The following is a 57671-nucleotide window of genomic DNA, read 5'->3' as shown; positions in this document are numbered from 1 at the left end:
CTCGATATCCTTGCGAATAATAAAGACCACATGGTTGAAGCCTGCCTCAATCGCATCGTGAATCGAGTAATCCATGATGATATTGTTCACGTCATCAACTGGTTCCAACTGCTTGATTCCTATTCCGAAGCGGCTGCCGATTCCAGCAGCCATGATAAGTAATGTTGTGGTCATTTTTTCCTTTTTCCCTCTATTCTTTTTCTTTTAAACAATCCATTTCCCCACAAATGGAATCCTATTTACAATACTTGTAACAATATAGCCACATACAAAAATCATAGCAGAACAAAAAATGGTATTTATTGCCTGAAAAACTCCTTTTAGATGCCCTCAAATATTATTTTCTCGTAACGAAGCACTCCAGTATATCATCCACATTACTTGAAGTGATTTCTGTTTGGCAGTAATTTATATATGTATCAAAACTGGTGTGCTCAACTTTTGAAAAATCAATTATGCTCAGTTTATTTATAATATCCTCAGAAAATCTTTTCTTGATTACTTTATTACCAACATATATCGAATACGGCGGAACATCCTTTGTGACAATCGCTCTTGCACCAATAACACTACCTTTACCAATAGTTACTCCGGGCATAATAAGCGCATCATATCCAATCCAAACATCATCTTCTATGATAATGGAGTGATTCACGGGGTTATTAGTTTTTTGTTTATAAACTTTTGATTGAAAAGGATATGTAGATATCCTCTTGTAATTATGCTCGCCCCCCCCCATAAAAATAACCTTGGGTCCTATCGAACAGTAGTTTCCAATTTTAATACAAGAATCATCTGCCATTAAAATAGCAGTTATTCCTCCATAAGTACCTTTTCCAACTGAAACCTGAGCAAAGTTAAAAGCATTCACAATACTAGTTTCATTATGAACATTTCTTTTTCTCCACTCTTTTTTCTTTAGCCATAATTTTATTTTATCAAACATAAGTTCATCCCTCAAATAATTCCTTTAATATAAATTGAAATTTTTCTTTTTAACGAGCTATCATACTCTAAGCTTTTATCGTAGAATTTCTTATAATTATTTTTTCCCGATTTTTTCAATTCATTTCCCGCATCCTGTAACGCACTAGCCATAACATGCATCATTTTAGGGTATTTTTTCTGAAAAGATGGATGCTTCTGTAAAATTAAATCACAGGCTTTATAAAGTTTTTCAGGATTACTACTTATAGAATCATTTCCGATTTTATAATCAACCAGTCCATCATCAAGACAATAAATTCGATACTTTTCTGCAATTCTGACCAGCATTTCAAACTCCTGAAAGCGTGGCATCGAAGTATCAAATGGACATTTTTCAAATACTTCTTTTTTTGCTAATAGGCTTTGTGTCCCTATTCCAAACAAGTTTTCGACGGGATTCAAAAAGCCCTCACTTATTGAATCTGGCAATAGCTGAGTTTTTCCATTCGCATAATATTTGACAAGTTTACAAAAAACAAGATCTGCACCTGATGTTTCCATCACCTTTATCTGTTTTTCTAATTTGTCTTGATGCCAAATATCATCGCTATCATGAAAGGCAACAAGTTCTCCTTGCGAGAGCTCAACCCCCTTATTTCTAGCCGCACAAGCTCCTGCATTTTCTTGATAAAAATATTTTAATCTCGGATCCTCAATTTCACGAACCACTTTAGAAGTTTGATCAGTGGAGCCGTCATCAACAACAATTAACTCAATATCCTCATATGTTTGGCCTAAAACACTATTAATCGCTTCTTTTATAATATTTTCTCTGTTATAGGCTGGCATCACTACCGAAATCACACATAATCACCCCTTTACAACAATTTTCTTTACAAATCGTACTGCATCTTTAAAATAACGTGACATAAAATATGCCAGCAAATATAGAACATTAGGAATTATAACACAAATAACTGCATATATAATAAGCCCCAGAATTCCAGACACATTAACGAAGTTACAAATCTCATAAGTGACAAAGCAAACTATAATTGTAACCACTGCATAAAATACTTCGTCACGCATATAACGCAAAAAGCTTTTTCCTTTGAAATAATTATCAAATACAATCTTTGTACTCCAAGGAAAGCCAATAAATAGAATTGATATTGCTGTCGCAATAACAATTCCAAAAACGCCAAAATTTTTTACAAGGACATAATTCAACGCTATATTGGCAATTGCTTCAACAGACGCTCGGATTCGATCTTTCCACCAAAGGCCTGCGGCATCGGCATACTGACTTTTAATATCTCCAATTGTCCAAACATAAAAATATATGCAAATTGCAATCACGACATCAAATGAAAACATCGCCTTTTCTCCAACCCAAATTCTCATAAAAGGCTGAAAAAGGCAAAGCATACAAACCGTGCACCAACCGCATAGCCACTCATATATAAATGTAAACAAATTTAAATTCTTATAATTTTTTTCTACGCTTTCAATAGCAACGCTGTTACCAACACTCGCACTCATAGAAACCGTAAATACATCCAGGATTCCTCTTACTGAACTCATGACATAATAGTAGTTGCTATATATGCCAACTGGCGTTAACCCCAAAAACATAGATATGAAAATATTATCACATGAATTGCGTGTCACACCGCAAATTTTGTGAATAAGCAATCCCTTTGTTTTTTCAATAATATCTTCCTTATATTTCTTATCGAGCTTTCCGTGGCACTCAAATTGAGGATAATATTTTTTTGCCAGAAATTCACACAGCAAGTTATCCAGCAAAGACATCAACGGTAAAACCACAATAAAGATATAGTACTGCTTCAGGAGAAGCAATCCCACAATCTGGATAAAGCTACTGATGATTTTATTAATCATTGCAACTTTACTAATAATGTCCTGCCTTTGCACAGCTGAAAGCAAAGATTTTTTATAAGCAAATAAGAAATAGCTACAGGACGTATTAAGAAGATAAATTATATAAACAACATATATGTTAACATCGCTCGGACAAGATCCTGAAATCAAGTACTTCAGAAAAGGAATCAGTGCAACACCAATTATCAGCACAATACTACCAATGCAGCGATATATTTTTTTGTAGAACTGGAGCAATGCGCATACAACATCGTTATCATTCTCTGCCAGCGGCTTATACATGCTATAAACAATTGCACTAGAAAATCCCAGTTCCGCTAAGCTCAAGACTTGTAATATAGAAGAAAACAGTCCGTTTATGCCAACATATTCAACCCCCAACACATAAATCAAAACTGTTCTGGTAATAAACGGAAGGAGTATTGTAATGAACTTATTTACAATTCCCCATATAGCATTTCTCCTTGTATTTTTTATTCGATCACTCTTAAGACTCATTTATTTTATCCTTTCGCAAGCATGTCCCCAGTTCGTTATAAAACCGTCTTTATCCTGTTTACTGTAGGGAAACTTATAGGACTGTTTATGAATAATAGTATCTTTTGTAATTTTTTCAAAGAATTCAAGAGTATATCTTTTATTTCTCTCAACAAAAAGACTAAATACTTCCGGATTATTCTCAGGGATCAAATCTATTTCATGTTTCGCGCGTGAAAATTCATCATATGCAACTGCTATTAAATAATCAAACAAAAAATAATCTACAGCCACAGAATGCTTTCTCCAATATTCAATAAGTGCATCCAGAACAAATGAAACAATAATATCATCGGGCTCTGCTTTAAAAAAGTAGGTTGTCCATTTACCCTCTGATATTAATTTTCTCTGATTATATCCATCGGCTTTTTTCTTATTTGAATAAAAAGAACTCGCTCTTATACTTTCAGGAAGCTGATTTGTCATAAAAATTGTGGCATCCATCCAGACTCCTCCATATTTTTTTATTAGAGCCAGTCTTAAAATATCCGAAAAGTGCGCAAATCCTATTTCCTTACGATTAAATTTCTCTATAATTTCCTGTGGTAGTTCAACATAGTCCCAAACTGTCTCACTATTTAGTAAATGATATTCATAATATTTATTATTAATATATAGTCTTTGGCTTGCTATACACTCTTGAACTATTTGAGGTGCATTTTTTATGTCTTGCCACCATATCACCCATACATGTATCTTAGCATTATTTGTGATTTTACCGTCAAATACACAAGTATCTTTTTTATATTTGTCTACAGTTATCTGTACGTCCTTTTTAATTATCTTTAGTAAATAGTTCTTGTAAAATACTGTCTTATAACTGGTTACCATATCAACAATATTTAAAACCAAGATAATTAAACCAGTAAATAATCCAAATTCCTTTCTAACTTCCCCGTTGTTTTTCACCCAAGGATCATTAATAATAGAACTTAGTTTTCGTTTAATTCTATTTATTATTCGCACCCTATATTCCTCCATTTGTTAGCAATGGCTCTTGTCTATTAATCGATACTCTCTAATCCTGAAAAGCAAGCCATCAAAGTAAAATTACAATAAATCATAAATACATTTTGTTCCATCAGACCATCAACAACAAATAGCGCGGCTATAATCATCAAGATATACTCTCGTTGTTTTCCAATTTTCCTAAACAAGAGAACTACAGCTATCGCAAACAAAACAGTGACAATATATCCCCGATACAAAAGCAAGTTCAAATACGCCGAATCAAGTATCACAGACGACTTACCTGTCTGAGCTGAAACAACAGAACTTACAAACTCAATATCTGAACCAAACGGTTGAATTCCATACTGTTGATAAATATTGTATGCCGATGAAAAACGTGTTGCAAACGTCAAATCTGCTAATATTCCGTTTGATCCGACTTGCCCCATAGAATTCATTAAATAAATTGAAACTGCAAAAACAGCCACTATTGCCAATTTTAATAGGTTAATCAGCCTTTCTGCATTAACCTTTTTCATTACTTCATACAACAAATAAATTACAGCAAATGCTAATATTACAATTGAACTCGTCCTTGACGCCGTTAATATAAATACAATCACGCCAACTATTATATCAACACAAATCAGTTTAGCCGGTGATTTTCTTTTTCTATTCATATACAGCCATAGAAAAAGAGTCGTCATTACATAGGCTGCAAAATTGTTAGGATGTGAGGTTCCCATTGTATGTCCATACAATACGCCCGTTGCATATGTAAAGCGTATTTGATTATCATTGACAGCTCCAATTATTGTTGCAAGAATCAATAGCGCTACTGAAAAAAAAGCTGCTTTGTAGAATGCTCTTACGATTTCATCATAATCAATTCCTGGCGCCAATAGAATAAACGCGGCTGTATAAGCAAGTGCATTACTGTGTATTACGCTTGATGAATATAAAGTGCAGCTAATTATCAGCACAGTTATTAATTGATGCCATGTTCTCTTTTTTATAAACCCTAGCATGAATCGCACGCATAATAAGAAAGGAATAAAATATGTCAATATAATCTGTGCTGCATTTTTTAAAATGGAGAATGGATAGTTCCATTGTACTCCTAAAATTGTGTAATTTAGTAAAATGTACAGTACTAGAGCATACAAATACAATTGATTTGATGTAACTTTTCCAAATTCTCTGGTTGTCATGATTAAATTTCTCTTTCTTAGATATTCGATTCTTTCACAAATTACATAAATACAATAGTTGATTCACGCACTCTTAAATATCTTTCTTAATAAAAAGACAATATAAAAATATTAACCTCTATTATACTTTTCCATAGCATTTTGTAATTGCTCAAGATAAGCATAGCCATGCTTTTCGTCCGGTTCTAAATACGCTCCCTCTGCCCACTCATTCCAAGCATTAATAAAGACAAGCGGAAGATCATTCTTTTCTCTCATCTGGTTAAAGAGAGCCTTTGCGCAGTTTCCAAATTTCTCCGGATTTCCTCCTTTAAAAACAAAGCCATTTTTTCGCCTTGCAGTGTTATCCCAATCTGTAAACAACCCCTGCACAATCTTCTGGGAATGTGGGCCATTCAGGATATCTGCGCATTCTTTATCATAGCTAAAAATTGACAACGGCTTATCATTTCCGGCCACTTTTTTTCTACTCTTCACAAATGCATAGATTGGCTTTTCCAATTTAACTTTCTTCAGAATTCGATAAGCAATCTGGAGACGCCTAATTTTATTTAAATCTTTTTCTGCATACTGCTTTGAAAAGTATGGTTCAAATTTAACTTGATAATCGAAATCTCTATCATTGTAAGATGGTGAAAAATACCATCCCGAATTCTGGATCATTAAGCAAATCCGATTGAAGCCAAACTTTTTAATTTCCGACTGCCAATAAGTTACCATACGATGCAAATCAGGAATCTCTTCAGGTTTATAAATAAGAAAAACCGGATCGCCATTCAGGGTAATATATCGTTCATCTTTGAAAAACTGAACCATATAAAGCAAGTGCTTTTTCCAATCATCTTCTGTGCCGTAATCCTGCTCGGCAATAATCTCCTGATTACCGCCATCCCATCGCTTACTCCAGTTCTCATTTGCCCAAGACATGCAAAATGGGATATCAACATCTTTATTTTGCAACATTTGCTCTAGTGGTTTTTCAAGCAGCTTCTTTCCGTCTTTAAACCAGTAGTGATAGTAGCAAAAGCCAAACACACCATACTTCTTCGCCAAATTCGCCTGCCAAATTTTAACATCGTCATCTAGCAAGTTATAATAGTTTTCATTTAACGGAACTTTTGGCTGATAATGCCCCTCAAATAGCGGAGTAGCCTTTTTCGTATTTACCCATTCCGTGAATCCTTTTCCCCAAAATTTATCGTTTTCCGGAATGGCATGATACTGAGGTAAATAAAACGCAATTGTTTTAATTTTATTATTTGATAATATCTCTGCCATTTTTAGTTCTCACTTTCCAATTCATCGACGCATGATTTGATTGCATCTAAGTAACCGTACTGATTTTTCATATCAGGCTCTAAATATCCACCTTCTGACCATTCATTCCATGCAAAAATGAAAATATAGTCAGACTTGTATTCATCCCGTGCTCTTTTCAGCTGTTTTCCAAAATACTCTTTAAACTTTTCAGGTGTTGCCCCAGTCAAAACACGACCTTTTTCTTTATATCTCGGTGTATTATCCCAGTCCACAAATGCCCCTGGAATCATTCCCGGCTCTGCTTTTCTATTTAGAACTGTATTCCACACTTCGTCATACGATAATTTCTGCAGTTTTGCCTTTTTAGCAGACTTAAAGCTTTTCAAATGATCCCTTGCCCATGTCTGTACATTCTGCTTAATAACGCTCATCTGCTTCTGCATCCAAGAGCTCATATCATAAAACGCAAAGCCTGGCTGATATTCAATCTGGTATTTAAACATCGACTTATCGACGCTCTTCTCAGCATAAAAAGAAACATGCTGTGCTGCAAAAACCAGCCCGTCAAAGCCCTCTTCTTGAGCACGTTTATTATAATAAGCCAGTCTTGCACTCAGCTCTGTAATATACTGTGGACGATAAATCACAAAAAGCGGTTTATTACCCTCCTTTATGTATCTCTCGTCCTTAAAGAACGGAAGCAAATACTGGAAATGTCTCTCCCATTCTTCTTTATCACCGTACTCCTGCTTGATTAAGGTCTTTCGATCAGACTCAGTTTCCGCAGCCCAAGCATTTGTCCATGTTTCGTTTGCCCAGCAAAAGCAAAATGGCAAATCACAGTTTTTATCTTTCAGATAAATCTCCATCGGCTTTTCAAGAAGCATTTTGCTTCCAAACCAATAGTGGTAGCAGCAGAAACCGTATACGCCGTGTTCTTTTGCAATTTCAGTCTGCCACTCCAGAGTTTTCTCATTCAAAAGGTTATAATAATTATTGTTAAGCGGAATTCTTGGCTGGTTATGCCCCTCAAAAAGTGGTTTGGCAGCTTTCATGTTATTCCACTCAGTAAAGCCTTGTCCCCACCATTCATTATTTTCTGGCGTTTCATGGAACTGTGGCAGATAGAATGCAATTACTTTCATTTCTTCTTCCTTTACTTTTTAATCTTTGTAAGTAGCTTTTTAATCTTCAAATTTTTACTCAGGCCTGTGCTAACCATCACTCGTTTAACCTTATCCATAATGGCTTCTTTTTTAGAATATGGAATATACTTATCAATTAATTCTGTATATGAAAGTTTTCCATAATCACTCCAAAATTCTGCACGGGCCTTATTTTTTACTGCGGATTCGTAAATCATATCTCCGTCATTCTTATTCGTAACCGCTGTTTTCGTTTTTACAGCAGTTACTTGAGCCTCGATTTGTTTCCACAAATCAGTTGCCTTTTGTGTGCGAACATACACATTGGACAGCCCCATATCATCATCTTTAAAGTCATACTGTCCAGCTGACTTAAAAGAATCAAATAGTGTAAAATCACTCACACGATCTTCTTCTTTAAAACTGCAGGCATAGCAAGATGGCCGTGATGTAAACCCGGCAAACCATAATCTCGGATAAGATTTCACCAATCGTCTGCTGTGAATTAACTTTCCATTTGAAAAACGAACTGCGATCGTGGACAAGTGATGCCCTAAAACTTTGCTTCTAAAATATATATTCTGAATATCACTTTCGTATTTTTCTGAGAGTGCAGCCTTATAGTCTTCAAACAGCTTTGGCGATGGAACGCCATGACAAACCAAATCAAGGAGAATTAGATTTGCGTCTTCTCTATTAATATACGCTCTAAGTCCTGCTACTTGACAAGGCGTACCAGAAAACAAAACGATTCTATCCGCTTTTAAATACTTGTCCACCTGTTTAAATGTATCACCCAAATCGCTTTGCACATACTTGGACATTCTCAATTTTTCTAAATCTGCTTCGTGTTCTATAGCTGTATGTTTAACCCTAAGTTCTTCATCATATGCCGCACCAAAAACTACGCCATTTTTTTCCAAAACATAATGAGCTATGACGCTAAACAGACCACCTGACGCACTTGCCTCACGCTGATTCTTATCGTTATTTATAGCAATATATGAATCAACTACTGAATTTTTCTTTTGCTTATTCGTGATAGGACATGTCCTTACACATTTTCCGCATTCCACGCACCGATTTCTATCAATAACTGGATATTTAAATCCTTCCTCATCAGCGCACATTGATATTGCTTCTTTTGGACAACAGACCATACAAGCTGTACAGCCTGAGCAGTGCTCTTTCTCAACTAATTTAATCATTCCTGTGTACCCTTTAAGCATATTATTGCTCTTTCAAAATACTCTCGTGAACTTTTTCTAAAATCATTTAGCCTCTTATTAACATCAGACCAGTCCACTTGATATGCGAGTGCTGCTTCCGGGGTAATTGAGTTTTCAAACAAGCGGTTGGACAAACCAACGATTGAAAGAATATTTTTTACTCTCGAATTCATAGAGCTTTTCTGGCTATCTGAGAATCTCATAAATGTAAAGAAGTTCTTATTATACATTATCGAGAAAATCGTTCCATGAAAAGAATCCGTACATACATATGTAGCATACCTAATAAAATTGACAAACTCTTTTGGCCCAACTTCTAAATAGTCAATATCGCCAAAGTCATCATCACTTTTAATATACTCATCAATGTGTTTAACTGCTAGGATTTTGCAGCCCGTTTTCTGTGCTAATTTTTTTGCAAACTCTCGTTGGCTTGGATTATTGCCAATAAAGTAGCAGAAAATATACTTTTCACTCACAAACGGACAATCTCCACTAAGCTCATCCCATCTCTTCCGGTCTGTCAGCACAGTAGGATCACAACAGACTTCAGCCTTTTTCCTCGTCAATTTTTCGACAATCTCTGCCCCCTGTTCCTCTCTAACAGAGATCATATTGAATCGAGACAGGTATTCTTTTGTCTTCTTTACTTGGCTCGCAGGTATCTCTGATACACCAAAGCTCGAAGCGTATGTTACTTTAGGGCGACGAGAATCCACCCAAGTTAATGTATAATAATCTCCACCAAGTAACATTGGATTCCATACCTGATCGCTTCCCAAAATGAAAGCATCAAATTTCTTTGTGTAATCAATAAGCTGTTTTCTGCCGCTTAAGCACGGTGTAAATACAAAATTATCTTTCAGAAAATTCGAAAAAGCTCTATTTCTTCCAGAAATAATCGGTTTTAATTTGGGATTAGTCTTTCCTTCAATTACACGCCAGACATCTTTCATCTTTGCCATGAGGAGCGGCAGATTAAATATTCTAAGAGCTTGCTTGACAACATTACGCTTTTTATAATAGATTAATTCATTATCAACCCCTGCTGCAAACAACTCCTGCTGCAAGGCATATGCTTGCAATATACTTCCATAGTTATAGTTTCTCACAGAAACTAGACCAACTTTTTTCATCTTTCCGCCCTCTAGCTTTCTTAATTCTCCAAATACTTCTTTATATAAAAATCTTCTAAATATTCCGCCACATCATGCACGTCATATCCCGCAGCTCGAATTTTATCGATTTCAGCTTTTCTCTCCTGTTTCGTTACTTCAAGAATTTTTTTTGCCCATTCATCTGCAGAATCATCCAACGACATATAGTGAAATTGATTTGTTACCGCAGCTTCTTTTGGAATAACATCAGAGCCGACTACTGGCAAACCAGAACACTGTGCTTCTATTGCAACAATACCAAGACCTTCAAAAAGTGACGGAAACACAAAACAGTCCATCGCCTGATACAAGCTTGCAATATCTTTTCTAACCCCTAGGAAAATAACACGTTCTTCCAAACCATACTCTTGAACTTGTTCCTTTATTCTTTCAAACGTTTCTCCAGCACCAATCAACAACAAAACAGCATTATTTTCCAGATCAGCAATTTTCTTAAAAACATCTATTAAAAACTTATGATTTTTCTGTTCACAGAACCTTCCTGCATGACCAATGACTATTTTATCCTCAATACCGAGTTCTTTTCTCAGTCGATTTCTTTCATCTTCATTGTAAGCAAAATTATTTACAATGATTGCATTCTTCAGAACAGTAAACTTTTTATTTGCAAACATAAACTCACCCGCTTTTTGTGAACAAGCAAAGTAATCTGTTGCAAATACTTTATATCGTTTCAAGAGAAGTCCCTTAATTTTTCCCTTGAGTGTATCTTCTGTTGCTGAATTATGACTGTGTGCAACGCGTACAGGAACTCCATTCCTTTTTGCAGCCTTAAAATAAAATTGTCCTAAACTTTCCATGTGTCCATGAACAATCTTATATTCTGGATGCGCCTTAAAAAACGCATCCAAATCTTTCAAATATTTTATAAAATTGTTGTCATCGCGTACTGACAACTTATATATTCTTCCGCCCAAACTCCTGATTTCGTCATCATAAAAGTAATTTCCAGTATAATGGACAAGAAAATCAAACTGGACTTTAGTTCTATCTATATTTCTATAGATATTCATAATTAATGTTTCAAGTCCTCCTGCCTGCATATTAGGCACAATATGTAAAACTCTTATTGGTTCCTTTTCCATAATTGTCCTCAATCTATTATTATCGTAATAGCTTCAAATAAACAGCTTTACGTAATGTATTTGGTAGAACACATACAAATGCCTGTCCCAAACCACTAATGCAAAAATCTGTCAGCGACATATATCCTTTTTTGTGCTGGTTCCATTTAAAGTTCAATACTGTTCTTGCGTATTTTAATCCACCGCGTCTTTTAAAGAAATCCTCACTTGTTCTAATATAGTATAAGTTCTCTTGAATATTATAGCTACGCACTTTGTATTCCAGCACCATTCTAGCAAAAAGATCATAATCTTCATATAATGGAACAGAGTGATAGTTTCCACTTCTGATTACGGCACTTTTCTTGTACATTACTGTTGGATGCAGAATGGCACACCTACGACGCATAAATTTTGTGATTTCATTATGTGTTTCAGGCACTCGATGAACTGACACAATGTTGTCTTTTTCTCCGATAAATTCCGCCTCAAATGACCCAACCATCTCTAACTTTGAATCCTTTTCAAAGGCAGCAAGTTGTTTTTCACATCGAGTTTTTTCTGATACATCATCAGAATCCATTCTTGCAATCAGTTCATTTCTTGATGCGACTATGCCTTTTGCCAGTGCTGGTCCAAGTCCAAGATTCGTTTCATTTGAAATTATGGTAAACAAACCTGGATATTTTTGATTGTAATAGTCCACAACTGCATCCAGTTCCGTTGTTAATGGACCATCTTTAACAAGAATAAACTCATCAGGCGGAACCGTTTGATCGAGCATACTCTGAATGCTTAATTTTAAATACTCAGCCTTTTCTTTTATGTATACAGACATTAGAACTGTATATGGGGTATTTTTCATAGTTCTATCCTACCTTCTAGTTTATTCTGCTCACTTCAAATCAAAACTTGAAGGTATCCTTCAGTCCCAACCACTTCTGGTCCTTATCGCTCAGGTTCAGTGCAGTACCATCTTCCAGCGTGTAGCCCTCTGCACTTGCACTGCCCTTGTACTCACCTTTCAGTTCCGGCCACTCAATACCGATCTCCGGATCATTCCAAGCCATACCTCCCTCATCATTTGGATGCCAAAAGTCATTCACCTTATAACAGAACTCTGCCTCATCAGAAAGCACAAGGAAACCATGGGCGAATCCCTCAGGTATGAGGAACTGTTTCTTATTCTCAGCGGAAAGTCTTACACCATACCACTTACCATAAGTTTCCGAATTACTTCTAAGATCCACAGCCACATCGAACACTTCACCGCGCACAGCTCTTACAAGCTTACACTGCGGAAAGTTCTTCTGGAAATGAAGTCCTCTGAGAACCCCTTTGGTTGACATAGACTGGTTATCCTGTACAAACTTCACATCTATTCCAGTTTCCTTCATGTCTCTCTCATTATAAGTCTCCATGAAGTATCCTCTGCTGTCGCCATGAACTGCCGGCTCGATGACACACAGACCTTCTATACCACCTACATTCTTCTCAACCTTTATCTGTCCCATTGTATCTATACCTCTTATTTCTTTAATACTCTATTATGGAGCAGACGCATATAAGACGCTTGCGCGTAGCGTCTGCGTAATCATCAGGACTCCTCCCTCTAACGAGGGTCCCTCCTCATGATAAATCTTTAATATATCTGCTAAGCGCATCCTGCCATGTTGGAAGTGGCGTAAACCCTGCCTCTACAAGTTTCTTCTTGTCAAGTCTGCTATTATAAGGCCTTGCAGCCTTTGAAAGGCCATACTCCTCTGTAGTAACAGGAGTCACCTTTGTGCTGTATCCAGCCTGTCTATATATCTCACATGTGAAATCATACCAACTGATATATCCGCCTTCATTGGTGGCATGATAGTAGCCATACTTCTCAGTCTCATTCATATCCACAAGAAGCCTTGCAAGATCCAGCGTATAAGTAGGTGTTCCTATCTGGTCACATACTACTCTTACCTCATCATGAGTCTTACCTACAGAGAGCATTGTCTTGATGAAGTTCTTTCCATTGAGACCGAACACCCAGGCTATTCTCACTATGAAGTATTTATCAAGCAATTCAGATACCGCAAGCTCACCCTCAAGCTTTGTCTGTCCATACACATTGAGAGGAGCATAGTCCTTACAGTCCGGCTCCCATGGTATATCTCCCTGACCATCAAACACATAATCCGTACTGGTATATGTCATCTTACAGTCAAGTGATTTACATACCTCTGCAATATTTCTTGTTCCGCCAGCATTGATGGCACGAACCTTGTCTATATTCTCTTCATCTTCTGCAGCATCCACCGCAGTCCACGCCGCACAGTGGATAACCGCATCTGGCTTGATCTCTGTTATTATCTTTTCTACAGCAGCCTTATCAGTGATGTCGAGCTGCACATAATCAGCCTTAGTCACTGGTGAACCGTCATCCACGCCACTATATTCCGGCTGTATGTCAGAACCAACGCCTTCATATCCACGCTTCAGAAGTTCATTCATCACGTCATGTCCCAGCTGACCGCCAACGCCTGTTACAAAGAATTTCATCCTCTTACCCCTTATCTATTGCTATACATCTTCTCATAGTAGTTCTGGTACTCGCCTGATATGATGGTCTCCCACCACTCACGATTGTCCAGATACCACTGTATTGTCTTCTTGATTCCGTCCTCGAACTTCGTCTCTGGAAGCCAGCCGAGTTCATTGTGGATCTTTGTAGGGTCTATGGCATATCTCATGTCATGTCCCTTTCTATCTCCCACATGAGTTATAAGGCTTTCTGGCTTGCCAAGCTCCTTACAGATGATCTTCACTATATCTATATTCTTCTTCTCGTTGTGTCCGCCTACATTGTAGACCTCTCCCACTCGTCCCTTGTGGATGATAAGGTCTATCGCCTTACAGTGATCCTCCACATAGAGCCAGTCACGCACGTTTAATCCCTCCCCATATACTGGAAGAGGCTTATCTGCCAAAGCATTGGCTATCATAAGCGGTATAAGCTTCTCTGGGAAGTGATACGGACCATAGTTATTCGAACATCTACTGATAGTAACAGGAAGTCCATACGTTCTGTGATAAGCAAGAACGAGCAAATCCGCACCAGCCTTGGAGCTGCTGTATGGTGAACTTGTATGTATAGGAGTCTCCTCTGTGAAGAAGAGATCCGGTCTGTCAAGTGGAAGGTCTCCATATACTTCATCGGTACTTACCTGATGATATCTCTGTATACCATACTTTCTACATGCATCCATCAATGTAGCTGTTCCTATGATATTTGTCTGAAGGAATATCTCAGGATTCTCTATGGATCTGTCCACATGGGACTCAGCAGCGAAGTTCACTACCATATCTGGATGTTCCTCTTCGAACAGCTTATATACACCCTCTCTATCACATATATCAAGCTTTACAAATCTGAAGTTTGAGTTATCCATAACCGGCTCAAGGGTTGACAAATTGCCAGCATATGTCAGCTTGTCGAGACATATGATTCTGTAGCCCGGGTACTTCTTAAGCATGTGGAATACGAAGTTGCTTCCTATAAATCCTGCTCCACCTGTTACTATAATTGTCATAATTCTCCTCCTCGCATTTGCCTCTTACTTCTTTTTCTATATTTGTATATCAGCAAATGTTCAATGTATCTATAATTATTAGTGTCTTTATTCTAATAAAGATGCTCTTGGTATTTACCATCTAATACATCCTTAAGGTACTGTCCATACTGGTTCTTCTTCAGCACCTCATATACCTCAAGAACTTCTTCCCTGCTGATCCATCCATTCAGGTATGCTATCTCCTCAAGGCACGCTATCTTCCTGTGCTGATGCTGCTCCACCGTCTTTACAAAGTTGGTTGCATCCACCAGACTCTCATGTGTTCCTGTATCAAGCCATGTGAATCCCTGTCCGAGAAGCTCAACATTCAGATCACCGTTCTCCAGATATATCCTGTTCAGATCAGTGATCTCCAGTTCGCCTCTTGCAGATGGCTTAAGCCCTTTAGCATACTCCACAACTCTATTGTCATAGAAGTACAGTCCGGTCACACAATAGTTGCTCTTCGGCTTCTCCGGCTTCTCCTCTATGGATATGGCCTTGCCGTTCTCATCAAACTCAACTATGCCAAACCTCTCCGGGTCGTCCACATAATACCCAAACACTGTTGCGCCCTTGCCACCTTCAGCATTTACCACTGCTGCATTGAGTCTCTTCTTGAGTCCGTGACCTGCGAATATGTTATCTCCCAGCACCATCGCCACACTGTCGTCTCCGATGAAATCCGCACCTATGATGAATGCCTGGGCAAGCCCATCAGGTGACGACTGTACTGCGTATGACAGTTCTATGCCGAACTGATGTCCATCGCCTAGAAGCTCTTCAAATCTCGGCGTATCAGCAGGAGTTGAGATGATAAGAATCTCCCTAATTCCCGCATTCATAAGTACAGACAGTGGATAGTATATCATCGGTTTATCATATATTGGCAGGAGCTGCTTGCTCGTCACCATAGTCAGTGGGTACAATCTTGTGCCGGAGCCTCCGGCGAGTATTATTCCTTTCAATCTCATATCCTCCTCATTATCTATCTTCGTTAATGCCGTTGCCACACTCGCTGACGCGACTGCGACATATCGTCGGTGTCATTCCAGTATGCGCCTCCTACTTCGATCCTTCCCTACCAAGCACTACCTTGATAGTCTTAAGCACAATCTTCAGATCCAGTCCAAACGACCAATTCTCTATATACTCCGTATCCAGTCTCACGACCTCCTCGAAGTCCGTGATGTCGCTTCGGCCGCTCACCTGCCACATTCCGGTGATTCCTGGCTTTGTTGCAAGTCTGCTCTTGTGGTGCATCTCATACTGCTCCACCTCAGAGATGAGAGGTGGTCTTGTTCCAACCAGTGAGAGATCCCCTTTCAGCACATTGAAGAACTGTGGGAACTCGTCTATGGAGAAGTCTCTGATATACTGGCCGATTCCCTTCTTCCTGGTGCCGTCCGGCAGTATCTTGTTGCCTATGACTCTCGGGTCAAAGTCCATCTTGAACATCTTCGAATCGCTCATGGTGTTCTGCGCCATGAGTTCCTTCTTGCGCTCCTCAGCGTCCATGTACATGCTTCGGAACTTGTACATCTTGAATATCTTGCCATTCAGTCCCACTCTCTCCTGCTTGAAGAAGATCGGTCCCGGGGACTTAATGTATATGATAGGTCCTATGAATATGGTGAGGATGAGCGTGAATACGCTGCCCACCAGACCACCTATTATATCTGCCGTTCTCTTGAGCAACATCTGCTTTGGTGTTGCGTAGTTCATCATGGTCGTGACCACGGTCTCACCATTTATCTTCTGGATGAGCTGCTTGTCGCCGTGGGTCCTCACGATGGATGATATGCACATGTGAACTGTGATGCCACCCTCGATAAATGCGTCTATCAGCGTGTTCGCATATCCGTATGCTCCACGCACATCCACGTATATCTCGTCCACCCATGCGGTTCTCACATAATCAACTGCACTGTTGTAATCCGCCACCACCGGCACTTCCTGGATCTCCTGACCGATGAGATTGGCATCTATCACCATGACTCCTACTATATCAAACCCGGAGTAATTCTTCTCCTTGAGGCCTGCCACCACTTCATCTGCTACATGTCTGGTGGTCATGACCAGGAGCTTCTTGCCCTTGCCATGCTCTGCATATTTCTCAAGATGCTTCTTCCACAGGCTTCTCACCGCAAATGTGGCATACACATATATGGCCCACATGAGCAGGATGGTAGTTCTGGAATATATAGATGTATCCTTGAGGACAAATACATACAGAAGGAGCAGTGCAACTATCACGAAACCATTCTTGAAGCTGGATATGAATTCCTTGAAGTATCCTCTTCTGATGACGCCCTCATATGTATTCAGAAATATCATGGCTACTATATCCGCCAGCTCCGTGATGATAGCCAGCGCGAGATAGTCTCTGTTCGCATACGGATTTACCATGCCGTGTCTGATCTGGAATGCCACAAGAAATGACAATTGAAGTACTATAAGATCCAGCAGCATGAAGTCGAAGTGCTTCAGCCAGCCTTTTGCGCCTTTCTGATACATAATTTTCTCTCCTCATCCTCTGTCGTCAGGGTCATATTTGTGCCCGCATGACCCGGTCTGTTGATTCATACATGAAATGACTCAGCCCGTGTGATTGTCGGCTGAACCTTTTCATCTGTAAACCATGATACGCATTAAATGGCCTGTTATTTATCACCCACACTGGCGGCGCAGAACGTCCTGTGGCATGGACATTCGTTTTGCGCCACCGGCTAGGGCTTGGAACTATTTAACATAGCAGGATGATTATTTAACCTTGTAAATAATTGACTTGCTGTATGCCTTGTAGTTCTTTGTTGCAGCAACCTTAACAGTGATTCTTACCTTTGTGCCCTTCTTGACACCCTTACCAACAGTAATCTTGCCATTCTTAACCTTGACCTTCTTATTGGCTGACTTGTAAGTAACCTTTGCCTTTGCCTTAACACCAGATACAGTGATCTTCTTCTTAGAAGCATTTACCTTAACCTTAACAGACTTCTGAGCAGCCTTGTTAATTGTGTAGTAAATTGTCTTTGTACCCTTGTAGTTGTTGATACCCTTTACGGTAATCTTATACTTGCCAGCGTTCTTAGCCTTAGTTACACCAGTAATCTTGTAATCAGTACCTCTCTTGAGAACTGTGTTACCATACTTAACTGTAACCTTGGTTGTCTGATTCTTAGCATTGTATGTCTTTGCAGCAGCAGTAGCCTTGTAGCTCTGCTGTGCGTTAACTGTGTACTTAACTGTTGTATCGCCTGAATAGTTACCTATTCCCTTGATCTTAACTGTGTATGTACCAGCCTTTGTTGCCTTAAGGCTTCCTGAAACGACTTTGAAATCCTTGTTCAGGGTAAGTGTCTTACCGTTAACAACAATTGTTGTTGTCTGGCTCTTTGCATTGTATGTAAGCGACTTTGCTGTAGCAGACTTAACGTCTACCTTAGCTGGTGATGATGTAGCTGCAAATGCAACTGTTGGCACCATCATTGCGATACATACAACTATAGCCAAAAGCTTCTTTAAATTCTTCACAATAAATTCCTCCTTCCCAAAAAGTTCTATTGTATTGAATATATGATAAAACGCCCTGTACGCCACTATACATGGCGTTATATCCAAAGTGAATTATTTTGACGGGGTGCCGTCGCTGGAGGCTGCAGCCTCTTTGCCGTAAGTGCCATAACCATAGCCATACTGGCTATAGTATTTGCCATACTTGCCGTAATATTTCTTGTATGCTCTCCCCGTTGTCTGGGCTCTGTTGAGTATGACTCCAAGCAGCGTACAACCTACCTGGTCAAGCTGCTGGAATGACTGTTTGATGAGACTTCTTGATGTCTCACCTGCTCTGACTACCAGAGCTGCGCCATCGCACAGTGATGCGATCTGAGCGGCATCCGCCACACTGCCAAGCGGTGGCGAGTCTATAATGACATACCTATATGTCTCTGCCAGCTTGTCAAGAAGCTCTGCAAATCTAGCGTCCTCCAGAAGAGCCGATGGGTTCTCCAGAAGGTTCATACAAGGTACGATGTATGCATTTTCTACCTGTGTTTCATAGATGACATCCTCCATCTCAGACTGTCCCGAAAGGAAATATCCAAGATCAGGGAGCTTGTCAGCATCTTTTATGTGATGTCTGTCCTTTATGACTGACTTACGAAGATCCACATCCACCAGCACTGCAGGGAATCCTGCCTCGGCGAGCATCTTCCACAGATTGATCGCCACGCTGCTCTTGCCCTCATTTGGCATGCTGCTGGTTATGAGTATCTTTCTTGTGTTCTTACCACAGAACTTTATGTTGATCCTGAGACGGTTCATCGCCTCCTCCACTGCATATGGGAGTTCCTGAAACTCTATGTTAAGCTTCTTCATGCTCTGACCCTCTCTTTCCTGTTATGTTTCTTTCCAGGCTCTTCATCTGAATCGTCTGTTCTGAACTGGTCGCTCTCAGGTATTGTCGTGAGCGGTACTATTCCGAAATACTTCTCCATGTCGTCTGCTGAGTGGATCGTGTCATCCATCAGGTATCCCACAATGACGATCAGGCAGTAGATGAGTGCTCCAAGCAATGCACCTATGGCGGTGTACTTAAGGTAGCTTGGTCCGACCTTCTGGTCTGCTACCCTTGCAACCTGGGCTATGTTAGGTGCGCTTGTGCTCATGGTATCCGGTAGATACTCTATCGACACGTTTGCCAGTGTATTTGCAATGTCACATGCCTGCTGCTTATCAGTGCTTGTGACCGTGATCTTCAGGACTCGTGTGTCTGAAGGATTCTCAAGGGTTATCATCTTGGCAAGCCCCTCTGAGTCCATATCAAGGCCGAGCTTTTCGATGACCTGGTCGAGAACCGGATAGCTGAGTATCAGGTCTTCGTAATCCTTGGTAAGGGATGAACCGATGTTAAGGTCTTGGAGATTTACTATGGAATCATCTGATGCTGATACCACGTACAGCTTGGCTGTCGACTGGTATGTCGGCTTGATCAGGAAGTATGCAAATGCGTTGAACAGCACCGCACCGATCAGGAAGCACAGTATGATGTATGGGAGCTTCTCAAGAAGCGCCATTCCCATGTCCAGGAGATCGATCTCGTTTTCATCATCCTCTGTATTCTTGTATGTGTTCACTGCGGCTATCTGTGTGGTCTCATCCTGCACAGCAGCCATTTTCTTGTTGGAATTCATATATTCCCTCCATCCGTTTTTTGTATCTATATCCCCTGCATCAAATGTGTGATGCTAGTTATATTCCTTGTAGAACAGCTCTACGATCGCCTGCTGAAGGCTGTCCGCATCCGGCTCCACCTCGACAAATCCGAGATCATCTATGGTCTCTGTTCCTTCTATTGACACCGTTCCGGCGTCCTTATCCTTGAGAACAAGGAGTGCCAGCTTGGAGAATTTCTGTGAGCTGATATCTGTCACCATGTAATCTCCCAGGGCGTCATATATGGTCAGTGGATATGTGTTATCCTCGCTGCACTTTGCCGCCAGGTTATCCTTGAGTCCTGCCTTGTACACCTCCTGACGCTTCATTCGCTGGGTGTTGGATTCATCTCCCACATCGAATCTGTCATGGATAAAATGTACTGCCTGCTCATCGGTCAGTGTGATGGTCTCTCCCTGCTTCATGGTCTTATCCACCTTGGAGAAATCATCCTCTATGGTAACCGTGACTCCGCCAGCCAGATTGTTGATGGTTCCTATGGCCCCCATATTCACCGCTGCGTATCCATCTATCTTCTGGCCGCCAAGGAAGTTTGACACCGCCTTGACCACGTTCTCGCAGCTTATCTCCATTCCGTCACCATTCTCATGTGCCAGAGCAAGCTGTGCCGGGCTCGTTGCAACGTAGGTTCCGTCGGGATCCAGTGTATCCTGCTCCACTATGGTATTTCTGTCTATGCTCAGCGTCTTGTATGTTCCATCTGTCAGGTCTCTGACCATCAGCATGACCACATCGCATCGGCCTGCCCCCTCATAATCGGTGACTTTCTGAACCTTGCCCATGTTGTCGATTCCCATAAAAAGATATGTTTCTATATTCTTCTTGGGAACGTATTTGACTCCGTCCACCTCGATCATGCCTTCGACCGCCTGTGTGCCCGATGCATTGTGTGATGCATTTCCTTTTGTCGGTCTGAGTGCTATCGCCAGTGCAATGCATACGACCAGTATGGCTGCGATCACAAGTCCAAGCTTCTTGTATATTCTCTTTTTTTCTGATAGTGTTCTGTTCCTGTATGACATATGTATCACCTCGTCGGAATGTAATGTGCTATCTCAGAACGTTCAGCATAAGCAGGTCTGTTCCCGCTGTAGGCCACTTCTTCTCGCACACAATAAGACCACACAGTATTATGAACAGCACAATACTGATGATTATCGCTGTCTTCTTAGACATGTTGTTGTCCTCCATCTATCTGTTTATCTTTTACATGTTTCGTTGTTATTGCTGATTATGGGTGTATCTGATGTTCTTTCAGGAGCTTTGTTCCGTAGCTGTCCATGTTCTCCAGGAATTCATGTCCCAGCTTCTTCTCCAGCACCTCGCGGCCAAGCCACAAGTTCGGCACCCTGTGATGCATACCATGGCAGTCGCTTCCTATGATGTGTACCTGTCCTTTCTTGAACATCTTGAGCATTTTGCCCTTCTGTCTGAAATCCAGAAGTGTCGCCGCATTCACCTGCACCGTAACTGGCAGTTCAAGGATCTGTCTCACATATGGCTTGTTGCCTGGTATCTGTAAGAATCGCTCTATATGAGCTAGTATGATATGGAAATGTCTCTTCTCAATTAAGTCTCGTACTTCCTGCACTACCGAATTACTCCATGTCACAAACGGCATCTCCAGCAACATGATATCAGTTCCTTCTACTTTTAGTGCGTCCGTTTTCTCCGCTCTGCTTATTCCTGCAAAAAACGCGACCTCTGCCCCCATTATAATCTGCGGTATGTCCATATTCTCAGCCATGACTTTATCATATGCTTTCTGTCTTGAATCAATGAACCTCTCCACAGTATTTGAATCAGCATAAAAGTGCGGCGTCGCTATCATAGTATCCACGCCGTGCTCTTTGCACATCCGAAGCATGCCTATAGATGTCTCGACATTCCTGCTGCCGTCGTCTATACCCGGCAGTATGTGTGAATGAAAATCTATAACACCCATGTTCTCCTCCTGTTTTCTTTATAAAAAACTATAAATATTTATATAGGAAAATTCTTTATACATGCTCACACCCTAATTTAACAGTTTCTTCACAATTTTTCAATTCCATTTGCAATTTAAAATCGACAAAAATCCTCGTTGATTTTTTGCTTAACTATACAATTTGTATAAACCACTTTATTTTCTTAATCCAATTTCTTCCATAATAAAAAAATAAAAAAGCGGAATATGATATTTCATATCCCGCCGTGTCAATCTCTTCTTTATTCTATTATACATACATCTCCGAGCCGTTGCCCAGGCAGTATATTCCAAGCTGTCCGCCCTTGCCGCACCCGCAGTCGATGGCAACGTTGTTGTTCTTCTTAACGATCTTGCCCTCACCGCCGAGCTCTGTGGTTGGCACATGTCCAACGACGAGTGTTCTGTTCTTGTAATATGTCTTGTCCAGGTCTGCTGGCTCTGTGATGAAGTCCTCTGTGTCGTACTCATCCAGTTCCTTCTTCGGATCGAAGTTTCTTATTCCGGCGTGAACCAGCACAAATTTCTTTCTCGCCATCATCACTTCGAGGAACGCTTCCTCAGAAATCTCATCTATATACTCTATGACATCCTCACGCTCTTCATCGTCAAGCTGCAGGAACTCCTCCACCGCACCTGAGAGCTCTTCTCCAAGCATGGATGTTATCTTGTCTACCAGCATCTGTGGTGGCACCTCACCTGTGGACTGGATATGGTCATTCAGTGCCTTGAGTGCCTGTGTGATCTTGTACTCGTTCTCACCGACAACTGCGATGACATTATCTCTGCTCATCATATCCTGAAGTATCTTCATGGATCCGCCGCCTGCTCCGATTATATTGCCAAGGACATACAGGACATCCTCGCCCTCAAGAGTGCTGATGACTGCCTCCTCGTTCATGATGTCCTCTTCCTTTATATCGTCAAGGTTCTGAAACTTAAGTTTCTTGAGTGCTCTCTTGTACGCCTCATAATCCCCGTTAATTCCTGAAATAGCATAAAACATGTCTATCATCCTCCTAAGTCTTTTCCTTCTGCCGACTGTGAGCCTGTCCGTTCACGTCCTGACTATTATAACATATTTTCCATATCCTGTAGATATGTATGCGTATTTTTTGAGGGAGGTTTTTCGACGTTTTATGAGCGCCTGCCAAGCTCCCAGAATGCCACGGCACTGGCTGCAGCCACATTCAGGCTGTCCACTCCGTGATACATTGGTATCTTCACTGTGTAGTCGCTGGAATCTATGGTCTCTGTCTTGAGGCCTTCTCCCTCGGTTCCCAGTATTACTGCAAGTCTGTCGATCTGCTTCAGCTCCGGGTCGTGTATGTCTATCGTGTCATTTCTTAGCGCCATGGATGCCGTCCTGAAGCCCATACTGTGAAGTTGTTCCATCCCAAACTCCGGCCATATGCCATGATCTGCTTTATTGTGTGCAAGACCCAGGGTGTCAAATGTAATATATGTCCACGGTATCTGGAACACCGTTCCCATGCTGACCCTTGCCGCCCTCCTGTAGAGCGGGTCACTGCAGCCCGGCGTGAGCAGTACAGCATCCATCCCGAGTGCCGCCGCACTTCTAAATATCGCTCCCACATTTGTCGGGTTCATCACTTCCTCAAGCACCGCTATTCTGGCGGCATGTTCACACACGCTCTCAACAGACAGCAGCTCTGTCCTCCTCATGGCGCACAGCATCCCCCTTGTCAGGGCAAATCCCGTAAGCTTCGTGAGGACATCAAATGGCGCTGTGTATATCGGTATATCTCCGCACCGCTTTATTATATCCGCGCACTGTCCTTCCACGTGCCTGTCTTCCAATAGAATGGACACTGGCTCGTAACCCGCATCCAGTGCCCTCTCTATGACCTTTGGACTCTCAGCTATGAACAGCCCGGAAGCCGGTTCATATATATGCGCCAGTTGATTCTCTGACATGCGCGCATATATATCAAGCTCGGGTGCCGAAAGGTCGGTTATATTTATTATTCTCATATCTGTACCTTATCCAGTGCATTTTCAAGATCTGCTATTATGTCTTTTACATTCTCAATGCCCACCGACAGTCTCACAAGATCAGGACTTACTCCTGCCGCCAGAAGCTCCTCGTCATTCATCTGTCTGTGTGTAGCTGATGCAGGATGAAGAACGCATGTATGTGCATCCGCCACATGTGTTGCTATCATCGCAACCTTGAGTTCCTTCATGAAGGCCTCCGCAGCAGCTCTTCCTCCCTTGACGCCAAATGACACAACTCCACATGTGCCGTCCGGCATATACTTCTTAGCACGCTCGTAATACTTGCTGCTCTCAAGTCCAGGATAATTTACCCAGGCTATCTTATCGTGTGCCTCGAGGAACTTCGCAACCGCCAGTGCGTTCTCACAGTGACGTGGCATACGCACGTGAAGCGACTCCAGTCCAAGATTGAGCATGTACGAATTCATAGGTGCAGGTATCGGGCCGAGATCTCTCATAAGCTGTGCCACGATCTTGTTGATATATGCGCCGCCCTGGCCGAACTTCTCTGCGTATACCACTCCGTGATATGACTCATCAGGTGTGGTGAGTCCTGGGAACTTGTCTGCGTGTGCCATCCAGTCGAATTTGCCTGAATCCACGATCGCCCCACCCACGGTTGCATCATGTCCGTCCATGTACTTCGTGGTGGAGTGTGTGACTATGTCTGCGCCCCACTCTATAGGTCTGCAGTTGATCGGTGTGGCAAATGTGTTGTCCACGATGAGTGGTACTCCGTGTGCATGTGCCGCATTTGCAAATCTCTCTATATCGAATACTATGAGTGCCGGATTGGCTATGGTCTCGCCAAACACGGCCTTGGTGTTCGGTCTGAACGCTGCCTCAAGTTCCTCGTCCGAGCAGTCAGGATCCACAAATGTGAATTCCACACCCATTCTCTTCATGGTCACGGCAAAAAGGTTGAAGCTTCCTCCGTATATGGTGGATGATGCCACAACGTGATCTCCCACTCCGGCAATGTTGAATACCGAGAAGAATGTTGCTGCCTGTCCTGACGATGTGAGCACTGCTGCCGATCCCCCCTCCAGGGCACATATCTTGGCTGCCACATAGTCATTTGTCGGATTTGCAAGTCTGGTGTAGAAATATCCGCTCTCCTCAAGGTCAAACAGCTTACCCATATCCTCGCTCGTGTCGTACTTGAACGTTGTGCTCTGTACGATCGGTATCATTCTTGACTCCCCATTCTTAGGCTGGTATCCAGCCTGTATACACATAGTCTCTCTTTCCATTATCCTTTATACTCCTTTGAATTAATAGCGCTCTACTACCTTGCGCTCTATATTCTCATTGTTCAAAATGAACATGTATCTTCCATTCACCAGACGTATGTCCTGCTCTGCCGCGGATATATCTATGTTCAGTGAATTCCTGACAACCACATTCAGATCTGCATTATTGCTGGACAGCATGCCTGTGCCGTCTCTGCTTCCAAGTGCGAAGCACGCCTCGCCCTGAACCGCCAGCCTTGAGTTGGCGTCCGTCATGCGTATGTCTGCTATTCCATGGTCAGATCCCATGGCTATGCACGAATTGCCCTTAAGGTTCATGTCCACATGTGCTCTGCTTATATCTACGCTGCATCCATCTCCGTCCAGGGTTCCGACCGCCACGTATCTGTTGCCCGATCCTCTGAGCGATATGGATGTGTTCTTTATCGCGATATCTGCGTGCTGGCTCACCGAGCCGATGGCGACTCCATTTGCAGCCTCATAGGTTATGTCTATGTCCGCCTGCAGGAGATTCAGATTCACCGGGGTGCTTATGCTTCCAATAGCAACTCCGTTCTCGCCGTTGATATACAGGTCGTATCGGCCCTTCTCTATACGTATATCCCCTCCGAGTCCGGCGCCTATTGCCACTCCGTTCACACCGTTTGTTTCTATATTAATGGCACCCTCCTGCTTGAACTTCATGACTCCATGCTTTGAATGAATGTCATTGCCTATTCCGTAATAGCTGTTACCGTTGACGCGGACCATTATATCACCATCTCCGATAAATGTCACTCTGGACGACTCCGGTATCTTTATTCCGCCATTCCTGCAGAAATTCTTACCCTCAAGCACGATGTGCAGATCCGTATTCTCACCGCAGTCTATACAAGGCTTGTCGCGGTCGCCCGAGAAGCTTACGTTCTGCAGCACTATGGTTCCGGTGAAACCATCCTTTATCTTGAGTGTCATATTTGACTTGAAGCCCTGTGCGCCGACTATGCGGACATTGTTGTCGCCACCGGCTCTCTGTGCCACAACTATCTCCCTGATTCCCTGGGATGCGAGCTTCAGAAGTGATGCATTTCTCTCATGCTCCATGACAAATATGCTGCTGTTCTCAGCCACCTCTTCCTGTTGGTTGTACTGAACTATCTCATTCACAACCTGTGGGGATATGAGCTGTACTACCTCCGCGTTCGGATGGGCGGTATAGTATCCCTGAATGAGATCCGCACCGAGCTGGATGACGGTCTTCATCTCCTTCGTGGTCTCAACGCCCTCCGCCAGCGCCTTGATGTCGTTGGTCGAGGTGAATTCTATTATATCCTTGACGAAATGCTGTCTGTGTGGGTCTGCATCGATCCCTGTCAGAAGCATTCTGTCTATCTTCACATACTCAGGCATATACCTGAGAAGATTGTTTACATTTGAATAGCCTGCGCCGTAGTCGTCTATAGCGATCTCCATGCCATTTCCTCTGAGGAATGCCTCGAGATCATTCAGTTCCGCATCCGACAGCTCTGCTCCCTCGGTAAATTCTATGACTATGCCTGCACACTGGAGCATCTTCACCTTTGAAAGGAATTCTTTTCTGTCCTGTGCGTTGAGCATATGCCCCGGCATGCTGTTGATAAATACCTTCTTGCCCCTGAACATCTCAGGATTCGATGCCACGATCTCCACGACGTTGAACAGTGTGAGTTTTTCCACATCGTACAGTCTGTTCAGTCTCTCTGCACTCTCCAGAAGCTCAGGGGGTGACATTCTCATAGGAACCAGTATCCTCATAAGTGCCTCGTATGCAAATATGCCTCCGTCACGGGCACTTACTATAGGCTGGAAATGATATGTGAGCATGTTGTTGTCCAGTATCATAGCTACTATCTCATCTCTCTCCAGATCCCTGTTCGTTATCGTCGCTTTGTTGCGTCCCTTGGCATTGTTCTGTTCTTTTATGCGGTTCTTCTGGTTGACCGTATCGTTGATGAGGGTCTCCAGCTCGGCAGATGACTTGACCAGAGCCTTCTTACATCCGTAATATATACCGAGCTCGTAATCGTCCTTTCCGCCACTGTTTGCCGCCTCAAGCTTCTTCTTGAGTTCCTCGGCTATATATTCTCCCCTTGAGATATCGCCACTCTTTGCCACTGTGGCTATGACGAACTCGTCATTTCCCATCCTCATGGATATCTCGTATGGGGTAAGTATCTCATTTATCGACTGGGCAACATAGCTTAGGACTCTGTCACCCTCTGTTCTTCCGTAATTGCTGTTTATCTGGCGTGTATTCTTCAGATCCACCGCCAACACAAGTATCTCAGACTTCTCTTCAGCGGCCTGGATTATCATGTCATTTGCCCTGCCTATGAAGCCTCTGTAGTTGTACATTCCGGTGAGACCGTCTCTTATCTGATCCGCCTCAAGCTTGTTTAGAAGTACATTGAGTCCCTGATGTCTTGCAAATGACTCCATGTCCCTGGCAACCGTCTTGATCCAGGATCTGTATACATCTTCGTACACCCTCGGCTCTGCACCGTAGTTCACCACTGCATAGCCAAAGCTTCTGTCCTGGAAGAACAATGGTGTAAATATGAACGCTGTAGGATAATCCCTGTCCTCGTACAGCTCCGGCAACAGCTTCGCAGACTCGAATACGTCGTCGTAGCGTATGTGTCTCTCTTCTTTTTCATCCGGGCCGCACTTTATTAGTCTGTATACATGATCTGTGTAACCATGGCGAAGTGCCTCATCACCAGTCATGACCTCCGGATTTCTCCAGTAGTCGTTCAGGCACAGATGGAAGCTCTCAAATGGTCTTATCTGGTACACGTATTCCGACACGGTGTCAAAGAATGACTCCACGCTCGTCTGCGCCACAAGGTCATCCGCCATGTTGTTGAAGCAAGAGTAGAAGCCGGTCTCTGAGAGGTCTGTCTCCCATTTGTCTCTTCTGATCCTGACTGTCTCTCGTTCCCAGCCCTCACAGCCACAGGTTCCACCTATGTACAGCTCCACATTGGACTTGAATTCCGGTACGTCATGTCCGTTGAGCTTTGCATCTATATATTTCATACAGTAGTGCCCGCAGTCATCCGCCGGTATGTCCGCAGATGTGATCGGAACAGGACTGTTTCTTCCGTCTTCTATGGAGTCATAGCCCACCACGGCTATGTCCTCGGGAACTCTTATTCCATATCTGTCAAATGCGGTGCACACTCCGATGGCCATACAGTCATTTGCACATACGATGGCATCCGGCAGATGCTCCATATCCTTCACAAGCTCGTCCACCATGTAGTCGCCGCTGTCGTACCAGTATGTTCCATAATATATCATGTCGTCCGTAACCGGCAGGTTGTGCGCCTTCATGCTGTCTATGTAACCGGCGAGTCGCTGCTTGGAGTGTATGTGCTCCTTGAGTCCGCCCAGGAAATATATGTTCTTGTGGCCGTGAACCTCTATAAGGTGATCCACGAGTTTTACTATAGGGGTATAATGATCCATCATGACCGTTGGGAATATGTTATTCTCTTTGTCGACTACCACTACCACACCATTTGCAAATTCTGACTGCAGGCGCTTCTCCAGCTTTTCTACGACTCCCGGAGTCTGTATGGTGTCCTGACACAATACCACAGCATCAAAAAGGTTAAAATTAATAAGGTTGTAGATGTTTGAATCTCCAACCTCCCTGTCTGTTGAATCCTGGTACTTCAAAAACATGGAAAATATGCAGACATCGTAATTCATATCATATGCCTGCTTCAGAAATCCCTGCATGAAGCGATTCTGTGTACTCTCTTCAACCTGTGCTGTTATAACGCATATTCTCTTCCTGTTGCTCATCTGATCATCCCCAACTGCATTTTTAAAACATTCTTTATGCAATTATATCATGTTTGCAGGCTAAAAAAAACCTTATTTATGCAATTTGACAAATGCCATAGTTTCTATCTACATTTTTAGTCTATTTTTCACCTCAAGCGCCGTGCGAGTGGTTGCAAGGCCTCCACGCGCAGTCTCCTTCAGTGTATCGGACATGTCTGCACCGATACACACCTTCACCCCCTGCCGTGTGTGAGCTCGACGGTCCAACCATTACAGGCCCCATTATGTCAAATATATTCATACGGTGTTTTCTCCTCCGATTTACGCAGGCACATCTTAACTGCCTTTTTTCTTTTTCTGCCCGAAAAGGCAGGAAAATTTTTTCGCAAACCCGCTTACTCTGCTTTGAGCACATAGAGTCTGGAATCATAGTCTCCGCAAGGCATATCCTCTCCGACTATCTCTCCCGCCGATGTGTCGCTGGTGATGAGTCCGAGGTTCATCAGCTCATCGCCATAGCATGAAGGGCCTGCGATGACATTGACTGCAGAATCCTCTCCTTTGTCTCCTGACACTTTCTCATATATCAGCTTTCCATCCGGTGTCTTGCTCACTGTGAGTGCCTGTCCTCCGAGCACATTGCAGCTATATAACGCATCCGGATCAAGACCGTGAAGCTTCATTCTTGTGAAACATTTGTTAGGTGTGTAGAGCGTTCTGAACCACGCAACTATGGCGGTCTTCTTATCGTCTGACACGACCATCCAGCCGCACTCCTCATCTTCAAATGGACTTGCAAGTCTGTAGAATGTTCCGTACTGGATCAGCTCACGGTATACCTTCATGAACCTGACCTGCTCCTTGACTTCCTCTATCTCATCAGCGGTAAGCTTGCCTAGATCCAGCTCATAGCCAAATGTTCCGAAGTATGCAGCATTTGCACGGGTTCTCAGCGGAGCCTCTCGCCTTGTCTGGTGATTTGGCACAACCGACACGTGGCTTCCCATGCTGCTGATCGGGTAACACATGGACGTTCCATACTGGATCTTGACTCTCTCTATGGCATCCGTGTCATCGCTTGTCCAGCCCTGTGGTGCATAGTAGAGGATACCCGGATCAAAACGTCCGCCGCCGCTGGCACATGACTCAAAGAGTACATGTGGAAATGTGCTCGTAAGTCTCTCATACAGATCGTACACACCAAGTATGTATCTGTGGAACACCTCGCCCTGTCTGTCAGCCGGAAGAGCCGCACTATAGCACTCGGTGATACTTCTGTTCATATCCCACTTCACATATGACACCTTTGCCGTGCTGAGTATCTTTGCCATCATCTCATATATTCTGTCAACGACCTCTTTCCTGGAAAAATCCAGAACGTACTGGAATCTTCCGTGTGAGTCATGTCTGCCCGGAACTGAAAGTATCCAGTCTGGGCGCTCTCTGTAGAGGTCTGAATCTTTATTTGTCATCTCAGGTTCGAACCAGAGTCCGAACTTCAAGCCTACCTTCTCTATATCATCTGCTATTCCTGTGATTCCCTCTGGGAGTCTGTCAGGATTTGCCACCCAGTCTCCAAGACCTGCATGGTCTGTAGTTCTTGCTCCAAACCAGCCATCGTCAAGGACGAACAGCTCAACTCCACATTCCTTTGCCTTCTGGGCGATGGCTATGAGCTTCTCTCTGGTGAAATCAAAATATGTAGCCTCCCAGTTGTTGATGAGGATCGGCCTTGGCTTGTCTCTCCACTCGCCTCTTGCAAGTCTCTTCTGATACAGCTTGTGGAAGGTCTGGCTCATCTTGTTGAGTCCCTGATCTGAGTATACGATGACTGCCTCAGGAGTCTGGAAATGCTCACCTGCATCGAGCTTCCAGTCAAATGTATCCGGATTTATTCCGGCAAGAATGCGGGCTGTATTTCTCGTGTCAACCTCTGCTTGTATCTTAAAATTGCCGCTGTATACAAGGCTTATTCCAATCGCCTCTCCCTGGTTCTCGTCCGTTGTCTCTCTCTTCAATGCGATGAACGGATTGTGCTCATGGGATGAATGACCACGGTTGCTGCCTATCGACTGTAAGCCCTGCTCGAGGTCTCTTGTTATTATGTGGCGCTCCCTTGCCCATGCGCCCGAGAGCTGCATCCACTGGTAATCAGGATCAGGGAGATCCAGGCACATGCTGTAAGCAGTGGTGAGATGTACCGCCTCTGTGCCTTCATTTACATACTCTACGCTCTTTGCTATGACTGGTCTGTCGCTCCATATTGTATAAAGCATTCTCGCCTTTATGCCTGTGAGTGAATCCTTCAATGTGACGATCAATGTCTCTGCCTCGTCATCATTCTCTGTGTATGTTGCCGGCAGTGCCTCAAGCTTTGGCTTGCCCGCATTTACCTCATGTGATACATATACAAAATCTGATATCCTGCTGCCATTTGACTGAAGTACCTCAACCATCGGTGCTCTGTAGTCTGTGGTTCCGTACACAGGAAGCTCCTGCTTCACTGACTCAAGTGAGAACAGTCTGTCATCGTCATATACATACTGGAACATAGGTCTCTGGACGAGCTCCAACAGATGTGAGAAATCCTCTCTGTCCCTTATCGCCTTACCATAGTACAGATTTCCCAGATGTCCATTGGGGAGCACTGTCATGATGTAGCTTATCTCACCATTTGTAAGGTGAAATGTCTGTGTCTCTTCGTGAAATATAATACCCATAAGTGTATCTCCTTTTCTCCATTTATTTGTCTGAGCAGACAACCTCCGTTACGCCTGTACGCTGCGCACCCTCTGCTCTTAAATCTCATGTCTGACTGCTTTTTATACAGCTATTTTAATATCTGGGTATTATATTTTATATGGAAAAAAGTTGACCAAATATGGTACTGCTGATGGTTAAGTTGGGTGATTATTCTGAACTGTGAATACGCTTTGAACATTAAGACATATCTTGCATTTAATGATCCATTCACTTTGTCTATAGATTTGAGCAAAGTATCCCAAAAGTATACAGACAACGAAAAAAGCCTGAATACTGATACCAGACCAACTGTAATTTTCAATCAGTCTCCACCAATATTCAGGCTTTTTCTGCCAGCTCCGGCCTACACCGCGTACACCACAGTCTCATAAGGTCTGAGCGTACCATCATAATCCGCATAATTACCCATAAGCACATCCGCAGTCTCAGGAATTGCATAGCCCACATCCTTACCGGTCATGTTGACAACAACATATACCGATCTGTCTGCGCTTTCTGCATTTGCTCCAGTTCCACATGCACACTCAATCTGAACCGGCTTGCGCCTGTACACTATGATTCCTGCATTATCCGTCTCCACATCCTCCAGGTCTCCGTAGATGAGAGTCTGTGTGTACTCTGAGTGATTTCTGAGCTGTATCATCGCCTTATAAAAGTTAAGCACAGAATCCTTATCAGCGCTCTCAAGCTCCACTGTCTGGAGGTCACACTGATTGTTGCATGCCAGCCATGGCTCATGCACTGAGAATCCGAAGTTCTTATCGCTGTTCCACTGCATCGGAAGTCTTGACTGGTCGCGGCTCCTGATATTTACGGATTCCATCGCCTCTGCTTCGCTGTATCCGGCTTCAAGGCATCTCGCATACTGTCCCTTGGAATTGATATCGTCGAGCTCATCTATATTGTCAAAATGAGTGTTGATCATTCCAAGCTCCTGTCCCTGATATACAAATGGCGTACCCTTCAGGAAGAAGAACAACGCGCCAAGCGCCTTTGCCATCTGTGTTCTGTATTCAGGAATATCACCAGCTGGGAAGTACTTGCCTATACTTCTAGGCTGATCGTGGTTTTCCAGGTAGTTTGCTGCCCATCCGATCTTTTTCACAAGTCTCTGATTGGTGAACAGCTTGTCCTTGAACTCCTCTATCGTCCAGTCTCTCTGGTGCAGCCAGAGATCGCCCGGATTGATATCTATGTCCGTGTAGCTGAAGTCAAATATCATGGAGAAATGTCCATCTCTTCCAATGTATTTGTCCAAATCCTTACTTGGAACTCCAGGAGTCTCTGCGACAGTCACAAAGTCTCCTCTGCCATATGTGTTGAGCTTTAACTCGTGAAGGAACTCATCTATTCCCGGCCTGTTGAGGCAGCATTTGCCAACATCGCATCTGCCGTCCTCGCCGTCTGACGGCATAGGCGGGAATGAGAGGTCTTTCTTGATAAATGTGATGGCATCCATTCGGAATCCGGCAACTCCCTTGTCGAGCCACCAGTTCATCATGTCGTAGAGCTCCTGTCTCATCTCCTCACATTCCCAGTTGAGATCCGGCTGCTCCTTCGCAAATGAATGGAAATACCAGCTGCCATCCTCAATCTGTGTCCATGTGCTTCCACCGAAGTTGGATCTGAGATCTGCAAGTCCATCTATGTTGTCCTTAAATATATAGTAATTTCTGTATTTGCTGTGTCTGTCCCGGCACGCCTCCTGGAACCATCTGTGCTGGTCTGATGTGTGATTGATGACCATGTCCATGATGATCTTGATGCCATTTTCATTTGCACATCTTATAAGTTCATCCGCATCCTCTATGGTTCCAAACTCAGGATTCACATCGTAGTAATCCGATATGTCATATCCGTTGTCCTTCATAGGCGACTTGAAGAATGGACATATCCACACAGCGGTCACGCCAAGATTTTTGAGGTACGGCAATTTCTCAGTTATTCCCTTCAGATCTCCTATTCCATCTCCGTTGCTGTCATAGAAGCTTCTAGGGTATATCTGGTAAAATACCGCCTCTTTCCACCATTTTTTGTCCATATTTTATGTTTATCCTTTCACAGCTCCGGCTGAAATTCCCTCGATGATATTCTTCTGAAGTATGATGAATATGATCACGATAGGGATGATGCAAAGAAGTACCGCAGGGAAAATGAGCTCCCAAGGATTTCCGTACTGTCCTGACAGACTCTTTGCATAGTATAAGCTCAGCGTGAGCGTCTTTTTGTCGTTATTTCCTATTACGAGGAATGGAAGAAGGTAATCGTTCCATATCCACACTGCATTTGTGATGACAACTGTCATGGTCGTCGGCTTTAAGAGCGGCATGACCACATATCTGTATATCTGGAATATATTTGCTCCATCGAGCATGGCTGCCTCCTCAAGTGACAGCGGAATACTCTTGATGAATCCTCTGTACAGCAGAACCGACATACTGATTCCAAAGCCTCCGTACATGAGGATCAGACCCGGTGTGTTCTTGAGTCCCAGCTTGTCCATAAGTGATACCAATGGGTACATAACTGACTGGAAAGGTATGAGCATGGCTGCTGTGTACGCGATGAAGAGTATATTTGCCACTTTGGAATCTGTTCTGGCAATTGCCCATGCGGCAAATGAAGATATGAACACGATAAGTGCCACAGCTGCAACTGTTATGAGTACTGTCTGAAGCAGGCTGCTGCCGAGATTTATCTGCTCAGCTGCATTCTTCAGATAGTCCAGATTCCACGACTTCGGGAGAGCTATTGGAGATGCTACTATCTCCTGCTGTCCCTTGAATGAATTGACGATCAGGAACCATATCGGGAATATGGTCACGATTGCCAATACAGCGAGTATAACCACTATGATTGCTCTTTTGATCTTGCCTTTTACTCCCATTATGATTCGATCTCCTTTCTCTTAGTGATCATTACCTGAGCTATAGATATAACTGCAATGATAACGAAGAATATAACTGCCTGTGCCTGCGCCTCTCCGTATGCCGGAGGAGAGCTCTCTCTTACTGTTTTCAGTATCATGTAGGATATCATGGTCGTTCCGAAATTGCCCTCTGTCAGTGAAACATTGAGGTCAAGCATCTTGAAGCTGTTTGCCAGTGACATGAAGAGCACTATCGTAAATGAAGGCATGAGAAGCGGAAGTGTGATCTTCCTGAAGCTTGTCCAGCCTGTGGCTCCATCTATTCTGGCAGCCTCATAAATATCCTCAGAAATATTGTTGAGTCCGTTGAGGTAGATTATCAGGTAGTAACCTGCAACCTGCCATACTCCGACAATGGCATATGCCAGAAGTGCCTTCCACTGATTCTGAAGCATGTTGTTGAGCACCTCTACGTGTACCACACCGTCTGTTCCGAACAGCGTCTGTGAAAATACATTTTCAAATATGAAACGCCATACATAACCCATGGCGAGCATTCCAAGTACATATGGAAGGAACAGTACCGTTCTGAAAAGTCCCTTGCCCTTGGTAAGCTTCTTGATCATGAGTGCCAGAAGAAGACTGACAACATTCTGTGCTATTACTGCAAGTACAGCATATATGGCCGTGTATCCAAGTGACTGAAGGAAATCCTTTGACTTGAATATGCTTGTATAATTCTTAAGTCCCACCAGTGCGTTCCACCAGTGCTCCCCACCTACGAAGTATGAACCTCTCCACTCAGTGAAGGAGTAGATCACACCCTCTATAAAAGGAACTATGATAACCAGCAGAAACAACACTATAGAAGGCAGAACCATAAACCAGAATTTTCTTTTGTAAAATCTTTTCATAGTTTTTCCTTTCCTACATTGAACACCAGCCATACAAAATTTGCCTTCGTTGTATGATCGCATTGCTTCGCAATGCGATAGGTCGTCGATGCCATTTTAAGATGTGGCTTCGCCACATGGGCATCTCCTCGGTCAAGGCTGGTGCTGCCTGTCAGATTCCCATCGGGAATCTGACATATCTTAAACTACTACTCCTTGATACTGTCCTTCCACTTTGTCAGTGCATCTTCCACACCTGTTCTTATAGTGTTCTCATCCCACTGATCAGGATTTGTAAACAACTGCTCCTGAATAGTTGCACCGATGGTATTGAGTCCCCATGACTCAGGGAATGCATCGAAGTCATTGCCCATTACAAGGTCATTGCTCATATAGTATACAAGTGAATTGCTGAGAGGATTCTCAAGCTTCTCGCTCTCGTCTGCGTTGAATGGGACAAATGCAAATTTATTGGTGATGTAATCTTTTCCTGTATCTGATGTGTATAGCCATACAAGGAAGTCCTCAGCGGCTTTCTGCTCCTCTTCTGAATCCTTCTTGTTGATAACGTAATACTGTGAAACGAACTCAGGGATTGAGCTGTTCATCTTGTCAACTGTAACGCCCTCAGCTGAGATGTCACTCTGCTCAAGGTTGACCTTCATTGGGAGCATTGTAAGTCTTGATGCCTTGTCTGCATCCACGCCTGCGATGGTTCCGTACACCCAGTTACCCTGCTTGATGAACATTGCCTTACCCTCAGCAAATGTCTGAACTGCCTGATCATATCCTGTCACTGTTGAGTTGATGTACTCTGATCCACGCTCTACCTTGCCGCTTGGTCCTGCTGTGTAGCTTGAAAGCATATCGAGCTCCTGAACCATCTTTACAAGTGGCTCCTCAAGCTTATCAACATCTTCCTTTGTAGCTGCTGCCGTTGCATTGTAGTTAGGGAACACTGCATTCAGTGCGTAGTTTGTATAGTGGTTTGCATATGTCCACTTCTCAGCGCCTGCGATTGCAAACACTCCGTTCATGTTCTCTGTTGTGGCTGTCTTGTCCTTTGCCGTGGTGTATGCATTGCCTGAAAGTGTAACCTTCTCGCCACCCTTGCCGTTTATGTAATCATCGATTGCCTTGATCATGCCGGTGAACTCTTCATAATTGGCACTTCTGTAATCAGCGACAAATGCGTCTGCGTTGTCAAGTCCAAATACATCACATATCATCTGTGTATCTGCGATAAGTCCGTAACCCTCTACGTTGTAAGGGATTCCGCAGCTTGCTCCGCTCTCATCTGCGAGCTGCATGCTATCTGGGATTGAATCGTAGATTGACTTTAACTCTTCATTATTTACTGATGTTGATGGAAGTACAAATCCGCCCTCATTCCACTCTGTGAACTGTGCCTGGTTTATCGCGTACAGTGTAGGATAGTTCTTGGAATTCATCTCAGATCTGAGTGTCTCCATGGTCTCCTGTGTACCACATGTGTAAACCTTAACCTTAACTCCTGTCTCTGTCTCATAATCCTTGCACAGATCCTGGATACTGTCTGCGATCTCAGACTTTGTGTTGTAAATATACAGATCGTAATCCTTCTTTGCTGAACCACATCCTGTCATAGATGAAAGTCCCAGCATCATAGCTGCTGAAAGCGCACATGCTACTAATTTCTTTGCTCTCATAACCTTTTCTCCTTTTCTTGCTTTGAATTTTCCCTCTTGTTAATTCTTGCTATCATTTATATTGTCCCGATAAAACATATTTCATAAGCGCTTGAATGAAACATGTTTCATTTGCATTAAGGTTATCACATGAAACATGTTTCGTCAATAGGGAATTTATAGATTTTTGTATTTTGTGCTCTTAGCAAGTTTCTTATGTTTTGTACCCGCATAAAAAAGAAGTTCATGATTTTTGAGTGGCACCTCATTTTCTCTTCATGAACTTCTTTTCGTAATCATACTATAAAGTTGTATCACCTTTTTCTACGCTCACCGGAAGTAGTATAAGATTTCCGTCTATATGTGTGTTTCTCTCTTTTGCGCTGTCGATCTGATCTGCGGTTGCACTTTCAACCTGTCCTTCGGCATCATCTTCCTCCTCCGGTCCGTCGATCATCTCCATAAGCTGGCGTACTGCCTCCTGGGCGATCTCCTTGTACGGCTGATGTATCGATGTGAGCCTTGTCGTACTGGCGTTGGTTATGTACGTTCCGTCGTATGCCACGATCGCCAGGTCATCAGGAATCTTTTTGCCTATGGCAAGTGCCGCCTTGAGGAATGCTATCGCTGGCATGTCTGCGGCAAATATTCCGTCCACGTCAGGATACTCCTCCAGTATGCATTTTGCCATCTCAAAATATCCATGAAAATCAAAGTCGTTCCACTGTATTGGAACTCGTCTGGATTTTATCCCATTCTCGGCAAGGACTCTATCTAGTTCCTCATGGCACTCAAATGACATGATATTCTTATCTACCTTGATTCCTGATATGTGGATGACATATTTGCATCCACTGTTTATAAATTCCTGGGCAGCAAGTTGTCCGCCCATCTTGTGATCCGACACTACGACAGGAAATTTGCTGCCAACCTTATAATCCAGCATGACCATCGGCTTATCTATCTTCTGGTATTCCTTCGCCGTACATGCCGACGTTCCGCATATGATCCCATCCACGATGTTGGACTTTAACAGCTTGAAACACTCCTTCTCCCTCTGCTTGTCATCGGATGTGGAAAAAAGCATAAACTTGTATTTCTTCTCATAAAGTATCTTTTCTATCTCCGATGCCAGTGATGAGAACCATGGGTGCTGTATATTTGGAACCAACATCGCAATGGAGTTTGATCTGCCCTTGAACATGCCTCGCGCAAGCTCATTTGGAACATAATCCAGTTTCTTCATCGCATCTTCTATCTTCTTCTGAGTCTCGGGTTCAACTTTTGCCGTGCCGTTGATAAGTCTCGACACCGTGCAGATGGCGACCCCCGCCTCCTTCGCAACGTCTCTTATACTTGCCATATATAAATATACTCTCCTTATGAATTTCAGACTGTAGTCCATGAAACTTGTTTCATAAGAAGAGTATACCATAATACTTTCTGTAATGTAAATTGTGTAATATGACGATAATCAGCTCAAAAGCTCATCTATCATAGCTCCGTCAAATGTCACGCTCTGTACATGATTTACCTCGATCTGATACAGTGCATGTGCAACTATGTGCTCTGCAGCCTGCTCTATATCTCTGATTCCGGTCACGCCGTCGCACTTCTTTATGACCGCATCCACACCGTCTGGAAGTATGATGCACTCGCTTCCCTCAAGTCCGATGCGCTTGAGGACTTTAGGCAGGACGAATTTGTTGAATATCTCCTTCTTCTCATCCGGGGTGTAGTCCGGTATATCTATGACAGCAAATCTCGACATGATAGGCTTGCTGATGTTCTCCTTGTCATTTGCCGTTGCTATAGGGTATACACCGTTTGTCGGGATCATGCACTCCATGTAGTTGTCGGTGAATCCCAGGTTGTCCAGCAGTGTCAGCAGTACATCCGCAGGATTGCCGTTGCCCTTGCCGGAGTTGGCCTTGTCCAGCTCGTTGATGATGAATACAAGGTTAGACTCGCCCGCCTGTGAAAATGCCTCCATGATGATTCCCGGCTTGGCATTGGAATACACTCTTGAGCTTCCGGTCAGCTGCTCTGGATCATTGATGGAACTCATGTCGAGGGTAGTCCATGGAAGTCTCAGTATTCTTGCAACTGCGTAGGCTATCTGTGACTTTCCTGTTCCGGCAGGTCCGCAGAGCAGAAGTCCGTATGCTGGAAGTGTATGTGTACGGTTGATCTGGATGATCGTCTCGATGATCCTCTGCTTGACCTTCTCCATTCCGTAGAGTTCTTCGTCCAGTATCCTTCTCGCCTCATCTGGATCTATCGCCTCGAAATAATTGCTCTTCCATCTGATGTTCATCGCCATGGAAAGTGCTCTCTGCGCGTGGCGTCTCTCCTCCGGAGATACCTCACTGGATCTCGCAACCGCAAGATTTCTTCTCGCCCACAGTCTTATATTGTCAGGGAGCGTTCTTCCGGCACAGTGCATGAAATCAATGATACTCTGCATGCTTGTGAGCTTCATGTCATCGCCAAGTGCCTCCTCCTCTTCTTCCTCCTCGGATTTCTCTTCTTCTGAAGGGGCATCGCTGGAAAGAAGTCTCTCTATCATAAACTGAAGGAATCCGTCATTTGCCGACAGCTTTGCCCCGCCGCCGAACTCGGTCTCCCTTATCTTGTACACCGCATAGCCCTCCGGTCTGTTCTCTCCCGACAGACGGACATTGATGTGATTCTCACCGAGCCATTTGAGAAGGCTTACAAATCTCGCATCTATCTTCATTATGTCGGCGGACTGAACTCCGTCCACCTCGTCAAATTCAAATGCTGTCCTTTTGATCGGATTTGTGAACTTTCCGCTGGAGTGGTGCGCCCACTTCCTGGTCGAGTTCTCCAGGAGCATTATCGGTTTCTCTGCTGTGGCTGTTCTTTCCGATGACTGAAATGTCTCATATGTAACTATGTTCTTATTCTTGTTGTCACTTCCGCTAAAATCAAATACTGGCATGTCTACCTCCTATGATGATGTTTTATTATTTGCAAGTTTAATCATACCTGACAGGGACATTTTAGCCCACCGGCACTCAGCAGGCAGTTATTCTCTGCGAGTGCTGGTGCCGCTTTTATTTTTCGTCAAACACCCGCATCCATCTTTCCCGTTTAAGTCTTGTGGTGAACAGGATTCCCCTGAAACAGAGCTCCACGCACATGGCGATCCATACACCATAGAGCCCCACCCTCGGTGCAAGTATAGCTGCAAGCGGTATCCGCACACACCACATACTGGCAAAGTTCATGCAGCTTGGGACCAGAGTGTCCCCGGCCCCCCTGAGTGCTCCCGAAGCAACTATGGATGCGGCGTAAAACGGTTCAGCAAATGCTTCTATCCTCAGCACAGCCGCACCTAGATTTCTTATCTCCTCGTTCGGTGTCAGCACACCTATCATGGCCGGAGCTGCTATGTACATGAGAACTCCGCCAACGGTCATAACCGACACACCTAATCCCATTGTAATCCATGCCATTCTTCTGGACAACTGTTTTTGTCCGGCTCCCACACATTGTCCCACAAGTGTGGTTGATGCCGCCTGCACTCCGTAGCCCGGCATGTAGCAGAAACTCTCCGCAGTCACCGCAAATGAGTTGGCTGCGATGGCTATCGTTCCGAGCGGTGACACGATCTTTGTTGACATGACATACGCTGAACACATGACCATCTGCTCAAGCCCCACCGGCGCTCCTATCTTTACCGCTTTGACAAGTATATCCCTGTGAAATCTCAAGTGCTCACCCTTTCTTAAGTGAAGTGTCCTGTTCTTCCACAGAAGTGCAGTGACCATGATGGCACAGGTGACCGCCTCAGCCGTGATGGTTCCGAGCGCCGCACCTGCAACGCCAAGTCCAAGTCCCGGCATGGTAAATGTCAGTCCATTCATCGAGGTTTCAGACTGCACAAGTGTTGACAAATGGGAACCAAAGGCTTCTGCCTGAACCGTTCCAGCCATCTGAGAACCAGCCAGCCTTACGCTGGATAAAAACGGAATACTTAAATTTACAATTCTTGTCGGAAATATAAAGAACAAATTAAAAATCACATCCATCACACAACACATGACATTCAGTATACCTGGTAGTCTCATATTTCCGGAACTCTGGTGCATACCACCCGCTATGCTGTTCATCTGCAGAGCGGGAAGCCCCAGCATGTATACGAGGAAATACTGGCTTGCCATCTTCTGTATGTCGGTCTCACCGCCGAGCCATCTCGGAAGCGGTGTGCTTATAAGTGCTGCAACGAGTGCGAGCAGGGCGCTTATGCACATGGCTATTATGAGTCCCTGTTTCATGATATTTCTGGCAGATTTATCCTCACCGGCCCCCACAGTCTGGGCTATCTGCACAGTAAATCCTGTAGTCACCGCAATGCATAGCCCGCCAAACAGCCATGTCGTGGACGAGACAAGTCCGATGGCTCCCGATGCATTTGCACCAAGACGCCCCACCATGGATGCATCGATGTACTGCATGACAATGGACGAGATCTGGGCAAGGATCGCCGGGATACTGAGCCTGACCGTAAGTCCTATCTGCTGGGATGCGGTCATGGACTTTCCAGATATCATGTCCTTCAGCAAGTTTTCACTGCTACTCATCTATATCTCCTTTTTTAGCCGCATTGTGTATGTTTACCGTCTCTGCGTTCATTTTTCTGAATGCCGTGGTTCCCTCGGCAAGTCTCTTCATGCCCTCTTCCACGATCGATCTTGGGCATGCAATGTTAAGCCTGATAAATGTCTTTCCGTTCTTGCCGTATGAAAGTCCTGGCGACATATAGAGCCCGGTGTTCTTCCTGATAAATGCTGAAAGCTGTTTTGCGTTGTCAGTTATCTTACTGCAGTCAAGCCAGAGCAGATATGTGGCCTCCGAATACACCACCTTTATACCCGGCACTTTTTCATCTATAAACTTCCTGACATACTGCTTGTTCTCATACAGATACTGCCTGAGACTGTCCAGCCACTCGCCACCATCTGTAAATGCTGCTATAGCCGCATCCACCGCAAATACATTTGGCTCGGCTACCTCGTCTGTGTTCAGACCTCTCCACATCTTGTGTCTCAGGAATTTATCCGGAACCACAATTGCCGCGGTCTGTATTCCAGCTATGTTGAAGGTCTTTGTCGGCGCAATACAGGTCACACTTATATCCCTGCATGTGTCAGATGCCGTGGCAAATGGCACATACTCCTTTCCAGGATCGGTGAGATCGCAGTGTATCTCATCCGAGATGACCGTCACACCATACTTTGCGCATAGCTCTCCCACATGGGCAAGTGTCTCCTTATCCCAGATCTTCCCCGCAGGATTCTGTGGATTGCAGAGTATCATGAGGCTGGTCTGTGGATCTGCAAGCTTTGCCTCAAGATCCTCAAAGTCAATGGCATATCCATCGCCGTCGTATTTCAGAGGGCTTTCCAATATATTTCGCCCATTGTTGTATATAGAATTAAAGAAAATATTGTAGACAGGGGTCTGCACTACAACATTCTCTGCGGGTGTGGTGAGCTTTCTCACCGCCGTTGATATGGCTGGGATGACTCCGGAGCAGAACACCAGCCAATCCCTATCTATCGCAAATCCGTGTCTGCTGCCCCACCAGTTCACGTAGGCATCTGCCCACTCGTCCGGGATGATAGAATATCCGAATATTCCGTGCTCCACCCGGGCTGCCAGTGCCTCCCTGATGCACGGAGCCGTCTGGAAATCCATATCTGCCACCCACATTGGCAGTTCATTTTCCGGCACGTCCCACTTCAGGGAGCCTGTGCCGCGTCTGTCTATAACCTTGTCAAAATCAAACTTCATGTTTGTCCCTCCACTTCATGGAGAGATTCCGCGGCTGCTGTGGCAAACGGCTGGCACATATAGAGTGCTCCATCACGTTCGTCTTCCCTCGCCTTGCTTTGCTTCTATCTGCACTGCGCTCTGCAAGCGATAAGTGCGTTGCTTGCGCCGCTCCGGCAAGAAGCAGCAAGGCTCAGTCGACTTCACTACCGATTGAGCAATCTATATGTGCCAACTCGTATCACCACAGCAGCCGCGGAATCTCATTTACGTTATGATATATCACCAAATCTTAAACTCGTTTAGTCCTGTACTATTATTTTTGTCTTTGACGGATCTACTTTGTCTTTTTCTATTATCAGGTTGTCGATGTGCTGGGCTTTGATGGTTCCTGATGTCGGGTTCATGACACTGTCTATCTTGCTGCAGATATCAGCATCCACTGTTGAGTATTCGAAGGCAAGTGTTGTGTTGATGAGCTTGCAGTTTTTCATCACAAGGTTGTCGATGTAGCACATGCCCTGAAGGCTCTCGATGGTGCAGTTCACCAGGGTGAGGTTCTTTGCGTTCCATCCAAGATACTCGCCCGATATGAATGAATCATATACGGTCACGTTCTCTGTGTTCCAGAATGCATCCTTTGAAAGCAGATTGGAGTTTCTTATCTCTACATTCCTGCATCCGTCAAATGAATAGTTGCCGTCAAGCTTCAGGTCGTCTATCTTCATATTATTGCTGTTCATGGCAAAATAGTCGCCCTTTGCTGTCACATGATCTATGGTCACGTCATCGCAGCTCCAAAGGGTCTCCTCAGCATGGGTGAATGTCACATCCGTAAGCTCCAGACCTTTACATCTGCGGAAATTCTTTGGCGCCTGGATGAGTGCACGCCTCACCGCGCTATTATCAGTGTACCACACTCCGGCTCTCGCCATCTCAAACCAGTGACAATCCTCCGCAACAATGTTCTTGCTGTACCACAGTGGATACTTCCATTTGAACATGCTGCCGTACAGATTTATGCCGCGGCTCTCCTTAAGCGGAGACTCGCCGTCGTCAAATATCGTATCATATATATCGAGATTTTTTCCCATGAAAAGAGCTCTCTCACCTGTCAGAAACTCCTGTCTTATAATCTTCTTTTCTTCTTTATTATCCATCTCGTTCATCTTCCTTTTGTATATTCTCTATTATATTATTGGCCTATTATCACCATGTTATCACTTCTGGCAAATGCGAATATGACTGAGCTTATGACCACCATGAGTGGCAGTGCAAACAGTAATATATTTATTACCTGAAATTTGCTATATTAACAGACTTATCCTCTTAAATTAAGGGATTCTCAACCAGTCTTCTTTATATTATAATCTACACATACAAGTCCGACATGTAAATAGGGATCTCATGTCTGATATTTTGGGGAAACAACAATTTCAGGGGGTACATTATGATTTTAACATCGGGGGATTCTATCAGTATTTTTTTCAGACTATTACCTTATACGACTTACATTATTCCAATAGCATCATTCATCATAGCTGTGGTCATCGGCCTTTCCATACGGGGTAAGGCATGCCGTATCGAGCGGGACTATACCAGAACATCCGCCGATATCACATCTGTCAGAAGATTCAGTAAAAGAACCCATATCAACTATGAATACCGCGACCAGTCCGGAGTATTGCACAATGGTTTTCTTTCCGTCCGCGGTATAACAAATTACAACTCCATGTCGTCCATCGCAATATATTACAACCCGAATAATCCATCCGTATCTTATACGGAAAGAACTATGAACAGTGACAAAAATGCACCATTCATCTATGGTGGTGCTGTTCTGCTTGGAACTTTGGTATTTTTATGGAGAAGGCGCTGATTTCTCAGCGTCTTCTTTTTTATACCCTGATGAGATCCTTTGCCACCTCACCGGCTATGATAAGCCCTGCGACTGATGGCACAAATGCCACGCTGCCCGGGATGTCTCTGCGCTCTGTACATTTGTGTTCTGCACCCGGAGGACAAATGCAGTTGTTTCTGCAGCTTATCGCCATATCTTCAATCGGCCTTGTCGGAATCTCTTCCGAGTATACGACCTTGAGTTTCTTGACGCCCCTCTTCTTCAGCTCTCTTCTCATGACCTTCGCAAGCGGACACACCTTTGTCTTGTATATATCTGCAACCTTGAACTGGCTTCCGTCAAGCTTGTTTCCCGCACCCATGCTGCTGATGATCGGGATATTCTTCTCCTTGCACTTCATGACAAGAGCGATCTTGGCTGTCACGGTGTCCACCGCGTCGACTACGTAGTCGTAGCTGTCCCAAGGGAAGTCATCCGCATTTTCCGGAAGGAAGAAACATTTGTGTACCTCAACCTCCACATTTGGATTGATGTCAAGCATCCTGTCCCTCATAACATCGGTCTTATACTTTCCAACTGTGCTCCTTGTCGCTATGATCTGTCTGTTGAGATTTGTCAGACACACCTTGTCGTCATCTATCAGGTCAAATGCTCCGACACCGCTTCTGACCAGCGCCTCGCATACATAACCGCCAACTCCGCCTATTCCAAATACCGCTACCTTAGAGCCTGCCAGCTTGTCCATGGCTTCCTTGCCAAATAGCAGCTCCGTTCTCGAAAACTGTGTTAACATCTCTTATTCTCCTAATATGATATATATCCCACTACAACTATATACAAAATAAGTTTTTTTTCAACTGAAATCTTATTGCCCCTCCGTCCCTGATTTATATTGAGTACATGTATCCGATCCGGTCACTGTACTCCCGGGTGAGATCGGCGATGGTTTTGTTGTCAAGGACATTGTTGATGGCAGACCCAAGATCATCCCACACCTCTCCAATGACATCGTTCATGACCATGTTGGTGTCGCCGTCCTCATCAACTCGGTTATCTATCGGTGATATCCTGCCCTCTATCGCCCTTAGCACCATTCCAACCGTGATCTCCTCCGCCGGCATGTTCAGACGGTAACCGCCCCTCGGCCCTCTCACGCTCCTTAAATATCCTGCCTTTAGCAGAGAAGATGTAACCTGCTCAAGATATTTGTCAGACAATCCACATCTTCTGGCTACGGCTTTGACAGTAACCGTGCTGCCGCTGTTTATCGATATATCTACCATGAGTCTCAAAGCATATTGTCCCTTTGATGATATTAACATTTTTCTGCCTCCTGTTCATTGTTATATTTTACCTATAGAATTACTATGAATTAGTTTTATTTTTTTTGGCAAGGAGAAAAAGCAGTTATAATGTTCTTACCTTATCTCCGTGCCAATTATTTTCCGTTTAATTCACTTGATTTTTATGATTATGTTTCTATGCTGCCTACCATATGTTGCTGATCAGATACTCAAGTTATACCTTCTTTTTTAATCCGTTCAGGTATTCCTCAACATAATGGATAACTGCTGCACCATCCCCGACGGCTGTCGCCACCTGGCGCACTGCCTTGGTCCTCACATCTCCCGCGGCAAATATTCCCGGTGTGCTGGTCAGTCCGGTCTCACCCGCTGCAACATAACCAGCACCATCAAGCTTCACAACATCACCGAGGAATTCTGTGATAGGGCTTGTTCCTATGGCAATGAATACACCGGCTACCGGAAGTGTGAATTCGCTGTCTGTCTGTCCGTCCACTGTTTTCGGTGTCTTAACAGCGACTTTGAGCTCCAGCTTACCAGGGGCTCCGCCTATCTCTGTCACCTGCGCAAATGGGTGGAATTCTATATTCTCAGTCTCAAGCACCTGCGCTCCGAGTATTTTCTCGCCTCTGAACTCATCTCTTCTGTGGATCAGATGTACCTTGCTGCACATCTTTGACAGATACAGGGCATCCTCAAGAGCTATATTACCTCCGCCCACAACTGCGACTTCTTTGTTCCTAAAGAACGCTCCATCACATGTGGCACAGTAAGAAACTCCTGCCCCTGTGAATTCCTCCTCACCGGGAACGCCAAGCTTTCTGTGCTTTGCGCCTGTGGCTATCAGAACCGCCTTTGTCTCTATGCTGCTGCCATCCTCCAGGCTGACCTTCTTGTGATCGCCGTGATCCTCGATAGCTGTCACCTCTCTGTCATCAAACTCCACGCCAAATGTATCCGCATGTTCTCTGAACTTCATACCCATGTCAAAACCGCTTATGCCCGGCAGTCCAAGGTAGTTGTCAACCTGCTCTGTATTCACGATCTGCCCGCCGGAGAATGCCTCCTTCTCCAGTACCACCACGTCCATCATCGCCCTCTTGGCGTAGACTGCGGCGGACAGACCCGCAGGGCCGCTGCCCACAATAACCAAATCTCTCATATTTCCTCCTTGTCGAAGAAGGTCGCTGTAATGTTTATGTGATGCTCCAAGGCTACGCACGACTCTGTCACCTTGTCTTAGCTCCTGACTACATTCGCTCCCGCCCCCCTATAAGGGCAAGGGGGCTCCCGCTCAGCAAGGAGCGACAAGCTTCCGTCGTCTATGTGCTACCCGCCTTTGGAGCATCACATAAACATGACAGCTTACTCTTCGATAACCGTTAGTTTTATTATGTTATTTCCAAACCACTCTTTTAATACTTATCTAATTATTTCTACAATATAGGAATATAAATTCCTTTTTAATGAGACATCTTCTGACCTACTAAGTCTCTCTAGTTCTCTTTGTATTTCTTTATCAGCTCACAGGTTTTGGATACGTCTTCCTTGCTGTGTGCGTAAGATACGAACATTGCCTCGAACTGTGATGGTGCAAGGTAGATTCCGTTGTCCAGCATGTATGAGAAATACTTTGCATACCTTGCGGTGTCGCTGGATGTTGATGTATCCATGTCTACTACTTCCTGATCTGTGAAGAATACACTCATCAGTGAGCCTATCTGGTTGACGTGGACTGTGTCGCCAAATGTGCTTCTGACTGTGTCGGCTATCTGCCTTGTGCTCTTCTCTATCGCCGGATATATTGTATCCTTTTCCTTCTGGAGTATGCGGAGCGTTGTGAGTCCGGCTGTCATGGCTATCGGATTGCCCGACAGAGTTCCCGCCTGGTATACTCCGCCAAGTGGTGCCACCATGCTCATGACATCGCGGCGTCCGCCGTATGCTCCCACCGGCATTCCGCCTCCGACTATCTTGCCAAGTGTTGTGAGGTCAGGCTTTACCCCGAAGTATTCCTGGGCACCGCCAAGGCTGAGTCTGAAACCTGTGATGACCTCATCAAATATAAGAAGTGCGCCGTACTCATTTGTTATGTCCCTGAGGAACTGAAGGAATCCATCATGCGGTGGGACAACTCCCATATTTGCGGCAACCGGCTCGACCACGATTGCGGCAATGTCTTTGCCCTCCGCCTCAAATAACTTCTTTACGCTGTCCTCGTTGTTATACTCTGCTATGAGTGTATGCTGTGTATACGACTTTGGAACTCCCAGGCTGTCCGGAACTGACTGTGTAAGTGCCGCCGAGCCTGCCTTGACCAGAAGTCCATCACTGTGTCCGTGATAGCAGCCGCGGAACTTTACAATCTTGTCTCTGCCTGTAAATCCTCTCGCCACTCTGAGTGCGCTCATCACTGCCTCTGTTCCCGAGTTGACCATTCGTGTCAGCTCCATTGAAGGCATGAGCTCATTTATCAGCTCTGCGATCTCGAGCTCTTTCCTTGTCGGTGCGCCAAATGTAAGTCCGTCATCACAAGCCGCCTTCACCGCATCTATGACTCTGTCATCGGCATGTCCCAGAATTCCCGGTCCCCAGGAGCAGACATAATCCACGTAGGAATTGCCATCCTCGTCAAATATATGTGAACCTTTTGCTTTCTTCATAAATACAGGTGTCCGTCCCACCGAGCCAAATGCCCTGACCGGTGAATTGACGCCGCCCGGAATTACCTTCTGTGATTTCTCAAATAGATCCTGTGAATTTGTCATTGCCATTCTTCTTTCTATAATTTATCGTCCTGTGTGACTTTTTATGATTCCGACTCTTTGGAAACGCCCCTCTCTCCTCCGTCGAGCGGGGCAGATCGTCGGAATCATTCCCAAATATGACTCTGTCATATTGATTCCGACTCTAACCATTTTGCCACGTCTATGGCGTGATAGGTTATGATGATCCCTGCTCCGGCACGTTTCATGGCTGTCATGTTTTCCATGACGATCCTCTTCTCGTCTATCCAGCCATTTGCCGCAGCTGCCTTGACCATGGAGTACTCGCCGCTGACATTGTACACCGCTATCGGATAGTCCGTGTGGTTTCTCACATCCTTGACTACATCCAGATAAGCAAGTGCCGGCTTGACCATGATTATGTCTGCTCCCTCGGCGATATCCGCCTCGCACTCTCTCAGAGCCTCCCTGCCATTTGCGGGATCCATCTGGTATGTCCTTCTGTCTCCAAACTGTGGTGCAGAATGTGCCGCATCGCGAAATGGTGCATAGTAACCAGATGCAAATTTCGCACTGTAACCCATGATCAGTACATCCGTCAGCCCGTTGTCGTCAAGTGCCTTTCTGATGTATGCAGTATGTCCATCCATCATATCCGACGGAGCCACCATGTCCGCGCCAGCCTTTGCAAGTGATACAGCCATCTTGCCCAGATATGGAAGAGTCTCATCGTTGAGTATCTTGCCGTCATGGATAATTCCGCAGTGACCGTGTGATGTGTACTCGCACAGACAAATGTCCGCTATGACTATCATGTCCGGATACAGCTCTTTTATCCTCCTGACCGCCTTCTGCATGATTCCCTGGTCGTCGTACGCGCTGCTGCCCACCTCATCCTTGTGAGCCGGTATGCCGAACAGGAGAACCGCGCTGATTCCGGCGTCCGCCACTCTGCGAAGCTCCTCCTCAAATGTGTCGAGTGAATACTGGTATATTCCCGGCATGGAGTCTACCGGATTCTTGATCCCTGTGCCCTCCGCCACAAACATCGGATATACAAGATCCTCCTTGTTAACCCGGTTCTCTCTAACCATATTTCTGATGGCCTCGCTGCCACGAAGTCTTCTGAGTCTTATCATGTTACTGCCTCTTTTCTCTAAAATAATAATCACCGATGGCTGATATAAGGTGATCGATATCACCAACCTCCGGAACTATATCCGCATGATAACCAGCCTTCTCCAAAGCCTTCTCAGTCACATCTCCAAGTGCTGCTATGCGGATGTTTTTCATTATATCATGAATTTTTAAAGTACTTTCTGTATTATTCGTATGCTCCCTGCATGAATCAACATCATTCGGCATATGATCCATGCCAGATCCATTTCCCTCTGCGTCAAGAACTTTCAGGAATCCCCTGACACCTGACGCGCTGACAAATGTGATCACATCCAGATCTTTCAGATACTGTATGCTCTCCATCCTGCGGCCAACCACATCATATACTGGAATCTCCTCGTATGTTACGCCGCCCTTATCAAGTATGTCAAGCATCGTCTCGCTGCCCTGGACTGCCCTCGGAATGAGAAGTTTCTCTCCGTCATTCATCACATTTGCAAGTCCCATAGCAAGGGCGCTTGTGGTGTACTCGTCCGGCACATAATCCGCTATGTATCCCTCAGATTTAAGCGTATCTCTTGTTCCAGCACCGACCACCGCAAATTTCAGATGAGCCAGTTTTCTGACATCTATATTCCACTCCCTGAGCCATTTGAAAAACAAGGTTATGGTGTTCTGACTGGTAAATGCCAGCCAGCTGTAATCTTCTATATGTCCCAGAGCCACGCGCAGCCTGTTCTTCTCCTCTGTCTGCTCCACGCTCATATCCACTATGCTGTAGGATTGGCCGCCAAGTGCATCTATTGCAACTCTCATCTTCTCGCGAAGCTTTGGCGTTCCAACAAGTCCAACGTGGACATTCTGAAGCGGTCCTCTGTTTGGTGCTGTAAAATCCAACGCTACATTTTCACCCACAACTATGATCGCAGGAGATTCAAGCTTTGCCTCGTTCACCTTGTCCGCAATTGTCTGTATATCGCCGCGGACTATCCTCTGCCCTGGCATGGTTCCTTTGGAAATGACCGCGACCGGAGTATGTTCCTCCGCCCCAGTCTGAACAAGTCTCTCCATGATCTGTGGCAGTCTGTTCAGCCCCATCAGGAACACGCTTGTCCCTTCCTGATTTCTGATGTAGTCGTAGTCATCTAAACCACCTTCATCAGATCTGTGTATGTCTGCCCGCTTGTGTCCTGTTATCACGTGAAAGCTTCTACTCGTTCCTCGGTGTGTCACTGGTATGCCGCACACCTCTGGAACCGCCACTGCGGATGTTATTCCCGGTATCACCTGAAATGGGATCCCCGCTTCTAAAAGTGCGGTCACTTCCTCGCCGCCTCTTCCGAATACAAATGGATCGCCGCCTTTGAGACGCACCACCATGTTGCCTTTGCGGCCTTCCTCAACAAGTATCTCGTTTATCTCAGGCTGCTTCTTGTAGTGGCTGCCCGCCTGTTTGCCGACGTATATCCTGCGGCAGTCCGGCTTCACCATCTCCAGAAGCTGATAGGTTCCGAGTCTGTCATATATGATTGTATCGCATTGTTTTATGAATTCCAGGCCCTTCACCGTGATGAGTCCCGGGTCGCCGGGGCCTGCGCCTATTAAATATACCATTTTGTTCTCCAATACGCTGGGTGTGCTACAACCTACTTTATCAACGCCTCTACCAGCTGTTCCCATTCTGCGTTGTTTCCTTCTACCGTCTTTCTGTGTATCTGGATTTCTTCATCTTTCTCTTTGTCCGATAAAGCCGCATCTGCTTTCATCAGGCTTAGCTTCATGTGGTCGCCATGAAGTTCTGAGTACACGCCTATCGGTTCGTGACAGCCGGCGTTCAGGCGATTCAGAACTGCGCGCTCGCATGTGAGCTGTGTGTATGCCTCTGTGTCATTTATCGCTCTGACCATGTCGTATACCTCGCCAGAGGTTCGTGTCTCTATGGCTATGATTCCCTGACATGCTGCCGGAAGCATTGACTCTGTACTGAGGTATCTGAATGTAAGTTCGTCCTTGTGCACTTCCAAACATTCTGCGCTGCCATTGCCTTTGTCTTCAATAACTCCCAGGCGCTCAAGGCCTGCCGCTGCAAGAATGATGGAATCGTATTCGCCGTCCTCCAGCTTCTGTATGCGGGTACCGACATTTCCTCTCAGATTCTTGCACACCGCATTTGGATACATGTCTCTTATCTGGTACTGCCGTCTCAGGCTGCTGGTTCCCACCACGAAACTCTCGTTTCTGTCAAATATTCTGCTGCTCTTATATATGAGAACGTCCTGCGGACAGGCCCTCGGAAGTGTACCCGATATAGTAAGACCTTCTATGATCTCCATCGGCATATCCTTGGCACTGTGTACCGCTATGTCTATGTCACCTTTAAGTATAGCTTCCTCGAACTCCTCGACAAATACCGCTTTGCCTCCGAATTCCAGAAGCGCTCTGCTGGTGTCCCGATCCCCCCGGGTACTCATTGTAACCATCTGAAAATCAATCTGGGGAAATCTCTCATTGAGTGCCTTTATCACCAATTCAGTCTGAGCAAGAGCAAGCTTGCTGCCGCGGGTTCCAACTTTTACTGTTTTTTTCTGTCCTCCGCTTTCGCAATCCAAACCGTCACTATTGAATCCATCTGCCATGTCATTCTCCGCAAATTTACGAATATTCGGTTTATTTTTACTATGTCCATTCTCAACTCTCATCTAACAGACTCCTAACCATTTGCTGAAACGCTTTCTTTCGCTCTTCCTCGCCGTCTATCTGTGCTTTGATCTGCTCGCGGAGCTCACCCATACGCTCTGCTATATCGCCATAACTCCTACCTAAATGGCTCTCTATATTTCTCTTGATCGTGCCCGCAAGCACTGGACTCTGTCCACCGGTGGAAACGCTTATCACGACCTCTTTATCCTTTATGATCGCTGGAAAATAAAATCCGCAATCCGCCTTCACATCAACCACATTTACAAGTATTCGCTGCTGCCTGCAAAGCTCCGCCATTTCGTGGTTGACCTTCTCATCGTCCGTCGCCATTATGACGACAAATGCGCCAACAATATCCTGGGGCTGCACACGTCTTTTTACAAGTGTTAGGCATCCAGAATAATCTGCAAAATTCTCTACAGAACCACGATCATCGCTTGTCGCTGCACAGTATTTGTCTGGCGTATTCACCTGCTCCGCCAGTTTCAAAAGCTCCGGGCAAAACTCTGGGGACACCACCGTGACCACCGCGCCAAATTCCAGCATGCTGCACACCTTTCTGTATGCAACAGTTCCACCTCCTGCGATCAGGCATCTCTCATTATTCAGTTCGATCATAAATGGGAAATACGACATTACTACCTCTAATTTCTATTATTGAGTCTCTATTAAAAAGCACCAAACGTTGTTCCAATTATCTGACATCTGACATAACCATCATCAGACGATGATACTGCATAATCTCAGGCAAACAAGCAGTATTCAGTTCTCACATCCGGCAGTCAGAATACTGTCCAGCATTTTCTTAAATGCCTCATACTCAAGCTGCCCTTTAAGCTTGTATACCAGCTTTGCTCCGTCTGTTGTCTTTAGTTGTGCCATCACATCTCCGTGTTCCCTGTTGAACCTCGAAAATGCTATGTTCTTCATGATCTCGTCAACCTGTGATATGAGCCACGGCTCCATCTCCGTGATTGTCTTTGCCCTGTTTTCATTGTTCTCTCTGGAGAGTGTCCTGATATAGTCTATGTCACGCAATACACATCCGTCCACCTCTGAGACTGACGGGTCAATGTCCTTCGGCATTGCCAGATCCAGGAACAACCTCCGCTTATGATGCATTTTCACGGCTTCTGCCAGTTCATCCCTGACAAATGTATAATGAGGGCTTGCTGTCGCGCTGATGATGACATCCGCCCAGGCTGCCAGCTCATATCTTCTGCTGTAGTCCTCTATCCTGATCTGCTGATGTCTGCCAAATATGTTATCTGCACTGTGGTGGCTTCTGCTTGTGCCTGTTATCTCTATGTCTGGCGCAAGATCTGCAATATCCTTGACAACTATGCTGCCTATCTTGCCTGTGGCTCCTACGACTAGGATATGTCCGGTATTTGCCTTTTCAGCATCCACACTCTCAGCTTGACTGCTGCTTACCACATCACTTCGAACATCTCTGCACGTGTTTTCAATACCGCCATTTCTTGTAAAATTCACTGCCTCCCTGGCTGACAAGGTTCCGACGGATATCGGAAGCCTCGTGGCATCACTCTCCGTTGCCACCGCCTTTGCCGCTGCAAGTGCTCCCTGAAATGCTATATTCAGCTCGCCGTCACAGGCTCCAAGCTCCTTTGCCACAAGATATGCGTTCTTCACCTGATGTATGATCTCCACCTCGCCGAGCACCATGGAATCCATACCACACGCCACTCTGCACAGATGTAACACACACTGAAATCCTTCATAATTCATGCTGTATCTTCTTATGAGGCTGACCGGAACCTCCCTGTCATTTGCCAACAGCTTTTCCACCTGTTCATATTTATCTGTGAAGTATATCTCCATCCTGTTGCAGGTCGACAACACGACACATCCACCCACCTCAGCCTTAAGGCGCTCAGTGAACTGTCTCTGTCCTTTTGTCGTAAATGCAAATCTCTCCCTGACATCGGCCGGCGTGTTCTTATGGTTTATACTTATGCAAAACATCTCTTCAGTAACTCCAAATAAAATTTATGACACAGTCCGCGTAAAGAACAAGGGCGGGTATCAAAGCCCGCCCTGTTCCTTCAAATGCCTGCTATCTATCATGATTCTATAACAAGCTCCTCTATCGTCACATTCTTTTCCTCATCTATGTTGAAGGCCTTGAGTACCGGATTGTCTATCTCCATGAGGGAGAGAATCAGATAATTCACCTTGGAATCATATGCAAGTCTCTTATCCTCCTCCGAAGGTCTGGATGGAGACTCTGGATGGGAATGAAAGTTGCCAAGAAGCTCGTATCCATTTGCACGCATATCCTTAACTGCCGCAAGCTGCTCTCTCGGGTCCATGGAAAAATGCTCGTTGCTGGCGTCAATATTTGTCAGGAGATACACCTTCCTGATGTACTTCTTATCGCCCTCTCTAACACCGCCGATCATACCACAGGACTCATTTGGAAGGCCTTCCTTGCAGTGTGCAAGTATCTTCTCGTAATCAGACTTTGTCATGTACAACATCTTACTTCATATCCTCCTTATTATCAACTGTAACAGGATCTTCTACTTACCGTCGCACTCCACCTGCTCGTAGTCGATGAGCTTGGTGATGGTTGGATTTGGTCCACATACAGCACATCCACAGCCCTTCTTGTGAGGGAGCTTTACTGTGTGGAATTCCATCTTAAGTGCGTCAAATGTAAGGAGTCTTCCTGTCAGAAGATCGCCAACTCCGATGAGATACTTGATCGCCTCCATAGCCTGAAGACTTCCGATAACACCGCCCATTGCTCCGATGACTCCGGCCTGCTTACATGTAGGAACCGCATCCTTTGGAGGTGGATCCTTGAATACACATCTGTAACATGGACCCTCATCTGGAACATATGTCATGAGCTGACCCTTGAATCTGATGATTCCTGCATGTGAAAATGGCTTCTTAGCCATAACACAGGCATCATTTATAAGGAACTTCGCAGGGAAGTTGTCTGTTCCATCGATGATGAAATCATAGTCCTTGATGAGATCCATGATGTTCTCTGATGTCACGAACTCTCTGTATGTGATCACATTTACATCCGGGTTCATAGCGTTCATGGTCTCCTTTGCGGATTTGACCTTCGCCTTACCCACATCTGCTGTTCCGTGAATGATCTGCCTCTGAAGATTTGACAGATCTACCTCATCGGCATCAACGATACCGATCGTACCAACTCCGGCTGCTGCCAGGTACATAGCGGCTGGCGCTCCCAGTCCACCTGCGCCGATGATCAGCACCTTGCCATTTAACAATTTCTTCTGTCCCTTCACGCCAACTTCCTGAAGGATGATGTGACGTGAGTAACGTTCCATCTGTTCATTTGTGAATGCCATTAGAAGCTGCCACCTCCCATGAAGTAGAGGAACTCTACTGTATCGCCGTCCTTGAGCTCTGTTGTTGCAAATGCATCTGAGTCAACAAACTCATCGTTTACTGTTACTGTGACATAGTCCGGATTCTCAACGTTCTCTGACACGATGATCTGAGCTATTGTTGTCTTCTCTGCTATCTCTTTCTTCTTTCCTGCTATTGTGACTGTCATTTTTCTTTCCTCCTGACGATTCATTTGCCTGTCCGGCGTTGCCAGACTGACATAAAATGTGATTATATACTTTATAAAATTATTTATATAGTTTCATTCTTATATGCACCGGAAGTAATTGACTACAGTCAAATACTCCATCATGTCACTTTACCAATGAATTTCTACAATAATTTGCCAACTTCTTCCTCCAGCACATTTCTCTTCACAAGGCCACGGATGCGGGAAACCTCCTCACCACCCTTGAAGAAGAGTATGGTTGGTGACGCCATGACTGCGTACTTCTCAGCAAGCTCTGCGTCGAAGTTTACATTTACCTTGTACACATTTACCTTGTCCTCGTAGTCATCCTCGATGCCGCCAAGGATAGGTGAGAGCTGCTTGCATGGTATGCAGCTGTCCGAATAGAATTCCACGATGACCGGAAGCTCCGACTGAAGAACCTTCGCATCGAAATCCTCTGCACTGACTCTTACTGCCATTCATTTTCTCCTTTCCTGATCAATCCTCCAGCTTCTTAACTATGAGATCGTAAGTACCGTTCTCGTTGTCGATGAGCTTCAGGATCTGCTGTCCTTCCTCCTTGAAGCTTCTTGGTACGTTCTGTACAGGCTCGCCGTCGTTCATGGTAACCGCAAGCACCTGTCCTATCTCAAGCTCCTCCATGGCTACCTTCGCCTTGACAAATGTCATCGGGCACACCACATCAGTTATATCTACTCTGTCATCAATTTCGTAATCAGCCATTGTAAGCCTCCTTTAATACTTCTTTGAATTTGTCTAAGCCCACACGCTCCAGTGTAAACTGGAAACGCTCGCTTGGCTTTGCATTGTCTGCAAAGAACTGTATTGCCGCATCTGTGATACGGAAAAGCTGTTCCTCAGATGTAACAACCGGAAGTAACTCCTCGCCGCGGTGGATCGTGTTACCAAATAATCCTCCGAATGAGACAAGGTATCCTGTCTCGCCCTTCCATGCATCTGTAGGACACGCCTTTGCACATCGACCGCAGTAGTTACATTTGTCTGTGTCGAGGATGATCTTGCCGTCCGCCATGGTGATTGCACCCTCACGACACGCCTTGACGCACACGCCACACATGATACATGATGGCT

General features: G+C 44.6%; 51 protein-coding genes and 2 pseudogenes (2 of these 53 only partly in view). 1 reads left to right on the top strand and 52 read right to left on the bottom strand.

The window, feature by feature from the left end:
- The 37 genes and pseudogenes from DW159_RS14215 to DW159_RS09865 all read right to left on the bottom strand — a co-directional run.
- Nucleotides 1-174: pseudogene (locus DW159_RS14215) on the bottom strand (sugar phosphate nucleotidyltransferase) (its annotated part extends 268 nt beyond the left edge of the window); the annotation flags it as partial.
- Between the two features lie 286 nt (nucleotides 175-460).
- Nucleotides 461-637: pseudogene (locus DW159_RS14280) on the bottom strand (DapH/DapD/GlmU-related protein); the annotation flags it as partial.
- Nucleotides 638-957: 320 nt separating this feature from the next.
- Nucleotides 958-1791, bottom strand: coding sequence for a glycosyltransferase family 2 protein (locus tag DW159_RS10030; RefSeq protein WP_117550453.1), 834 nt, complete (start codon nucleotides 1789-1791; stop codon nucleotides 958-960).
- 6 nt (nucleotides 1792-1797) lie between these two features.
- Complete coding sequence (locus DW159_RS10025; protein WP_117550451.1) at nucleotides 1798-3330, bottom strand: hypothetical protein; 1533 nt, start codon at nucleotides 3328-3330, stop codon at nucleotides 1798-1800.
- The gene (locus tag DW159_RS10020) at nucleotides 3331-4335 is read right to left on the bottom strand and encodes a capsular polysaccharide synthesis protein (RefSeq protein WP_158547601.1); all 1005 of its coding nucleotides are present in this window, start codon (nucleotides 4333-4335) and stop codon (nucleotides 3331-3333) included. It abuts the gene before it with no gap.
- A 38-nt stretch (nucleotides 4336-4373) separates the two neighbouring features.
- The gene (locus DW159_RS10015; protein WP_117550447.1) at nucleotides 4374-5531 is read right to left on the bottom strand and encodes a hypothetical protein; all 1158 of its coding nucleotides are present in this window, start codon (nucleotides 5529-5531) and stop codon (nucleotides 4374-4376) included.
- A gap of 111 nt (nucleotides 5532-5642) precedes the next feature.
- A complete protein-coding gene (locus DW159_RS10010) occupies nucleotides 5643-6809 on the bottom strand; it encodes a glycosyltransferase WbsX family protein (RefSeq protein ID WP_117550445.1) in 1167 nt (388 codons plus the stop codon).
- Between the two features lie 2 nt (nucleotides 6810-6811).
- Nucleotides 6812-7936: a glycosyltransferase WbsX family protein gene (locus DW159_RS10005; RefSeq protein WP_117550443.1), complete on the bottom strand. Its 1125-nt coding sequence runs from the start codon at nucleotides 7934-7936 to the stop codon at nucleotides 6812-6814.
- 11 nt (nucleotides 7937-7947) lie between these two features.
- The gene (locus tag DW159_RS10000; protein WP_158547600.1) at nucleotides 7948-9144 is read right to left on the bottom strand and encodes a Coenzyme F420 hydrogenase/dehydrogenase, beta subunit C-terminal domain; all 1197 of its coding nucleotides are present in this window, start codon (nucleotides 9142-9144) and stop codon (nucleotides 7948-7950) included.
- Nucleotides 9141-10301 (bottom strand): polysaccharide pyruvyl transferase family protein, encoded by a 1161-nt coding sequence (locus DW159_RS09995; protein WP_117550439.1) that lies wholly within the window; start codon nucleotides 10299-10301, stop codon nucleotides 9141-9143. The genes DW159_RS10000 and DW159_RS09995 overlap by 4 nt, the downstream gene beginning before the upstream one ends.
- Before the next feature lie 20 nt (nucleotides 10302-10321).
- Complete coding sequence (locus DW159_RS09990) at nucleotides 10322-11428, bottom strand: glycosyltransferase family 1 protein (protein WP_117550437.1); 1107 nt, start codon at nucleotides 11426-11428, stop codon at nucleotides 10322-10324.
- A 19-nt stretch (nucleotides 11429-11447) separates the two neighbouring features.
- Nucleotides 11448-12272: a glycosyltransferase gene (locus tag DW159_RS09985; RefSeq protein WP_117550435.1), complete on the bottom strand. Its 825-nt coding sequence runs from the start codon at nucleotides 12270-12272 to the stop codon at nucleotides 11448-11450.
- Nucleotides 12273-12312: 40 nt separating this feature from the next.
- Entirely contained in the window at nucleotides 12313-12921 is a 609-nt protein-coding gene (gene rfbC / locus DW159_RS09980) for a dTDP-4-dehydrorhamnose 3,5-epimerase (protein ID WP_117550433.1), read from the bottom strand.
- A gap of 115 nt (nucleotides 12922-13036) precedes the next feature.
- A complete protein-coding gene (rfbD, locus tag DW159_RS09975) occupies nucleotides 13037-13948 on the bottom strand; it encodes a dTDP-4-dehydrorhamnose reductase (RefSeq protein WP_117550431.1) in 912 nt (303 codons plus the stop codon).
- An 11-nt stretch (nucleotides 13949-13959) separates the two neighbouring features.
- The gene (gene rfbB / locus DW159_RS09970) at nucleotides 13960-14979 is read right to left on the bottom strand and encodes a dTDP-glucose 4,6-dehydratase (RefSeq protein WP_117550429.1); all 1020 of its coding nucleotides are present in this window, start codon (nucleotides 14977-14979) and stop codon (nucleotides 13960-13962) included.
- 92 nt (nucleotides 14980-15071) lie between these two features.
- The gene (gene rfbA / locus DW159_RS09965; protein WP_117550428.1) at nucleotides 15072-15968 is read right to left on the bottom strand and encodes a glucose-1-phosphate thymidylyltransferase RfbA; all 897 of its coding nucleotides are present in this window, start codon (nucleotides 15966-15968) and stop codon (nucleotides 15072-15074) included.
- Between the two features lie 97 nt (nucleotides 15969-16065).
- Nucleotides 16066-17517, bottom strand: a complete 1452-nt coding sequence (locus DW159_RS09960; RefSeq protein WP_117550426.1) for a sugar transferase — start codon at nucleotides 17515-17517, stop codon at nucleotides 16066-16068.
- Between the two features lie 246 nt (nucleotides 17518-17763).
- Nucleotides 17764-18534 carry a hypothetical protein gene (locus tag DW159_RS09955; RefSeq protein WP_022217119.1) on the bottom strand — a complete coding sequence of 257 codons (771 nt, stop codon included), beginning with the start codon at nucleotides 18532-18534 and terminating at the stop codon, nucleotides 17764-17766.
- 93 nt (nucleotides 18535-18627) lie between these two features.
- Nucleotides 18628-19380, bottom strand: coding sequence for a CpsD/CapB family tyrosine-protein kinase (locus tag DW159_RS09950; protein ID WP_117550425.1), 753 nt, complete (start codon nucleotides 19378-19380; stop codon nucleotides 18628-18630).
- Nucleotides 19377-20195 (bottom strand): YveK family protein, encoded by an 819-nt coding sequence (locus tag DW159_RS09945; protein WP_117550424.1) that lies wholly within the window; start codon nucleotides 20193-20195, stop codon nucleotides 19377-19379. The genes DW159_RS09950 and DW159_RS09945 overlap by 4 nt, the downstream gene beginning before the upstream one ends.
- Nucleotides 20196-20249: 54 nt before the next feature.
- The gene (locus tag DW159_RS09940; protein ID WP_117550422.1) at nucleotides 20250-21260 is read right to left on the bottom strand and encodes an LCP family protein; all 1011 of its coding nucleotides are present in this window, start codon (nucleotides 21258-21260) and stop codon (nucleotides 20250-20252) included.
- 28 nt (nucleotides 21261-21288) lie between these two features.
- Nucleotides 21289-21414 (bottom strand): hypothetical protein, encoded by a 126-nt coding sequence (locus tag DW159_RS14040; protein WP_015534756.1) that lies wholly within the window; start codon nucleotides 21412-21414, stop codon nucleotides 21289-21291.
- A 55-nt stretch (nucleotides 21415-21469) separates the two neighbouring features.
- On the bottom strand, nucleotides 21470-22183 hold the full coding sequence (locus DW159_RS09935) for a CpsB/CapC family capsule biosynthesis tyrosine phosphatase (RefSeq protein WP_117550420.1): 714 nt from the start codon (nucleotides 22181-22183) through the stop codon (nucleotides 21470-21472).
- A gap of 271 nt (nucleotides 22184-22454) precedes the next feature.
- The gene (locus DW159_RS09930) at nucleotides 22455-23210 is read right to left on the bottom strand and encodes a hypothetical protein (protein WP_015534754.1); all 756 of its coding nucleotides are present in this window, start codon (nucleotides 23208-23210) and stop codon (nucleotides 22455-22457) included.
- A 131-nt stretch (nucleotides 23211-23341) separates the two neighbouring features.
- Nucleotides 23342-24199, bottom strand: coding sequence for a TrmH family RNA methyltransferase (locus DW159_RS09925; RefSeq protein ID WP_117550418.1), 858 nt, complete (start codon nucleotides 24197-24199; stop codon nucleotides 23342-23344).
- Entirely contained in the window at nucleotides 24196-25476 is a 1281-nt protein-coding gene (locus tag DW159_RS09920; RefSeq protein ID WP_015534752.1) for an O-acetylhomoserine aminocarboxypropyltransferase/cysteine synthase family protein, read from the bottom strand. The genes DW159_RS09925 and DW159_RS09920 overlap by 4 nt, the downstream gene beginning before the upstream one ends.
- Nucleotides 25477-25497: 21 nt before the next feature.
- Nucleotides 25498-29307, bottom strand: coding sequence for an EAL domain-containing protein (locus DW159_RS09915; RefSeq protein ID WP_117550416.1), 3810 nt, complete (start codon nucleotides 29305-29307; stop codon nucleotides 25498-25500).
- Nucleotides 29308-29684: 377 nt separating this feature from the next.
- Nucleotides 29685-32009, bottom strand: a complete 2325-nt coding sequence (locus DW159_RS09910) for an alpha-galactosidase (RefSeq protein WP_117550414.1) — start codon at nucleotides 32007-32009, stop codon at nucleotides 29685-29687.
- Nucleotides 32010-32395: 386 nt separating this feature from the next.
- Complete coding sequence (locus tag DW159_RS09905) at nucleotides 32396-34093, bottom strand: alpha-glucosidase (protein WP_117550412.1); 1698 nt, start codon at nucleotides 34091-34093, stop codon at nucleotides 32396-32398.
- A 9-nt stretch (nucleotides 34094-34102) separates the two neighbouring features.
- Nucleotides 34103-34939, bottom strand: a complete 837-nt coding sequence (locus DW159_RS09900) for a carbohydrate ABC transporter permease (protein ID WP_117550402.1) — start codon at nucleotides 34937-34939, stop codon at nucleotides 34103-34105.
- Complete coding sequence (locus DW159_RS09895) at nucleotides 34939-35835, bottom strand: carbohydrate ABC transporter permease (protein WP_044998090.1); 897 nt, start codon at nucleotides 35833-35835, stop codon at nucleotides 34939-34941. The genes DW159_RS09900 and DW159_RS09895 overlap by 1 nt, the downstream gene beginning before the upstream one ends.
- Nucleotides 35836-36023: 188 nt before the next feature.
- Nucleotides 36024-37502 carry an ABC transporter substrate-binding protein gene (locus tag DW159_RS09890; protein ID WP_117550400.1) on the bottom strand — a complete coding sequence of 493 codons (1479 nt, stop codon included), beginning with the start codon at nucleotides 37500-37502 and terminating at the stop codon, nucleotides 36024-36026.
- Between the two features lie 280 nt (nucleotides 37503-37782).
- A complete protein-coding gene (locus tag DW159_RS09885; RefSeq protein ID WP_117550398.1) occupies nucleotides 37783-38844 on the bottom strand; it encodes a LacI family DNA-binding transcriptional regulator in 1062 nt (353 codons plus the stop codon).
- Between the two features lie 111 nt (nucleotides 38845-38955).
- Nucleotides 38956-40446, bottom strand: coding sequence for an AAA family ATPase (locus DW159_RS09880; protein ID WP_117550396.1), 1491 nt, complete (start codon nucleotides 40444-40446; stop codon nucleotides 38956-38958).
- 115 nt (nucleotides 40447-40561) lie between these two features.
- Nucleotides 40562-42091: an MATE family efflux transporter gene (locus tag DW159_RS09875; RefSeq protein ID WP_117550394.1), complete on the bottom strand. Its 1530-nt coding sequence runs from the start codon at nucleotides 42089-42091 to the stop codon at nucleotides 40562-40564.
- Entirely contained in the window at nucleotides 42084-43304 is a 1221-nt protein-coding gene (locus DW159_RS09870) for a MalY/PatB family protein (RefSeq protein WP_117550392.1), read from the bottom strand. Before DW159_RS09870 ends, DW159_RS09875 begins: the two co-directional genes overlap by 8 nt.
- 281 nt (nucleotides 43305-43585) lie before the next feature.
- The gene (locus DW159_RS09865) at nucleotides 43586-44443 is read right to left on the bottom strand and encodes a DUF3737 family protein (RefSeq protein ID WP_117550390.1); all 858 of its coding nucleotides are present in this window, start codon (nucleotides 44441-44443) and stop codon (nucleotides 43586-43588) included.
- Between the two features lie 290 nt (nucleotides 44444-44733).
- Here DW159_RS09865 and DW159_RS09860 point away from each other — a divergent pair, with 290 nt between their 5' ends.
- Nucleotides 44734-45162: a DUF3592 domain-containing protein gene (locus DW159_RS09860; RefSeq protein ID WP_015534741.1), complete on the top strand. Its 429-nt coding sequence runs from the start codon at nucleotides 44734-44736 to the stop codon at nucleotides 45160-45162.
- A gap of 19 nt (nucleotides 45163-45181) precedes the next feature.
- On the opposite strand, the gene DW159_RS09855 is transcribed toward DW159_RS09860, so the two are convergent.
- The 15 genes from DW159_RS09855 to DW159_RS09785 all read right to left on the bottom strand — a co-directional run.
- Nucleotides 45182-45937 (bottom strand): tRNA threonylcarbamoyladenosine dehydratase, encoded by a 756-nt coding sequence (locus DW159_RS09855; RefSeq protein ID WP_117550388.1) that lies wholly within the window; start codon nucleotides 45935-45937, stop codon nucleotides 45182-45184.
- 94 nt (nucleotides 45938-46031) lie between these two features.
- Nucleotides 46032-46466 (bottom strand): RrF2 family transcriptional regulator, encoded by a 435-nt coding sequence (locus DW159_RS09850; RefSeq protein ID WP_117550386.1) that lies wholly within the window; start codon nucleotides 46464-46466, stop codon nucleotides 46032-46034.
- A gap of 196 nt (nucleotides 46467-46662) precedes the next feature.
- Nucleotides 46663-47610 carry an NAD(P)/FAD-dependent oxidoreductase gene (locus DW159_RS09845; RefSeq protein ID WP_117550384.1) on the bottom strand — a complete coding sequence of 316 codons (948 nt, stop codon included), beginning with the start codon at nucleotides 47608-47610 and terminating at the stop codon, nucleotides 46663-46665.
- Nucleotides 47611-47944: 334 nt separating this feature from the next.
- On the bottom strand, nucleotides 47945-49222 hold the full coding sequence (hemL, locus tag DW159_RS09840) for a glutamate-1-semialdehyde 2,1-aminomutase (protein WP_117550382.1): 1278 nt from the start codon (nucleotides 49220-49222) through the stop codon (nucleotides 47945-47947).
- Nucleotides 49223-49341: 119 nt separating this feature from the next.
- On the bottom strand, nucleotides 49342-50313 hold the full coding sequence (hemB, locus tag DW159_RS09835; RefSeq protein ID WP_117550379.1) for a porphobilinogen synthase: 972 nt from the start codon (nucleotides 50311-50313) through the stop codon (nucleotides 49342-49344).
- 1 nt (nucleotide 50314) lies between these two features.
- Nucleotides 50315-51907, bottom strand: coding sequence for a uroporphyrinogen-III C-methyltransferase (gene cobA, locus DW159_RS09830; RefSeq protein ID WP_117550377.1), 1593 nt, complete (start codon nucleotides 51905-51907; stop codon nucleotides 50315-50317).
- A 32-nt stretch (nucleotides 51908-51939) separates the two neighbouring features.
- The gene (gene hemC, locus DW159_RS09825) at nucleotides 51940-52992 is read right to left on the bottom strand and encodes a hydroxymethylbilane synthase (RefSeq protein WP_117550375.1); all 1053 of its coding nucleotides are present in this window, start codon (nucleotides 52990-52992) and stop codon (nucleotides 51940-51942) included.
- Complete coding sequence (locus DW159_RS09820) at nucleotides 52982-53629, bottom strand: precorrin-2 dehydrogenase/sirohydrochlorin ferrochelatase family protein (protein ID WP_242992665.1); 648 nt, start codon at nucleotides 53627-53629, stop codon at nucleotides 52982-52984. Before DW159_RS09820 ends, hemC begins: the two co-directional genes overlap by 11 nt.
- A gap of 126 nt (nucleotides 53630-53755) precedes the next feature.
- Entirely contained in the window at nucleotides 53756-54979 is a 1224-nt protein-coding gene (locus tag DW159_RS09815; RefSeq protein ID WP_117550373.1) for a hypothetical protein, read from the bottom strand.
- A 98-nt stretch (nucleotides 54980-55077) separates the two neighbouring features.
- Nucleotides 55078-55494 (bottom strand): M67 family metallopeptidase, encoded by a 417-nt coding sequence (locus DW159_RS09810; RefSeq protein ID WP_117550372.1) that lies wholly within the window; start codon nucleotides 55492-55494, stop codon nucleotides 55078-55080.
- Between the two features lie 42 nt (nucleotides 55495-55536).
- Entirely contained in the window at nucleotides 55537-56346 is an 810-nt protein-coding gene (gene thiF / locus DW159_RS09805) for a thiazole biosynthesis adenylyltransferase ThiF (protein ID WP_004851717.1), read from the bottom strand.
- On the bottom strand, nucleotides 56346-56555 hold the full coding sequence (thiS, locus tag DW159_RS09800) for a sulfur carrier protein ThiS (protein WP_015534732.1): 210 nt from the start codon (nucleotides 56553-56555) through the stop codon (nucleotides 56346-56348). Before thiS ends, thiF begins: the two co-directional genes overlap by 1 nt.
- A gap of 164 nt (nucleotides 56556-56719) precedes the next feature.
- Nucleotides 56720-57037, bottom strand: coding sequence for a thioredoxin family protein (locus tag DW159_RS09795; RefSeq protein ID WP_117550370.1), 318 nt, complete (start codon nucleotides 57035-57037; stop codon nucleotides 56720-56722).
- 19 nt (nucleotides 57038-57056) lie between these two features.
- Complete coding sequence (locus DW159_RS09790; protein WP_004851723.1) at nucleotides 57057-57302, bottom strand: sulfurtransferase TusA family protein; 246 nt, start codon at nucleotides 57300-57302, stop codon at nucleotides 57057-57059.
- A protein-coding gene (locus DW159_RS09785; protein WP_004851725.1) for a 4Fe-4S binding protein crosses the window boundary here: on the bottom strand, nucleotides 57295-57671 show its 3' portion. Its footprint extends 484 nt past the window's final position; the window shows 377 of its 861 coding nt (coding positions 485-861); the start codon falls outside the window, past its right edge — the gene reads right to left on this strand; its stop codon occupies nucleotides 57295-57297. Before DW159_RS09785 ends, DW159_RS09790 begins: the two co-directional genes overlap by 8 nt.

The sequence above is a fragment of the Coprococcus sp. AM14-16 genome (genome assembly GCF_003434675.1).
Taxonomy (GTDB): domain Bacteria; phylum Bacillota; class Clostridia; order Lachnospirales; family Lachnospiraceae; genus Coprococcus; species Coprococcus aceti.
The sequence above is the reverse complement of the archived record's forward strand: the minus strand, read 5'-3'. Positions and strand labels throughout refer to the sequence as shown.

Coding starts and splice junctions, on each gene's coding strand:
- DW159_RS09875 (WP_117550394.1), bottom strand. CDS start 42,091: ATGAGTAGCAGTGAAAACTTGCTGAAGGACATGATATCTGGAAAGTCC.
- DW159_RS09960 (WP_117550426.1), bottom strand. CDS start 17,517: ATGTATCAGAAAGGCGCAAAAGGCTGGCTGAAGCACTTCGACTTCATG.
- DW159_RS14040 (WP_015534756.1), bottom strand. CDS start 21,414: ATGTCTAAGAAGACAGCGATAATCATCAGTATTGTGCTGTTCATAATA.
- DW159_RS09990 (WP_117550437.1), bottom strand. CDS start 11,428: ATGGAAAAGGAACCAATAAGAGTTTTACATATTGTGCCTAATATGCAG.
- DW159_RS09885 (WP_117550398.1), bottom strand. CDS start 38,844: ATGGCAAGTATAAGAGACGTTGCGAAGGAGGCGGGGGTCGCCATCTGC.
- DW159_RS09945 (WP_117550424.1), bottom strand. CDS start 20,195: ATGAATTCCAACAAGAAAATGGCTGCTGTGCAGGATGAGACCACACAG.
- hemC (WP_117550375.1), bottom strand. CDS start 52,992: ATGAGAGTTGAGAATGGACATAGTAAAAATAAACCGAATATTCGTAAA.
- rfbB (WP_117550429.1), bottom strand. CDS start 14,979: ATGACAATTATAGTAACAGGTGGAGCAGGATTTATAGGAAGCAACTTC.
- DW159_RS09930 (WP_015534754.1), bottom strand. CDS start 23,210: ATGTTTTATGCTATTTCAGGAATTAACGGGGATTATGAGGCGTACAAG.
- hemL (WP_117550382.1), bottom strand. CDS start 49,222: ATGGCAATGACAAATTCACAGGATCTATTTGAGAAATCACAGAAGGTA.
- DW159_RS09910 (WP_117550414.1), bottom strand. CDS start 32,009: ATGGGTATTATATTTCACGAAGAGACACAGACATTTCACCTTACAAAT.
- DW159_RS10000 (WP_158547600.1), bottom strand. CDS start 9,144: ATGATTAAATTAGTTGAGAAAGAGCACTGCTCAGGCTGTACAGCTTGT.
- DW159_RS10010 (WP_117550445.1), bottom strand. CDS start 6,809: ATGGCAGAGATATTATCAAATAATAAAATTAAAACAATTGCGTTTTAT.
- DW159_RS09985 (WP_117550435.1), bottom strand. CDS start 12,272: ATGAAAAATACCCCATATACAGTTCTAATGTCTGTATACATAAAAGAA.
- DW159_RS09935 (WP_117550420.1), bottom strand. CDS start 22,183: ATGGGTGTTATAGATTTTCATTCACACATACTGCCGGGTATAGACGAC.
- DW159_RS09915 (WP_117550416.1), bottom strand. CDS start 29,307: ATGAGCAACAGGAAGAGAATATGCGTTATAACAGCACAGGTTGAAGAG.
- DW159_RS09950 (WP_117550425.1), bottom strand. CDS start 19,380: ATGAAGAAGCTTAACATAGAGTTTCAGGAACTCCCATATGCAGTGGAG.
- DW159_RS09925 (WP_117550418.1), bottom strand. CDS start 24,199: ATGAGAATAATAAATATAACCGACCTTTCGGCACCCGAGCTTGATATA.
- cobA (WP_117550377.1), bottom strand. CDS start 51,907: ATGGTATATTTAATAGGCGCAGGCCCCGGCGACCCGGGACTCATCACG.
- hemB (WP_117550379.1), bottom strand. CDS start 50,313: ATGATAAGACTCAGAAGACTTCGTGGCAGCGAGGCCATCAGAAATATG.
- thiS (WP_015534732.1), bottom strand. CDS start 56,555: ATGACAGTCACAATAGCAGGAAAGAAGAAAGAGATAGCAGAGAAGACA.
- DW159_RS09865 (WP_117550390.1), bottom strand. CDS start 44,443: ATGGATAATAAAGAAGAAAAGAAGATTATAAGACAGGAGTTTCTGACA.
- DW159_RS09900 (WP_117550402.1), bottom strand. CDS start 34,939: ATGGGAGTAAAAGGCAAGATCAAAAGAGCAATCATAGTGGTTATACTC.
- DW159_RS09940 (WP_117550422.1), bottom strand. CDS start 21,260: ATGTCATACAGGAACAGAACACTATCAGAAAAAAAGAGAATATACAAG.
- DW159_RS09870 (WP_117550392.1), bottom strand. CDS start 43,304: ATGAAGTTTGATTTTGACAAGGTTATAGACAGACGCGGCACAGGCTCC.
- DW159_RS10005 (WP_117550443.1), bottom strand. CDS start 7,936: ATGAAAGTAATTGCATTCTATCTGCCACAGTTCCATGAAACGCCAGAA.
- DW159_RS09845 (WP_117550384.1), bottom strand. CDS start 47,610: ATGAGAGATTTGGTTATTGTGGGCAGCGGCCCTGCGGGTCTGTCCGCC.
- DW159_RS09880 (WP_117550396.1), bottom strand. CDS start 40,446: ATGCCAGTATTTGATTTTAGCGGAAGTGACAACAAGAATAAGAACATA.
- DW159_RS09895 (WP_044998090.1), bottom strand. CDS start 35,835: ATGAAAAGATTTTACAAAAGAAAATTCTGGTTTATGGTTCTGCCTTCT.
- DW159_RS09905 (WP_117550412.1), bottom strand. CDS start 34,093: ATGGACAAAAAATGGTGGAAAGAGGCGGTATTTTACCAGATATACCCT.
- DW159_RS09850 (WP_117550386.1), bottom strand. CDS start 46,466: ATGTTAATATCATCAAAGGGACAATATGCTTTGAGACTCATGGTAGAT.
- DW159_RS09855 (WP_117550388.1), bottom strand. CDS start 45,937: ATGTTAACACAGTTTTCGAGAACGGAGCTGCTATTTGGCAAGGAAGCC.
- DW159_RS09815 (WP_117550373.1), bottom strand. CDS start 54,979: ATGTTTTGCATAAGTATAAACCATAAGAACACGCCGGCCGATGTCAGG.
- DW159_RS09890 (WP_117550400.1), bottom strand. CDS start 37,502: ATGAGAGCAAAGAAATTAGTAGCATGTGCGCTTTCAGCAGCTATGATG.
- rfbC (WP_117550433.1), bottom strand. CDS start 12,921: ATGGGACAGATAAAGGTTGAGAAGAATGTAGGTGGTATAGAAGGTCTG.
- DW159_RS09860 (WP_015534741.1), top strand. CDS start 44,734: ATGATTTTAACATCGGGGGATTCTATCAGTATTTTTTTCAGACTATTA.
- DW159_RS09820 (WP_242992665.1), bottom strand. CDS start 53,629: ATGTCGTATTTCCCATTTATGATCGAACTGAATAATGAGAGATGCCTG.
- DW159_RS09920 (WP_015534752.1), bottom strand. CDS start 25,476: ATGGAAAGAGAGACTATGTGTATACAGGCTGGATACCAGCCTAAGAAT.
- DW159_RS10025 (WP_117550451.1), bottom strand. CDS start 3,330: ATGAGTCTTAAGAGTGATCGAATAAAAAATACAAGGAGAAATGCTATA.
- rfbD (WP_117550431.1), bottom strand. CDS start 13,948: ATGAAATTCTTTGTAACAGGCGTTGGCGGTCAGCTGGGACATGACGTG.
- DW159_RS09810 (WP_117550372.1), bottom strand. CDS start 55,494: ATGTTGTACATGACAAAGTCTGATTACGAGAAGATACTTGCACACTGC.
- DW159_RS09795 (WP_117550370.1), bottom strand. CDS start 57,037: ATGGCAGTAAGAGTCAGTGCAGAGGATTTCGATGCGAAGGTTCTTCAG.
- DW159_RS10015 (WP_117550447.1), bottom strand. CDS start 5,531: ATGACAACCAGAGAATTTGGAAAAGTTACATCAAATCAATTGTATTTG.
- DW159_RS09995 (WP_117550439.1), bottom strand. CDS start 10,301: ATGAAAAAAGTTGGTCTAGTTTCTGTGAGAAACTATAACTATGGAAGT.
- thiF (WP_004851717.1), bottom strand. CDS start 56,346: ATGGCATTCACAAATGAACAGATGGAACGTTACTCACGTCACATCATC.
- DW159_RS09790 (WP_004851723.1), bottom strand. CDS start 57,302: ATGGCTGATTACGAAATTGATGACAGAGTAGATATAACTGATGTGGTG.